28 protein-coding genes and 2 tRNA genes are annotated in these 43583 nt (G+C 72.8%); 16 read left to right on the top strand and 14 right to left on the bottom strand.

Going from position 1 to position 43583, the window contains the following annotated elements; genetic code table 11:
* Positions 1–86 precede the first annotated feature (86 nt).
* A tRNA-Ser gene (locus EDJALFJO_RS31285) sits at positions 87–177 on the bottom strand.
* Positions 178–288: 111 nt separating this feature from the next.
* On the opposite strand from EDJALFJO_RS31285, the gene EDJALFJO_RS31280 reads away from it, so the two are divergent.
* Complete coding sequence (locus EDJALFJO_RS31280) at positions 289–1380, top strand: hypothetical protein (RefSeq protein WP_198950817.1); 1092 nt, start codon at positions 289–291, stop codon at positions 1378–1380.
* Between the two features lie 120 nt (positions 1381–1500).
* Here the strand turns inward: EDJALFJO_RS31280 and EDJALFJO_RS31275 are convergent, their stop codons facing one another.
* Positions 1501–3336, bottom strand: coding sequence for a phosphoenolpyruvate carboxykinase (GTP) (locus EDJALFJO_RS31275; protein ID WP_088290528.1), 1836 nt, complete (start codon positions 3334–3336; stop codon positions 1501–1503).
* Between the two features lie 251 nt (positions 3337–3587).
* On the opposite strand from EDJALFJO_RS31275, the gene EDJALFJO_RS31270 reads away from it, so the two are divergent.
* The 4 genes from EDJALFJO_RS31270 (at position 3588) to EDJALFJO_RS31255 (ending at position 7216) form a co-directional block, all read left to right on the top strand.
* Complete coding sequence (locus EDJALFJO_RS31270; protein WP_088290526.1) at positions 3588–4193, top strand: hypothetical protein; 606 nt, start codon at positions 3588–3590, stop codon at positions 4191–4193.
* A 168-nt stretch (positions 4194–4361) separates the two neighbouring features.
* Positions 4362–5390, top strand: a complete 1029-nt coding sequence (locus EDJALFJO_RS31265) for an NAD(P)-dependent alcohol dehydrogenase (RefSeq protein WP_088290524.1) — start codon at positions 4362–4364, stop codon at positions 5388–5390.
* Positions 5391–5436: 46 nt separating this feature from the next.
* Entirely contained in the window at positions 5437–6486 is a 1050-nt protein-coding gene (locus EDJALFJO_RS31260; RefSeq protein ID WP_088290522.1) for an amidohydrolase family protein, read from the top strand.
* A 1-nt stretch (position 6487) separates the two neighbouring features.
* The gene (locus EDJALFJO_RS31255) at positions 6488–7216 is read left to right on the top strand and encodes a metal-sulfur cluster assembly factor (RefSeq protein ID WP_088290521.1); all 729 of its coding nucleotides are present in this window, start codon (positions 6488–6490) and stop codon (positions 7214–7216) included.
* 50 nt (positions 7217–7266) lie between these two features.
* On the opposite strand, the gene EDJALFJO_RS31250 is transcribed toward EDJALFJO_RS31255, so the two are convergent.
* The gene (locus EDJALFJO_RS31250; protein WP_088290519.1) at positions 7267–9081 is read right to left on the bottom strand and encodes a sigma-54-dependent Fis family transcriptional regulator; all 1815 of its coding nucleotides are present in this window, start codon (positions 9079–9081) and stop codon (positions 7267–7269) included.
* Between the two features lie 147 nt (positions 9082–9228).
* Positions 9229–11061 carry a phosphoenolpyruvate carboxykinase (GTP) gene (locus EDJALFJO_RS31245; RefSeq protein ID WP_369812595.1) on the bottom strand — a complete coding sequence of 611 codons (1833 nt, stop codon included), beginning with the start codon at positions 11059–11061 and terminating at the stop codon, positions 9229–9231.
* 604 nt (positions 11062–11665) lie between these two features.
* Here EDJALFJO_RS31245 and EDJALFJO_RS31240 point away from each other — a divergent pair.
* From EDJALFJO_RS31240 to EDJALFJO_RS31230, 3 genes are all read left to right on the top strand, one after another.
* Positions 11666–11738, top strand: a tRNA-Arg gene (locus tag EDJALFJO_RS31240).
* 176 nt (positions 11739–11914) lie between these two features.
* Positions 11915–13120: a site-specific integrase gene (locus EDJALFJO_RS31235; RefSeq protein WP_088290515.1), complete on the top strand. Its 1206-nt coding sequence runs from the start codon at positions 11915–11917 to the stop codon at positions 13118–13120.
* Positions 13121–13629: 509 nt separating this feature from the next.
* On the top strand, positions 13630–14820 hold the full coding sequence (locus EDJALFJO_RS31230; protein ID WP_369812594.1) for an ATP-binding protein: 1191 nt from the start codon (positions 13630–13632) through the stop codon (positions 14818–14820).
* A gap of 194 nt (positions 14821–15014) precedes the next feature.
* Here the strand turns inward: EDJALFJO_RS31230 and EDJALFJO_RS34705 are convergent, their stop codons facing one another.
* The 4 genes from EDJALFJO_RS34705 to EDJALFJO_RS31205 are packed head-to-tail and all read right to left on the bottom strand — an operon-like array spanning position 15015 to position 23546.
* Entirely contained in the window at positions 15015–16307 is a 1293-nt protein-coding gene (locus tag EDJALFJO_RS34705) for a DUF2399 domain-containing protein (RefSeq protein WP_158220636.1), read from the bottom strand.
* Positions 16304–20542: an SbcC/MukB-like Walker B domain-containing protein gene (locus tag EDJALFJO_RS31215; protein WP_088290509.1), complete on the bottom strand. Its 4239-nt coding sequence runs from the start codon at positions 20540–20542 to the stop codon at positions 16304–16306. The genes EDJALFJO_RS34705 and EDJALFJO_RS31215 overlap by 4 nt, the downstream gene beginning before the upstream one ends.
* Positions 20539–21975 carry a TIGR02678 family protein gene (locus tag EDJALFJO_RS31210; RefSeq protein ID WP_088290507.1) on the bottom strand — a complete coding sequence of 479 codons (1437 nt, stop codon included), beginning with the start codon at positions 21973–21975 and terminating at the stop codon, positions 20539–20541. Before EDJALFJO_RS31210 ends, EDJALFJO_RS31215 begins: the two co-directional genes overlap by 4 nt.
* A complete protein-coding gene (locus EDJALFJO_RS31205; RefSeq protein WP_198950816.1) occupies positions 21972–23546 on the bottom strand; it encodes a DUF2397 family protein in 1575 nt (524 codons plus the stop codon). The genes EDJALFJO_RS31210 and EDJALFJO_RS31205 overlap by 4 nt, the downstream gene beginning before the upstream one ends.
* Before the next feature lie 455 nt (positions 23547–24001).
* On the opposite strand from EDJALFJO_RS31205, the gene EDJALFJO_RS31200 reads away from it, so the two are divergent.
* On the top strand, positions 24002–27091 hold the full coding sequence (locus EDJALFJO_RS31200) for a DUF3427 domain-containing protein (protein ID WP_088290505.1): 3090 nt from the start codon (positions 24002–24004) through the stop codon (positions 27089–27091).
* A gap of 25 nt (positions 27092–27116) precedes the next feature.
* Here the strand turns inward: EDJALFJO_RS31200 and EDJALFJO_RS34700 are convergent, their stop codons facing one another.
* Positions 27117–28694, bottom strand: coding sequence for a VCBS repeat-containing protein (locus tag EDJALFJO_RS34700; RefSeq protein WP_158220635.1), 1578 nt, complete (start codon positions 28692–28694; stop codon positions 27117–27119).
* Positions 28695–29040: 346 nt separating this feature from the next.
* On the opposite strand from EDJALFJO_RS34700, the gene EDJALFJO_RS31190 reads away from it, so the two are divergent.
* Complete coding sequence (locus EDJALFJO_RS31190) at positions 29041–29763, top strand: nuclease-related domain-containing protein (protein WP_143448896.1); 723 nt, start codon at positions 29041–29043, stop codon at positions 29761–29763.
* Between the two features lie 95 nt (positions 29764–29858).
* Positions 29859–30944: an alkene reductase gene (locus tag EDJALFJO_RS31185; protein WP_088290499.1), complete on the top strand. Its 1086-nt coding sequence runs from the start codon at positions 29859–29861 to the stop codon at positions 30942–30944.
* A 279-nt stretch (positions 30945–31223) separates the two neighbouring features.
* On the opposite strand, the gene EDJALFJO_RS31180 is transcribed toward EDJALFJO_RS31185, so the two are convergent.
* The 4 genes from EDJALFJO_RS31180 to arr all read right to left on the bottom strand — a co-directional run bounded on the left by EDJALFJO_RS31180 (position 31224) and on the right by arr (position 37166).
* Entirely contained in the window at positions 31224–31505 is a 282-nt protein-coding gene (locus EDJALFJO_RS31180) for a hypothetical protein (protein WP_143448895.1), read from the bottom strand.
* A gap of 79 nt (positions 31506–31584) precedes the next feature.
* Positions 31585–35484 (bottom strand): putative inorganic carbon transporter subunit DabA, encoded by a 3900-nt coding sequence (locus tag EDJALFJO_RS31175; protein ID WP_088290496.1) that lies wholly within the window; start codon positions 35482–35484, stop codon positions 31585–31587.
* Positions 35485–35529: 45 nt separating this feature from the next.
* On the bottom strand, positions 35530–36672 hold the full coding sequence (locus tag EDJALFJO_RS31170) for a winged helix DNA-binding domain-containing protein (RefSeq protein ID WP_088290494.1): 1143 nt from the start codon (positions 36670–36672) through the stop codon (positions 35530–35532).
* Positions 36673–36734: 62 nt separating this feature from the next.
* A complete protein-coding gene (gene arr, locus EDJALFJO_RS31165; RefSeq protein ID WP_369812593.1) occupies positions 36735–37166 on the bottom strand; it encodes an NAD(+)--rifampin ADP-ribosyltransferase in 432 nt (143 codons plus the stop codon).
* 281 nt (positions 37167–37447) lie between these two features.
* On the opposite strand from arr, the gene EDJALFJO_RS31160 reads away from it, so the two are divergent.
* From EDJALFJO_RS31160 to EDJALFJO_RS31140, 5 genes are all read left to right on the top strand, one after another.
* Positions 37448–37855 carry a hypothetical protein gene (locus EDJALFJO_RS31160; protein WP_143448894.1) on the top strand — a complete coding sequence of 136 codons (408 nt, stop codon included), beginning with the start codon at positions 37448–37450 and terminating at the stop codon, positions 37853–37855.
* Between the two features lie 95 nt (positions 37856–37950).
* Positions 37951–38040 (top strand): K(+)-transporting ATPase subunit F, encoded by a 90-nt coding sequence (gene kdpF, locus EDJALFJO_RS31155; RefSeq protein WP_088290488.1) that lies wholly within the window; start codon positions 37951–37953, stop codon positions 38038–38040.
* 74 nt (positions 38041–38114) lie between these two features.
* Positions 38115–39776, top strand: a complete 1662-nt coding sequence (gene kdpA / locus EDJALFJO_RS31150) for a potassium-transporting ATPase subunit KdpA (protein ID WP_088290486.1) — start codon at positions 38115–38117, stop codon at positions 39774–39776.
* The gene (kdpB, locus tag EDJALFJO_RS31145; RefSeq protein WP_088290484.1) at positions 39773–42013 is read left to right on the top strand and encodes a potassium-transporting ATPase subunit KdpB; all 2241 of its coding nucleotides are present in this window, start codon (positions 39773–39775) and stop codon (positions 42011–42013) included. Before kdpA ends, kdpB begins: the two co-directional genes overlap by 4 nt.
* 21 nt (positions 42014–42034) lie before the next feature.
* The gene (locus EDJALFJO_RS31140; protein ID WP_088290482.1) at positions 42035–42931 is read left to right on the top strand and encodes a potassium-transporting ATPase subunit C; all 897 of its coding nucleotides are present in this window, start codon (positions 42035–42037) and stop codon (positions 42929–42931) included.
* Positions 42932–42955: 24 nt separating this feature from the next.
* Here the strand turns inward: EDJALFJO_RS31140 and EDJALFJO_RS31135 are convergent.
* A partial coding sequence (locus tag EDJALFJO_RS31135) for an SH3 domain-containing protein (RefSeq protein ID WP_158220634.1) occupies positions 42956–43583 on the bottom strand: 628 nt, incomplete at its 5' end.

The raw sequence follows: 43583 nt of genomic DNA, 5'->3' as shown, positions 1-43583 counted from the left end.
CTTCGTCGCCCCTCCTCCCAAATCCCACGGGTCAGATGACGAGCAAGGCCCCAGGCGAAGAGCGTGCCTGGGGCCTTGCTCGTCAGCGGAGGCGGCGGGATTTGAACCCGCGATGGGCTTTAAGACCCAAACCCGCTTAGCAGGCGGGCGCCATAGACCGGACTAGGCGACGCCTCCCGTGACCGGGAAAGGCTACCGGTCTCGCGTCCCGGGGGGCAAAGCGGTAGGCGTGGCGCGCGGGGGCGAGACTGGTCCCGACCGGTCGAACGTCCCGGAGAGGAGGACGGCGTGCCCGACGTCCGTGCCCTGACCCGCCGGGCGGTCACCCTGGGGGTCCTCGCCGCGGCGGGGGCGGCCGCCGCGACGGCGGTCCGCGGCAGCGGGCGGCCCGCCGGTGACGACGGTGCGGTCCTCAGCACGTCACGGCGGACGGCGTCCCCGCCGGCGCCCGGCGGCGTCCGGACGGCGCCCCTGCCCGCCCCGTCCGCGACCGGGCCCGCGGAGCCGTCGCCGTCGCCGGCCCCGGCGGACCGCCCCGAGCTGCCCCGCGGCGGCCGGGACCTCTTCCCGCGGCACCGGGTCGTCGCCTACGCCGGGCTGCCCGGGGCGCCCGCGCTCGGCCGGCTCGGGATCGGCGACCTCGACGCGCGGACCGCCGAGCTGGAGAAGCTCGCCGCCCGCTACACCGGCAGCGGCGCCGACGAGCGCGAGCCGCTGCCCGCGCTCGAGCTCATCGCCGTCGTCGCCCAGGCCCGGCCCGGCCCGGACGGCACCTACCGGGTCCGGGTCGGGTCAGAGGTCGTCGCCGCGCACCTCGCCGCCGCCCGCAGGCGGCGGGCGCTGCTCCTGCTGAACATCCAGCCCGGCCGGGCGTCGTTCCTCGACGAGGTCCGCGCCCTCGAGCGCTGGCTCCGCGAGCCGGACGTCGGGCTCGCCCTCGACCCCGAGTGGGCGGTCCGCGGCCGGGTCCGGCCCGGCGAGGCCTTCGGGTCGACGACCGGCAAGGACCTCGACGCGGTGTCGGCCTGGCTCGCCGCGCTCGTCGCGGAGCACGACCTGCCGGAGAAGCTCGTCGTGGTCCACGTGCTCGCGCCGTCCGTCCTGCGCTCGCCCGGTGCGCTGCGCCGACGGCCGGGGGTGCGCTGGGTGCGCAGCGCGGACGGGATCGGCACCAAGGCGGCCAAGCGACGCTCCTGGGAGCGGGTCCAGGCCGGCGGCGTCCGGGACCCCGCCGCCCGGGAGGCACCGACCGGGGCCGGCGTCCTGCGCCCGGGGTTCAAGCTCTTCCTCGTCGAGGACGAGCGCGGCAGCTCGCGGATCATGACGCCGCCCGAGGTGCTCGCGCTCGACCCCGCCCCGGACTACGTCTGCTACGAGTGACCCGCCCGGCTCGCCCCCGCGGGGAGCCCCGGACGTGCGGCGGCGCCGCCCGGATCGTGTCCGGACGGCGCCGTCTGGTCGTCCCCCGCCCGCCGTCGTCGACGGGTGCGGAGCAGATGGTCAGGCGATCCCGAGGCGCACCTTGAGCGCGTCGAGCTCGTCGACCAGGCTCGTCGGGGTCTTCTCACCGATCGTGGCGAACCACTCCTCGATGAGCTCGACCTCGTGCTTCCACTCCTCGACGTCGACCGCGAGCACCCGCTCGAGGTCCTCGGCCGGCAGGTCCAGGCCGTCGGTGTCGAGCGAGGCGGGCGTCGGGACGAGCCCGATCGGCGTCTCGACGGCGTCCTTCGTGCCCTCGAGCCGGCCGACGACCCACGTGAGGACGCGGCTGTTGTCGCCGAAGCCCGGCCACAGGAAGCGGCCGTCGCCACCCTCGGACTGGTCCTTGCGGAACCAGTTGACGAAGAAGACCTTCGGCAGCTTGTCCGCGTCGGCGCCCTTGCCCACCTCGAGCCAGTGCCGGAAGTAGTCGCCGGCGTGGTAGCCGATGAAGGGCAGCATGGCCATCGGGTCACGCCGGACGACCCCGACCGCGCCGGTCGCCGCGGCCGTGGTCTCACTGCTCGTCGTCGCGCCGAGGAAGACGCCGTGCGCCCAGTCGCGCGCCTGCGTGACGAGCGGGATGACGCCTGCGCGCCGGCCGCCGAAGAGGATCGCCGAGATCGGGACGCCCTTCGGGTCGTAGTACTCGGGGGCGAGGATGTCGCAGTTGCTGATGGGGGTGCAGAACCTGCTGTTCGGGTGCGAGGAGACGAAGCCGGCGTCCGGCGTCCACTCCTCGTGCTTCCACGAGGTGAGGTGCGCGGGCTTGTCCTCCGTCATGCCCTCCCACCAGACGTCGCCGTCGTCGGTGAGCGCGACGTTCGTGAAGATCGAGCGGCCCTTCTCGACGGCGCGCATCGCGGCCGGGTTGGTGTGCCAGCCGGTGCCGGGTGCGACGCCGAACAGACCCGCCTCGGGGTTCTGGGCGTAGAGCCGGCCGTCCTCACCGAAGTGCATCCAGCAGATGTCGTCGCCGATCATCTCGGCGGTCCAGCCCGGCACGGTCGGCTCGATCATCGCCATGTTCGTCTTGCCGCAGGCGCTCGGGAAGGCCGCGGCCACGTACGTGACCTTCTTCTCCGGGCTCGTCAGCTTGAGGATGAGCATGTGCTCGGCGAGCCAGCCCTCGTCGCGGGCCATCGCCGAGGCGATCCGCAGCGAGTAGCACTTCTTGCCGAGCAGGGCGTTGCCGCCGTACCCGGAGCCGTACGACCAGATCTCGCGGGCCTCGGGGAAGTGGGTGATGTACTTCGTCTCGCTGCAGGGCCACGGGACGTCGGCCTGGCCGGCCTCGAGCGGTGCGCCGACGGAGTGCAGGGCCTTGACGAACGGGGCCTGCGTGCCCATCGCGTCGAGCACGTCGGTGCCGATGCGCGCCATGATCCGCATGCTCGCGACGACGTACGCGCTGTCGGTGATCTCCACACCGAAGAACGGACGGTCTGCGTTGAGGCGGCCCATGACGAACGGGATGACGTACATCGTGCGGCCCTTCATGGCGCCGCGGTACAGCTCGGTCATGGTGGCCCGCATGTCGTCCGGGTCCATCCAGTGGTTCGTCGGGCCGGCGTCCTCCTCGAGCTTCGAGCAGATGTACGTCCGGTCCTCGACGCGCGCCACGTCGCTCGGGTCGCTGGCGCACCAGTAGCTGTCCGGCTTGCCGGACAGGCGGGTGAACGTGCCGCCCGCGACGAGCGTGTCGACGATCGCGGCGTTCTCCTCGTCGCTGCCGTCGACCCACTGGACGGCGTCCGGAGTGGTGAGAGCGGCGACCTCGGCGACCCAGGCGGCCAGTGCCGCGTGCCGGGTCGGGGCGTCGCTGATCGTGGTCCTCGTGTCGGTGGTTGTCACGGGGCTGCCCTTCCTCGTGCTCGTGCCCGCTCGTCGGGCGCTCCGGGGAACCTCCCCGGGGGCCTGTCACCGGTAGCTCGTGGCCTCGCGGCGGCTGCGTTGGCGGATCGCTTCGACCGTAGGGCTACGAAGGCTGTCCTTACCCATGACGGAGGTCCCAGCAACGTCCTGACCTGCTCTTTTGTCACTGTGACCTCGGCGACGGGCGGGGAGGCGGCACCCCCTCGGCCGGCCCTTGGGAGGATGGCCCGGTGACCGCGCAGCCGACCTCCGCCCGGGCCCCCGCCCGCGCCCTGCCGACGGTCGTCGCCGCGGTGGTCGTCGGGGGGCTCCTCGTCGGGGCCGCCCTCACCGGGCGCGCCGTGGCCGGGCCGCCGGCGGCGCCCAACGTGCTGCCGCCGCCGCAGTGCCCCGCCGTCCTCGCCGAGGCGCTGCCGGCGACGTGGCCGTCCTCGACGTACCTCGTGCCGTGGGGGCCGGTGTCCGGCCGGGTGTGCGGGTACCCCGGTGCCGCCGTCGCCGCCCCGGACGTCGCCCGCCTCGCGGCGAGCAGCACCCTCGACCCGACCGCGGCCGCCGAGCTCGCCGGTCTCGTCGAGGACCTGCCTGCGCCGCAGGCCCGCTGCACGCAGCCGGAGCCGGCGGCCGGCCCCGAGATCGGCGTCGCCGTCGTCCTCCTGCGGTACCGGCCCGGGGCGACGCCGACGGTCGGCGAGGAGCTGCGGCTCGTCGTCGGGCGGACCGGTCCGTGCGCGACGGTGTCCAACGGGCTGCGCACGGTCCAGCTGGACGAGACGACGTTCGACCGGCTCGTCCGGCTCGCACCCCCTGTGCGACAGACGTTCCTGGCCCGCTGAGCCCTGCGTCGCAGCGCCGCGGACGGGCCGTCGTCCAGGGCCCGAGGTCCCCTCGTCTCAAACTGAGACGGTCGGGGTCCCCCGCACGTCCTTAGCCTCCTCGCACAGACCTCGCCGACGGCGTCGCCGTCGGACCGGGTGGGTCCACGCAGTCACGAGGAGGTGGCGGTGAAGGCCGTCCGCGTGCACGAGTACCACGTCGACCCGAGCATCGACGACATCCCCGAGCCGACGATCACCGCTCCGCTCGACGTCATCATCAAGGTCGGGGGTGCGGGCGTCTGCCGCACCGACCTGCACATCCTCGAGGGCCAGTGGGCCGAGGCGATGGGGCCGACGTTGCCCTACGTCATCGGCCACGAGAACGCCGGCTGGGTCGCCGAGATCGGCGCGGGGGTCACGAACGTCGCCGTCGGCGACACGGTGATCCTGCACCCGCAGCCGAGCTGCGGGCTCTGCCTGCCCTGCCGGGCCGGCCGGGACATGCAGTGCCAGAACGCGTTCTTCCCCGGGCTGTCGAACAACGACGGCGGCATGGCGGAGTACCTGCGGACGACGGCGCGCGCCTGCGTGCCGCTCGACCCGTCGACGAACCCCGCGGACGTCGCGGCGCTCGCCGACGCGGGCATCACCGCATACCACGCGGTCCGCAAGGCGGTCCCGCTGCTCACCCCGGGCACGACCGCGGTCGTCCAGGGTGCCGGCGGCCTCGGCCACATCGGGATCCAGTGCCTCGCAGCGCTGACCGCGACCCGGATCGTCGTCGTCGACCGCAACCCGGACGCCCTCGCGCTCGCCGCCAAGCTCGGCGCCGACGTCACCGTCGTCGCCGACGGCACCGAGGTCGACCAGGTCAAGGAGCTCACCGGCGGTGCGGGCGCGAACGTCGTGTTCGACTTCGTCGCCGAGCAGGGCGCCGAGAACAACGGCTGGGCGATGACCGCGCCCGCGGGCTCGCAGTTCGTCATCGGCTACGGCGGCGAGCTGCGCATCCCGACCCTCGACTTCGTCGCCGGCGAGAAGAACGTCATCGGCAACATCGTCGGCACGTACACCGACCTGGCCGAGCTCATGGTGCTCGCGCAGGCCGGCAAGGTCACCCTGCACACCCAGCAGTACCCGCTCTCCGCGGCGCTCGACGCGCTGCACGACCTCGACGCGGGCAAGGTCCGCGGCCGGGCGATCCTCGTCCCCTGACGTCCCGCCCTTCCCCTGAGAACCCTTCTGCCGCAAGGAGTCTGCCATGTACGAGAAGGACGGCGAGAAGTACTTCATCGTCGACTCCCACAGCCACTTCTGGGACGCGAGCCGGGAGAACTGGAAGCCCGGCCGCGAGGAGTACGCGAAGGGATGGATCGACTGCTTCTACGGCTACCACCAGCTCGGCCCGCCCGAGACCCACTGGGACTACGAGCGCTACCTCAAGGTCGACGAGGCCGACTTCGTCCGGGACATGTTCACCGAGGGCTACGTCGACGTCGCGATCTTCCAGTCGACGTACCTCAAGGACTGGTACACGACGGGCTTCAACACCCTGGAGCGCAACAGCACCATGGTGGAGAAGTACCCGGAGCGGCTCATCGTCAACGGCCGCTGGGACCCCCGTGACGGCGAGGCCGGCCTGGAGAAGCTCGAGGCCGAGGCCGAGGCCTACAAGCTCAAGGGCGTCAAGCTCTACACGGCCGAGTGGCAGGACGGCTCCCGCGGCTGGAAGCTCACGGACCCGATGTCGTACCGCTACCTGGAGAAGTGCCAGGAGCTGGGGATCGTCAACCAGCACGTGCACAAGGGCCCGACGATCTGGCCGCTCAACAAGGACGCGTTCGACATGTCGGACGTCGACCAGGTCGCGACCGACTTCCAGGGCCTGAACTTCATCGTCGAGCACGTCGGCCTGCCGCGCATCGAGGACTTCGCGTTCATGGCCGTGCAGGAGCCCAACGTCTACGCGGGCCTGTCCGTCGTCATCGGTGGCCTCATGCACGCGCGGCCGAAGTTCTTCGCGAAGGTCATGGGAGAGCTGCTCTTCTGGGTCGGCGAGGACCGCATGACCTACGGCGGCGACTACCACATCTGGACGCCGAAGTGGCAGATCGAGGGCTTCGTCGACTGGCAGATGCCCGACGAGGAGGCGTTCAGCGACTACCCGCGGCTCAGCACGGCGGCCAAGAAGAAGATCCTCGGCCTCAACGCCGCGCGGCTCTACGGCCTCGACGTGCCGGCCGAGTGCCGGCTGCCGGAGGCACCGGTCGACGTCGAGCAGCCGGGCGAGCAGCTCGTCGCCGGGAGCTGACATGACCGTGCAGGTGTCGCCCGCGTCGGCCACGGCCGGCGCGGGCGCGCTGCGGGACGCCGTGTGGGCAGCGCTCGGGACCGTCCTCGACCCCGAGCTCGACGAGCCGGTGACGACGCTGGGGTTCGTCGAGCGGGCCGAGGTCGGGGCGGACGGCGTCGCCACCGTCCGGCTGCGCCTGCCGACGTTCTTCTGCGCGCCGAACTTCTCGTTCCTCATGGTCGCCGACGCCTTCGAGGCGGTGAGCGCCGTCCCCGGCGTGACCCGGGCCGACGTCTCGCTCCTCGACCACCACGCCTCCGCCGAGATCAACGGTGGTGTGGCGGCCGGGGCCGGGTTCGTCCAGACCTTCGACGGCGAGGCCGTCGAGGAGCTCGACGAGCTGCGGGCGACGTTCATCCGCAAGGCCGTCATGGCCGGGCAGGACCGGGTCGCCCGGCCGCTCGTCGACGCGGGGGCGACCCCGGACGAGCTGGCCACGATGCGCCTGGGCGAGGTGCCGCCGTCCGCCGACCTCGAACGGCTGCGGGCCCGTCGTCGCTTCATCGGGCAGCCCGCGGACGACGACGCCCCGCTGCTGCTGACGTTCGACGGGGTGCCGCTGCCCGTCGAGCAGGTCCCGCTGCACCTGCGGCGGGCGCGGCTCGTGCGGGTCGGCATCGAGACGAACGGCGAGTACTGCCGCAGCCTCTTCGAGGCGCGGTACGGGGGACCGGCCGCGGGCAGCTGACCCGCGGCCGGACCGACCGGCCGGATCCAGGCAGTGAGTACGGCCTGGCGCTACGGCAGCGCCAGGCCGTACTCGCGCACCTTGCGGTAGACCGTCGCGCGCGACAGGCCGAGGACCGCGGCCGCCTTCGTCCGGCTGCCGCCGGTGCTGCGCAGCGCGTCGACGATCGCGTCGCACTCGAGCGCCTCGACGGGCGTGAGCACCCGGCGGACGCCGACGAACACCTCGGCCGGCAGGTCGTCGACACCGACGACCCCGGTGCGGCGGCGCGCGAGCACCCGTTCGACGACCTGCCGCAGCTGGGCGGTGTTCCCGGGCCAGCGGCAGCGCGCGAGCACCCGCATCGCCTCGGGCGACATCGTCGGCCGCTCCTGACCTGGGCGGACGGCGACGGCGGCGAGGGCGTGCCGGACGAGGTCCGGGACGTCCTCGACGTGGTGGCGCAGCGGCGGCACCTCGACGGTGAAGGGGACCCGCTCGACGAGGTCGGCGACGTCGCCCGCGAGCGGGCCCGAGGTGACGGTGACGACGACCCAGGCGCGCTCGGTCTCCTCGCACCAGCGTCGTGGCTCGAGGACGTCGGTGAGCCGGCGGCCGGCCCCGGGCGGCAGCCGGTCGACGTCCGAGAGCACGAGGGTGCCCTCGGGGTCCGCGGCGGCCCGGGCGACGTCCGCGAGCCACTGCGGGCCGAAGTCCTCCGCCGCGAACACCTCGAAGGGGGTCGCGGGGGCGTAGGCCTCGTGCGCGGCGCGGGCGAGGGTGCGGCGTCCGGAGCCCGGCTCGCCGGCGAGGACGACCCACTCCCGGGCGGCGACGTGTCGCTCGACGGCGGACCGGCACATCGTCCAGAGCGTCCCCGAGCCGACGGCGACGGTCCGCACGTGGCGCCGGCCGGCCGGTGCGACCGGCATCCGCTGCCGGGTGCGGACGCGAGGGGCGGGTTCGCCGGTCTCGGCCCGCCCGCTCGTCGAGCGGACGACGAGGACCCCGCCGCCGGTGCCGTCGGCGGCCCAGGTCGGACGGCAGTCGACCCGGGCCGAGGTGCCGCTCGGCAGGTCCACGACGAGGCGGGTCCGCCGTCCGCCCGCCAGGGCCTCGGAGGCGACCTCGACGAGCCGGTCGTGGTCCCCGGGGACGATGAGGTCGCGGGCGCGGTCGTTGAGCATGAGGACGTCCTCGCTCACGGCGACGACGGCGTCCGGGCTGCGGCGGCACGCGGTGACGAAGTCCTCGAGGACGGCGGCCTCGCGGCGTCCGACGTGCTCGCGCAGCCGCTGCTCGACCTGCTGCGCGGTGATCGCCGTGGTCGCCATGAGGAGCGGTCCGGCGTCCCTGCGCCAGCACGTGAGGTTGAGGACGCCGACGATCCGGCCCGTCACCGGGTGCCGGACCGGGACGGCCGTGCAGGCGAGGTCCTCGAGGCCCTCGGCCCAGTGCTCGGCGCCGACGACGTCCGCCGGGCCGCGGCTCTCCAGGGCGGTCCCGATGCCGTTGGTGCCGACGTTCCGCTCGGCGTAGGAGAAACCGGGGGCCAGCCACACCCGGTCGAGGTGCTGCGCGAGGGCGGAGTCGCCGGTGCGGCGCTCGAGGACGGTGCCGTTGTCGTCGCAGAGGATGAGGCTGACCGGCTCGGTCGCGAGCAGGTCGGCGGCGGCCTCGACGACCGGGCGGGCGGCGTCCAGGAGCGGGGACGAGCGGTAGCCGTCGTTCTCCTGCCCGAGGTCGATCCGGTCGGGGGCGACGTGGTGCTCCCGGGAGCGGGCCCAGGACGCGAGGATCGGCGGCCTGACGGCAGCCGGGACCGGCTCGTCGGCGAGGAACGCCGCTCGGGCGTCCGCCGTCGCGAGGACCGGGTCTTTCCCCATGGCGTCCCCCGATGACACGGCAGTGGGTCGTTCGGGCTGAAGTCCATACTGCGGTGCCGCGGGCGATGTGGGAAGAGTGCCCGGGGACGCGAACGGCCGGGCGGGGAGGTCCCCGCCCGGCCGTTCGCGATATTCGTCCTGCGAGGACTACAGACCGAGGCGGGCCTTGAGTCCGTCGAGCTCGGTGAGCAGCGTCGAGGGGACCTTGTCGCCGATCTTGGCGAACCACTCCTCGATCTGCGGGACCTCCTTCTTCCACTCCTCGGCGTCGACCGCGAGGGCCACCTCGAGCTGCTCGGCGGTGAGGCCGAGGCCGTCGGTGTCGAGCGCGCCCGGGGCCGGGACGTGGCCGACGAAGGTCTCGGTCGCGTCGGCCGTGCCCTCGATGCGCTCGATGACCCACTTGAGGACGCGGCTGTTCTCGCCGTAGCCGGGCCACACGAAGCCGCCGTCGGCGTCGCGGCGGAACCAGTTGACGTAGAAGATCTTCGGCAGCTTGGAGGCGTCGGCCTGCTTGCCGACGTTCAGCCAGTGCTGGAAGTAGTCACCGGCGTGGTAGCCCATGAACGGCAGCATCGCCATCGGGTCGCGGCGGACGACGCCCACGGCGCCGGTCGCCGCGGCGGTCGTCTCGCTGGAGATCGTCGAGCCCATGAAGACGCCGTGCGCCCAGTCCCGGGCCTCGGTGACGAGCGGGATGGTCGTCTTGCGGCGGCCGCCGAAGAGGATCGCCGAGATCGGGACGCCGTTCGGGTCGTCGTACTCCGGCGCGAGGATCGGGCAGTTCCGGATCGGCGTGCAGAACCGGCTGTTCGGGTGCGACGAGGGCTCCTCGGAGGCCGGCGTCCAGTCGCCGCCCTTCCAGCCCGTGAGGTGCGCGGGCTTCTCCGGCGTCATGCCCTCCCACCACACGTCGCCGTCGTCGGTGAGGGCGACGTTGGTGAAGATGCTGTCCCCCTTCTCGATCGCGTGCATCGCGTTGGGGTTGGTGTCCCAGCCGGTGCCGGGGGCCACGCCGAAGAGGCCGTTCTCGGGGTTGACGGCGTAGAGCCGGCCGTCGTCCCCGAAGCGCATCCACGCGATGTCGTCGCCGAGGGTCTCGACCTTCCAGCCGGGGATCGTCGGCTGCAGCATGGCGAGGTTCGTCTTGCCGCAGGCGCTCGGGAACGCCGCGGCCACGTAGTGGACCTTGTTCTCCGGGTTGGTCAGCTTGAGGATCAGCATGTGCTCGGCGAGCCAGCCCTCGTCGCGCGCCATGACGGAGGCGATGCGCAGCGAGTAGCACTTCTTGCCGAGCAGGGCGTTGCCGCCGTAGCCCGAGCCGTAGGACCAGATCTCGCGGGCCTCGGGGAAGTGGACGATGTACTTCGTGTCGTTGCACGGCCACGAGACGTCGGCCTGGCCGGGCTCGAGCGGGGCGCCGACCGAGTGCAGGCAGGGGACGAACGGGGCGTCCTCGCCCATGACCGAGAGCACCTCGGTGCCGACGCGGGCCATGATCCGCATCGAGGCGACGACGTAGGCGCTGTCGCTGATCTCCACGCCGAAGAACGGCTTCTTCGCGTCGAGGTGCCCCATGACGAACGGGATGACGTACATCGTGCGGCCCTTCATCGAGCCGCGGTACAGGTCGGACATCAGGGCGCGCATCTCGCCCGGGTCGCGCCAGTTGTTCGTCGGGCCGGCGTCGTCCGGGTCGACGGAGCAGATGTAGGTGCGGTCCTCGACACGGGCGACGTCGCTCGGGTCGCTCGCGCACCAGTACGAGTTGGCCTTCTTCTCCAGCGGCACGAAGGTGCCCGCCTCGACGAGGCCGGCGACGAGGGCGTCGCGCTCGGCCTCGGTGCCGTCGACCCAGTGGATGCGGTCCGGCGTGGTGAGGGCGGCGACCTCGGTGACCCAGGCGACGAGGCGGGTGTGGGAGGTCGGGGCGGACTGCGCGACGACGGCCGCGAGGTCCGCGGCGGCAACGCCGGTCAGGTCGATGCCGGTGCCCGGCGTGGTGGCCGGCGTGGTCGTCCGGGTCTCGTCGGTCGTGGTCACTGGCTGCCCTTTCCTCGGGGGGTGCTTGCGGAAGCCGGATCGACCGGCTGTCGTCCTGGTTACGCGGCGTGACATCACTGGGGTGCTACATCCGTGTTACCGGCCGCTCAACCACCGTAAGAGCGGTGCCCGGCGATGTGAACACTTCCCCGGTGGGAGCCTAGTGAAACTAGTCACAAGCCCCTGACCTGCGTGAAAGCCAATCGCCGTTCTTGTGCAAAAAGCCGCTGTCGACAGCGTTGTCAGTGGGGTGCGAGGCGATGAAACCGTTTACGGAACGTCACGTGTTCACAAGGTCGCCGGTCTCCTGAGGTGCCGCCGGGACACATCGCCCGAGCGTCTCGGGATGCTGCGTCGTCACGGGCCGCGACCTCAGGCCCGGGTCAGCGCCCCGTCGAGAGCGGCCACCGGTGGCGGCCCGGACCCGGGCCGGTCCGAGCGGACGCGTGCGCTGCGGCGGCCGGCTCCCGAAACCCGATTCGGTCCCAGCGGCCCGTTCGGGTATCCTCGGTACCCGTTGCCCGGCCTGGCCGGGGAGCACGCGCCCGTAGCTCAACGGATAGAGCATCTGACTACGGATCAGAAGGTTAGGGGTTCGAATCCCTTCGGGCGCACTCGTTGAGACAGCGACCGAAACGGCCTCCGAACTGCGGAAACGCGGGGCGGAGGCCGATTTGGTTCCCGGGGTCGGCTCGCCGCCGTCCCACTACGCATCCCACTGACCGGCCCTCTTGTGCGTCAGCGACCTCGGCCGCTGGCGTCGGCGACCCGGCCGTGACTAGCGTCGATCATGCGCAGCGCACGCGGCAGCGGCTCGGTCCGGCAACGACGCCCGGGTGTCTGGGAGGTCCGGGTCGCGCTCGGACCCGATCCGGTCAGCGGCCGCAGCAGACGTCGGTCGATCACGGTCCACGGCGGTGCTGACGACGCGGTCGCCGCCCGGGCCCGCTGGGCGGACGCCGCCGGCCTGCTCCGACACGACCCGCGCCTGCGACCGGCGATCACCGTCGGCGAACTGCTCGCCCAGTGGCTCGCCACCGACCACGGCTGGCGGCCCGCCACCCAGGCCGGGTACCGCTCGACCGTCGGGTTCCTGCGCCGCGACCGGCTCGCTGCCCGGCGAGCGACCGACGTCTCCCCACCGGTACCTCGAGCGGCCTGCAGCGCGTGGCGTGCGGCCGGCGTCCCCGAACCGACGGTGTCGGCGCGGGTCCGGGTCCTGCGCTCGGCACTCGGTCACGCCTACGCCGAAGGCGTCATCGACCGGTTCCCGCTCGCCGGCACCCGAGGACCGCGCCAGCCCGGATCCCGCCTGCACGCCCCGGTGGACGTCGTCCGGGCGCTCATCCGCCACGCGGAGGACGACGTCGTCGTCGCCACCGAGGCTCGCGACGCCAGCCCGGCCGCCGCGCGTCGCCTGCACCGCGCCCAGCAGGTCCTCCTGCTCGTCCGGCTCGCCGCCGACACCGGCGCCCGGCGCGGCGAGCTCGCCTGCCTCCAGCTCGACGACCTCGACGGCGACGTCCTGACCATCGCCCGCGCTGCCTCCTGCGAAGTCGTCGGCCCGACGAAGACCGGCCGGATCCGACGGCTCACCCTCGGTGCCACCACCGCCGACCTGTGGCGCTCCATGGTCGCAACGTGGCAGGCCGCGGATCGGCGAGCGGACGAATCGGCGACCAACCCGGCGTCCGCGGGCGCATCGCCCTTCGGTCCGTGGCTGTTCTCGCGACGCCCGGACCATCGCACCCGCTTGACGGCCGGATGCGCCGGGCACTGGTTCGCCGACCTCGCCCACCGTGCCGGGCATGTCGACGTCACCCTGCACCGGCTGCGGCACACCGTCGCGACCGTCCTGGTCGGTCAGGGCGACATCCTGCAGGCCCAGCAGCGCCTCGGGCACCGCGACGCCTCGACCACCCTGCGGATCTACAGTCATGCCCTGCCGCTCACCGACTCCGACGCGGCAGCACGGCTCGACGAGCTGTACCGATGAGCGACTGAGCTCTCTGGAGAGCCCCAGCGAACGACGCGTGGCGAGGCGGGCGCGTGCGGTCACCCGGTCAGGTGCGGCAGCGTCGCAACGCAGCGACGGAGCGACGGGTGCGGAGAACGATCACTGCCGAGTGCGTGAAAGCCGCATCGCATCGAGCGTACGGGCGCGGGTCGCTGGTATCCGGCAACGACGCCAATCCCGCGGTCGCGCCCTTGCGGGACCTTGTCGCGGTGGCGTTCGGGCCCCGCCGGGCGCCGGCGCCGCGACCGAGCCCGGGGTGCCGCGACGCCTCGACCAGCTTACGGACCTACGGCCACGCCCTGCCGCCCAATGATTCCGACGCCGCGTCAAGCCGCGACCGCCTCTGCCGGCACCCTGACCCTTGTGTGGAACATGGAGCAGTAGTTGCATGAAAAGTACACTGTGTACTGTGGGAAACATGTATTGTTCGGTGCGTGGATGGTGCAGCGTATCGCCCGAGGCTTGCTGACGGCCGGCTTGCCGAGCTCATGGCGGCGGCCCCGAGCGTCATGGTCACGGGCCCACGGGCGGCCGGGAAGACGACGACGGTCCGTCGGTTGGCCGCCAGCGTCCTTCGGCTGGACGACGCGGCGACGGCGACCGTGGTGGCCGCAGACCCGGACGCGGCCCTGCGCCGTTCGATCGAGCCGGTCCTCATCGACGAGTGGCAGGAGGTCCCGCAGGTCCTCGGCGCCGTCAAGCGTGCTGTGGACGACAACCCGAGGCCCGGCCGGTTCCTGCTCACGGGGAGCGTCGAGGCGGACCTGACGTCCGCAACCTGGCCGGGAACGGGGCGGGTGATCCGCGTCGTCCTGCACGGCCTCACCCGCCGTGAGATAGACGGCCGGACCGATGGGTCGGGGCTGTTGGAGGCCGTGCTGTCCGGGGACCTGTCGGCTGTCCGGATGCCGGCGTCAGCGCCGGACCTCGACGGCTATGTGAGGCTGGCGGCCGCCTCCGGCTTCCCCGAACCGGCGTTGCGTCTGCCCGGCGACGTCCGGGAGTCTTGGCTGGACTCGTACGTCGAGCACGTCGTGACCCGCGACGTGGCGGCCGCCGGTCAGACTCGGGACCCGGTCCGGCTGCGCCGCTACCTCGAGACCCTCGCGCTGTCCACGGCCGGCCTGCCGACGGACACGACGCTGTTCGAGACGGCCGGGATCGACAAGCGGACAGCCGACGCCTACGACCGGCTGCTCTCGGCGCTGTACCTGCTCGACCTGGTCCCGGCGTGGGCGTCCAACCGGCTTTCCCGACTCGCCAAGCGCCCCAAGCGGTACCTCACCGACCCGGCGCTGGCGATGGCCGCTGCCCGGATCAACGAGACCGCGGTGCTGTCCGACCCGGATCTCCTGGGACGCGTGCTCGACACCTTCGTCGCGGCGCAACTGCGCCCGGAGGTCGAACTGCTCAGGCCACGCGCACGCCTGCACCACCTGCGCACCGAGGGGGGCCGCCAGGAGGTCGACCTCGTGCTCGACCTCGGCGCCGGCCGCCTCGTCGCCGTCGAGGTCAAGGCCGGAACCGTGCCCACACGCAGAGATGCCAAGCATCTGCTCTGGCTGCGGGACGAACTCGGCGCCGGCTTCGTCCGTGGCGTCGTCTTCCACACCGGGCCGCAGCCGTTCGAGCTCGACGAACGAGTCTGGGCGGTCCCGATCGCTGCGCTCTGGTCCTGAGCGCGAGGTAGTCAGACCCGGGTGAAGGATGCGGCGCGGTGGAAGGCGACGGTGAACCGGCGGTGGCCCTGCCTCTTCGGTGCGCTGCCGCTCTCGGCGGAGTCGGTCCAGCGGAGCGAGATCGCGTCACCTACCCTGCTCAGCGCGTCAGCACTTCACCCACTTCGCCTCGCCAGCTGTCTTCCTCCAGGCCGTCAGAGGGCGGGCGGCCGTCCCGCGGCGAGGTCGGCGAGGAGCGGGTCAAGCAGTGCCTCTTCAAAGGCCGGCCGTCCAGCGCCGGTCATGGCAGTGGCCAGGTCGGGATCCCAGGGGGTATCGGCCGCTCGCAGGTCGGCGGCGCCAGGCCCACTGGCCGAGGCGGCCGGGACCGTGAGGTTGCCGAGCGCCATGACGTAGTCCTGGAAGCCCATGCGCCACGGGACTGCGCTCGGGCAGGCCTCGAGAAGGGTGCGCACGTGTGCCAGGCCGGCGCGGTCGAAGTCGGCGCGGACGGCGATCCTCCAGCCGGTGTCGGCGAGGCGGGCGATGGCGGCCGCTTCGAGCCCGGACGGGGTGCCGACGGTGCACAGCAGCCGGATCGGCGCCGTCGATCCAGCGGCCAGCGTTGCAGCGGCGGCGGTCACCGACGGGTTCTCGGTGACGAACACCCAGGCGTCGTGCGGCGGCTGCGGCCAGGTGCAGCGGGCCAGCTCACGCGGCGGCAGCGTGACGACGGCGTCCGCCGGAACGGTCCAGCCGGACGGGTGGATGCCGAGGGCGAGCACGCCGCCGGTGAGGTCGTCGCAGTCGACCCCGAGCACGTGCCAGGCGGCGCGTGGACGGGTACCCGCCAGTCCGGTGAGGGCGAGGACGAGGCCGGCCAGCGGGGTGCCGTCGTCGAGAGCGTGCGGGTCGGTCGGCACGAGCGTGCGCCGATCGGCTCGCTGGGGCGGCTGCGGCAGGGCGGCCAGTACGCCCACCGCGTGAGTGGCAAGAGCGAACGGGTCGGGCTGCCCGGCGAGGCGGGCCGACCATCCGGTGCTGCGCAGCCGCTGCCAGACGCGCGCGCTGTCTACCCGCTCCGCAACGTGGTCCGGGAGCCGGGCCAGATGTGCCTCGAGGGCCTGCTCGAGAGACTGCAGCAACGCGTCCCGGTCGCGGTGGGCGGCTGCTCTGGTCGCCAGCCGCCGCCGCAGGGCGTGGGCCGCGACGGCCCCGGGTGTCAGTTCCGGCCCGCGGACGGTCAGCCGTGCCGTCAGATCGGCCAGTTCGACGATTCGGCGAGAGCCGGCGCGCAGCGGTGAACCCCCGAGCAGGCCCACGGCCGCGGTCCGCGCGGTGGGGTCGGCGGGGCCGGTGAGGGCCAGTCGGCCGATGACGAGGTCGGCGTCGCCGCGCCGGTCGGCCGCCGTGGCGACGCTCTCCCAGAGCCATGCCAGGTCGGGGGAGAGCAGCGGGGCGAGGTCAGCGTCGCGGCAGACACCCGAGCAGTAGGGGCACCCGGTCACGTCGAAGGACCGGTGGCTGCGAAGTGGTCGCCGGGCAGGTCGATCAGGCCGCGGATGAGCATCGGGAACGCGACGACCGTGCCGTCGGGGCCGGCCTCGAGGTCGTGGGCGTCGACGCCGTCCCAGGCGCCGGGCGCGCCGTCCCACAGGTAGCTGGTGCAGACGAGGTCGAGGTCGAGGTCTGCGAGGTAGCGGGCGAGCCCTTCGCGGCCGCGTTCGTCGACCTCGGCCGGGACCTCGTCGAGGGCGGTGAGCCGTAGCCCGGTGCCGGCGAGGCTGTCGTAGGCGGCTGCCACGGCGGCGAGCATCGGGGCCAGGACGACGAGGCGGCGTTCCCCGCCGGACAGCCCGGTGCGGGCCGACCAGCGTTGCGCGGTACCGCCCGGGCGGATGACCTCGTAGTGGACGTCGACCCATTCACGGACGTCGACGGCAGCGGCGAGACGCTCGGTCATCGACGGGCCGTCGGCGGCGGCGATGAGCTGCTGGATCGCCTGACCGATCTGGGCCTTCTGCTCACGGCTGCGGTCGGCGTCGGCGACGGTGCAGGCCAGCTCGTAGACGGTGCGGGCCGCCGGGGGCAGGTCGTCGGCGAGCCGGGCGCGGACCCGGACGCCGACACCGGACGAGGCCTCGGCGGCACGCATCTTGCGGTTGACGTCCGTCACCCAGTCGTGCAGGCGCGTCCAGGCGGTGCCGATCGCGCTGGGGAGCCGGCCGATGACGAAGTCGCGCAGGGCGCTCTCCTCCGCGGCGGCCAGGGCGGCCTGGGCGCGTTCCTTGAGCTCGGCGGCCCGGCGGGTGGCGGTGGGCGGGGTGTAGGTGACGTCGTCATGAGTGAGGACGAACGTGTCCAGCTCGCCCTGGCTGTCTCCGGGGTCCAGGGCCCACGTGCCGGCGAGGGCGGCCCGGGCGGTGTCGTACCGCTCCCGCAGTGACTTCCTGCCGGCTGAACGGCGTCCGGCCAGCGCAGCGCCGACCTCGTCAAGCGTGCCGTCGGCGGCCGTGGTCGCCCCACCGAGAATCACCTCGGACACCCCCGGGACGGTCAGCAGCGCGGCGAGTGCCGAGCGGCGGCCGTCCGCAACCGGGCGTGCGTCACGTTCGGTGCCCTGGGCCGTGAGCAGTCGTTCAGCCAGCGTGCTGACCTCGGACGTCCACCTCACGACGTCCTCCCGTGCCGGCCGGACGCGTCGGCTGGCCAGGTCGCGTTCCTCGACAGCGCGGTGGTGCTCCTCGACCGCCGTCCGGGCGTCGTCCCCGGACAGAGCCTGCAGCGTGCGGACCTTCTCGGCGGTTCCGGCGGCCTCGTCGTGGGCGTCGAGGGCGGCCATCCGCAGTGTCGTCAGATCGGTGGCCGCGGCGTCCACGGACGCGGCGTCCGAGTGCAGGCGTTCGACCCGGCGGCGCAGGCTGCCGGTGATCGCGGCGGCAGCCCGGTGCAGGGTGTCCGCGGTCCGGCCGCTGTCGGCGCGGATGGTGTCGAGCTCGTCGACGTCGGCCGGCAGGTCGCGGCCGCAGGTGCGCTCGGCCCACTCCCGCCGTGCGCCCGCGGCCGCCTCGGCTGCCTCCTGCGCGGCCGTCACGGCGTCGTGTGCCGCTCGGCTCAGCTCGTGGGCGCGGGTCGCGGCGGCCGCCCGGCGGGCTTCGTACCGCTCGAGATCGTCAGTGGTGGGGAAGGCGCCGGCACGCCGGTCGACGTTGTCGGCCCGGCGTGCCAGCCGGTCGGCGTCCTCGATGGCCGCAACCGCCTGGCCCTCAAGGACTTCCGCGTCGTGGTCGAGCTGGTCGGCGCGGGCGAGCGCGGCTGCGAGGCGTTGCGCCGCACCGATGTGCTGAGCCGGCGGCAGAGCTGTGGCGTCGTCCGCGCCGGGAGCGTGCCCCACGAGCGGTCCGGCACGGAAGGTGCCGTCCCGGCCGATGACGATCGTGACGCCTTCGTCCTCCGAGCCGGTCCCGCCAGGTCCGGCGGATGCGTCGTCGGGCGCGAGGCCGGGTCGGGGCTCCGCGGACTCGCGCACCGCGATACGCCTCAGGACGTCGGCTGCCACGTCGGCCAGCGGGTGCGTGGGGTCGACGGTCAGGACGCCGGCGAGGCTGGCGGTCATCGGCAGGCCGAACGGGCCCACGCGCCACGACGTCGTCTCGGCCCCGCTCGACGACAACGTCGCGGCGAGCAGCCCTGAGGCAGCCAGAGCGGTTTCGACCAGAGCCCGTTCGCGCGGGTCGGAGCAGGTCGGGGCCCACTCGAGAGCTACGGCAAGGGACCGGCTGTCGTCGTGGTCGTCGAGCCAGTGCGGTCGGGGCAGGGGAAGCGGCCGTCCGGCGCGCAGTTCCGCCGCCTCGGTCCGCAGCGAGACCGCCTCGGTGCGTAGGGCCTGCGCGGTGGCGAGACGCTGGCGGCGTTCCTCGGTCAGTCGCGCGCAGATCCTGGCGGCCCGGCCTGCCGCCGCGGCTCTCCACGACCGGACCTCGTTGACGACCTGGGAAGGTTCGGCGCCGCGAAGATCGTCGACCAGTCCTTGTGCCAGACGGTCATCCGGTTCCTCGGCGTCCGCGTCGCCGGACCCGGCGGCCCGGCTGTCGTCGTCGCTCGTCCGGTCGTCGCCGATCCGGTCGTCGTCTCCCCAGGCTCCGACGGCGTCCAGCAGTGCGTCCGCGGCCCGGACGGCCTGGGCCGTCGCGCGCTCGGCTTCCTGCCGGGCGACATCGGACTCCCGTTCGGCGCGGCCGGCTGTCTGCTGGGCAGCGTCAGCCGCGCGCTGGGCGCCGGCAACGGCGCTGCGATGGTCAGCGAGTGCGAGCTGGGCGTCGGCGGCCCGCTGGGTGTGGGCGCGCGCGAGTGCCGTCCACCCGGCGGCCGCGTCGTCGAGCCGCGTCGTACCGTTGTCCAGGTCGACGGCCGGGCCGGGATCGGCCGTGGCCTGACCGACGGTGACCGTCGCGCGGGGCCGGGTGGACCAGCGCAGGATCGGCTCGGGGAGCGCTGCAGCGGGGTCTGCCGATGTGGCCGTCAGCAGGACCTCGTCCAGGTCGTGGTCGATGTCCGTCAGAGCATCCCGCAGGTCCCCGGTGCGTCGCCGGACCTCGGCGGCCGAGGTCAGCAGTCGTGCGGACGTGTCGTCGGCGAGCCTCTGCTCGGCTGTTAGCTGTTGCTCCAAGGCCGACAGGGCGCCGGCAGCGCGGTAGGCGTCGCTGTGCTCGAGGGTCTGGATGCGGGCATCGAGGTCGCGCAGCCGGTCGGTGACCTCTACGTCGACCGCGTGCGCGGTCTCCAGAGTGGCCAGTGCCTTCTCGTGGTCGCGTTCGATCGCGCGCCGGGCCCGGACGGCGCTCGTCACGGCTGCCTCAGCCTCGACGGCCAGCCGGTGCAGATCGGCGACGACGGCGACGACATGACCGGCCCAGGTGGCTGCGAACGCGTCCAGCACGTCGGCGGCCTGGCTGTCGCGGGCGAAGGCCTGGCGGGTGGCGTCCGACTCCGCCAGCGCCTCGGCGGTCGCTGTCACGACGTCCTCCGCGACCGTCGGAAGTGCCTCGCGCAAGGCTTCGGCCGCAGCACGCGGCGAGACGTCTCCGAGCAGTGACGGGTTGCGGACCGCGCGGATCCGCTGGGCGAGGTCGCGCAGCTGCGTCGGCGTGGTCTGCCAGACCTGCGCCGCCAGGTGGGTGAGGTACTCGTCCTCGTCGTCGAAGAGCTGTCCTCCCACACGCTCGACGGTCTCGGTGAACTGCTCCAGCGTGAGTGGCGCCCGGTCGGCCCCGTGCAGCGCGAGGTCGGTCAGCGGTGTGCCGGGGATCGTGAAGGGCAAGACCTTGACGGTCGGGGTGGCGCCGTCGGAGTACTGCAGCCGGACCCCGAAGCTGCGACGGCCTTCGGATCCGGGACCTTCCAACGTCATCCAGACGTAGCCGTAGCGCCGCTTGCCCGTCGCACCTTCCCGCATCAGTGAGGCGAGCGAGGTCGTCCGGGCCTTGCCCGCGACGAGCTGCCGCGCGTTGAGGTCGAGCAGGTAGGGCCACAGCGCTTCGAGGGCCGTCGTCTTGCCCGTGCCGTTGGGGCCGCGCAGGAGGAGGCGTCCGCTGCCGGCGTCGAGGACGAGGTCTCCGTAGCGCCACACGTTCGACAGGCCGGCACCGATCAGCCGCCATCGGCCACCGAACCGCTCGGGGTGCCCGGAAGGGGGCTGGAGGTCGTCGTCTGCGAACAGCGGCGTGGGAAGGTCGAGTGTCACGGCGTGCGGTCCTTCCTGGAGCCTGCACCTGTCGCGGGCGCTGCGGGCAGACCGTCGGCGTCAAGGGTGAGGACGGTCGCGTCCCTGCGGCTGCCGGTCCTAGGTCGTCGACGCTGAGCCCGCGACGCCCCATCACCGCCCGGGGAGGGCCCGGCAGCGTGGGATGCCGCGGGCGCCCGCCAACGCCCTGTGGCTGGGGAGAACCACCACATGCCGTCATCGGCCACGCGCACCAGATCCAGCCCAGCGAGCAGCGCCCGGGTCTTGTCCGCCAGCCCTTCGGGATTGTCGACGTCCTCGCCCGCCCAGCCGCCACGGCCGGCTCCGAACCGTTGACCCCACTGCGTCAGGCGATCGACGACATCCTGGTGCGAGATCCCACGCCACCCAGGTCGGGTCTCGTCAAGATCGCCGTGCACCGCGGCCTCGTCGCACAGCAGCAGGGCGGCATGGCCGACGGTGCCCGGTGTCGGGAAAGGCAGTGGGCCGAGCTCCTTGGCGTGGCGGAACGCGTCGGACGGGACGACGAACGCCGCCCCCTCACCACGACGCTCGAGATGCAGACCGAACGCCGCCGCCAGCGGCGCACCGTCGTCGCCGCGGACCCGACGCCGTAGCCAGTCCGCCTCTGCCGGATCGAGATCCCCGGCGTGGACCAGCGTGTCGTCCACGAGCCGCCGCCGCATCCGCCGAGCGGCGTCCGGCTCCCGCTCCACCATCGCGAGCCACACCTCGGCGTCGGTGACCGGGTCGGCGTCGGCGAAGTTCGCCACGACATGCACAAGCCGGGTGTGGTGGACGGCAAGCAGGACGGGCGCGTCCTCGTCATGGACGAAGCCGTCGACATCTCCGTCCATCTGCTCGACGACCCCCCGCTCGTCGAGCATCTTCAGAGCGGCGGCGATGGCACGACGCTCACGGACGTCGGTCGTGACCGGAAGACCAGCCTCGCCGGCTGCCGCCCGTGCGGCGGTGACCAGGGTCGCGAGGGCGACCCTGGGTGGCATCGACTCCGCGGCCGCGACGAGAAGGAAGAACCAGGAGCAGCTCGCCGGGCTCGGAGCGGATGCCGCCCACGCGGCCCGTCGGGGCGGCGGTGACTTCCGCAGCCGCACGAGATCCCGCTCCACCACCAGGACCCACCCCAGACGGGCGAAGGCATCCCGGACGGCGTCAGCATTGCGGCGAACCGCGGCGATCGCTTCGTCGTCCCGTCCTGCCACCAGCCACGGTCGGGCGGCGAGCAGCCGCAGCACCGCTGCAACCTCCGCGCCGGCCTCGATCGACCACGCCCGCCGTCCGCGGGGACGCCCATGTGCGGAGAGTTCGCCGGCGCCCTTGCCCGCCGACTCGGCGTCCGCGCGGGTCTCCTCGGCCGGTGTGCCGTTCCATCCGTCCCATCCGTCCCGTCCGTCCAGTCGGTCGGCGGTCATGCGACACCTCCTGCCACGAACCGGACGTCCACGATCGTGTCGCTGTCCGCACCAGCGGTGTCGGGGGGAGCGGCGCGGCTCCCCGCAGCGTGGAAGACGATCGCGCGGCCGGGCAGCCACAGCCGCCACGTCGCCGTCCGCACCGTTCCCGTATGGCCGGGAACGACGAATAGCGAACAGGCCAGCCCGTCGCGATGAGCCGACCGCCGATCGCGTCGCCCACCGGATACCGAGGATGCCGATGAGCGGACCGCCGCCATGAGCGACGCGAGGGCCACTCGCCCGGCCGCAGCGGACAGGACGTCACCCGGACCCGTGGCGAGGATCTCGGCCAACGCCGCACCGTGCTCCGCGGCGCGCAGCCGGCGGCGCTCGGCGACCTCGGCCCGCGCGGCCGCATCGTCGCGGGCCGCCGGCGGGCGACCCCGAGCGCCGGTCCGGCCGGTCGCCCGCAAGAGCTCCGGGACCGTGACCGTCGGCCCGCCACGCCATGGCAGCAGGCCACCAAGATCCTCGTCGTCCGCGTCGCCGTACAGCTTCCGCCACGGATGGTCGCCGACCGCAGCCAGGAACAGCGCCGGACCGACACGAGGCTCCGCGCAGGCGCGAGCCAGCTGCAGCGCCCGGGCCCGGCTCGTGGCCGCCGAAGACGACGCGTGCAACCGACGAAGGTTCGCATGCATGCCGGGCAGTGCGCGCACCAGGCGCAGAGCGAACCGTGCCGCCCTGCCCGTGCTCGGGTCGCACCAGGCAAGCAACCCCCGCCAGTCCGCGGCCCGTCCTCCGCGGGACGCGGTCAGCGCGCCACGGTCGATGAGTGCCCGGGCGTCGGAGGCGTCGACGGCGGTCTGCGCGACGGCCGTGAACACCGGTGAGAGTAGAAGCAGCGCCCGCCGCGCGCGAGCTGCACCCGTCTCGAGCTCGGCGGCAACCCGGGTCGCGTACTCGACCAGGAGCTGCTTGAGCTCTCCGGTCGACGCGTCGTCCAGGTCGAACCGGTCCGCCAGGCCCGCGAGCGTGTCCTCTGCACCGACCAGCGCAGAGTCGAGGTCGTCATGACTTGTGAACAACCGACCCACGAGCTCCGCCACCTCGTCAGCAGGCAGCCGGACCCGGTCGCTGCCTTCGGGCAGCCCCGAGGCGAGACGTTCCAAGGCATCGACGACGCGCGCCAGGCTCGACAACGGGATCTCCCGCATCGTCGGTGTAGCGGCCAGCACGTTCGTGTAGAACCGCTGGACCTGCCGGCCCGCCGGAGTCGCCGTCCACCGCCAGTTCCGGGCGAGCAGGTCCGCGTGCCGCAGGATCTTCGAGGTGTCCGTGCGCGCGGTCGCGGCCGTCCAGTCCCGAAGTTTGTCAAGCCGTACCTCCACCGTGCGCTCGTCGAGCGGCCGACCCGCCTGGGTGAGGGCCTGTGCCACTTCACCCGGCGTCAGATCGGTGATCGACCCCTCGAGGACGGCCATCACCGCGATGTAGTCGTCAGCCTCAGGGGCGACCAGGTACGCCGTCGCCCGCCGTGAGTCCGTGACGGCGACCGTGAAGGCCTCGTCGGCGGCGGGATCGGCCACGATCGCTCCTCGGGGCACGTCGTCTCTTGCGGCGTCCTGATCGACACCGCGGGATCGGTGCGACCACGACGGCACGCTACGACGCACCCCCGACAGCTCGGGCCGCCTTGGCGGAACCGGCACCCCAAGTCTGCCCCAAAGTCATCCTTCGGGCAGCGTGCTCCGACGCATCTGCGCAGATCAGAGCCTTGGTGAGCGGCGAGCGAGAGTCCGCTACGGATCAGAAGGTTAGGGGTTCGAATCCCTTCGGGCGCACTCGTTGAGACAGCGACCGAAACGGCCTCCGAACTGCGGAAACGCGGGGCGGAGGCCGATGTGGTTCCCGGGTCTGGGGCGAGGTCGTCCCGACAGTGATCCCCACACCGCTGATCTCCCGACGGTGACGGGAAGGCTTCGGCGCCTGAGCCGGCGGGTTCTGGGCGCTCGGAGGGCTGCTCAGGCCATACTCATCTGGCATGTCGGCACCGCTAGAACCAGGGTTGTTCGAGGTTCTCGTGACGGAGGCGGTGGCGGCAGGTCTGGCATCGCTGTCTGAAGACCTTGTCAGTACGCAGCCATTGCGTGCCGCGGAAGCTGCTGACCGCATCAGCCTCTTGGTGTCCAAGGTCGTCGGTCGGGTCGTCTCCTCCTTCGATGAGGCGAGCCGCACGCAGGCTGCGATCGCCGTCGCACGGGAGATCGTCGATCGGTTGGCTCAGGAGCACCCCGCGGTGGGCGTCTCGAGGGAGCGGCCGGACGACGCAGGCAAGGTCTTGCAGGCCATCCTCCGGAGGCGTCCTGACGGAACCCCCGAGCAGGTCGCCTCGCCGATGATTCCGCTGCTGGACACGACCCTCCTGACGAACTCGCCGGGTGAGCCGAGCGTCGGGCATCAGCTCGCGACCGAGATCCAGGGCGCGGATGGCATCGACCTTGTCATGGCGTTCATCCGGCGGAGCGGGATTCGTTCTCTCGAGGAGGACCTCGCGCGGCACTGCGCCAGGGGACGCAGGCTGCGAGTGCTCACCACGACGTATACGGGATCGACTGAGCAAGCGGCACTCGACGCGCTCACTCAGCTGGGGGCACAGGTCCGCGTCTCCTACGACACGACGACGACGCGACTGCACGCGAAGGCGTGGCTGTTCCACCGCGAGAGCGGCTTCTCGACCGCATACATCGGGTCGTCGAACCTCACGCACTCCGCCCAGGTGGCGGGACTCGAGTGGAACGTTCGGGTCTCGGGCGCCCGCAACCCCGAAGTGATCGACAAGGTCGGTGCCGTCTTCGAGGCGTACTGGCAGGGCGACAGCTTCATCGACTACGACCCCGAGTCCTTCGAACGGGAGCTGGGGCAGGCGGTGCCTCGCCTCGTCACCTACCTGAGCCCGGTCGAGGTCACTCTGAGGCCCTTCCAAGAGCGCCTCCTGGAGCGGCTGGCAGTGGCGCGCGGGCTCGGCTACCACCGGAACCTGCTGGTGGCGGCGACAGGGACGGGCAAGACGGTCATGGCGGCCGCGGACTACGCCCGCCTCCGTGCAGAGCTTCCCTCGGCACGGCTCCTGTTCATCGCGCACCGTCAGGAGATCCTCGAACAGAGCCTCGCGACCTTCCGGCACGTCCTGCGTGAGGGCAGTTTCGGCGAGCTGTGGGTCGGAGGACGCCGGCCGGCTGCCTTCGACCACGTGTTCGCGTCGATCCAGAGTCTCGACGCAAACGGCCTGGCGCACCTGGACCCGCAGCACTTCGACGTGGTCATCATCGACGAGTTCCACCACGCCGCCGCGGCGACCTACAAGCGGCTCTTGGCGCGAGTCGAGCCGCGAGAGCTGGTCGGTCTCACCGCGACCCCTGAGCGCAGCGACGGTGAGCCCATCCTGGAGTGGTTCGGAGGTCGCATCGCCGCTGAGCTACGACTCTGGGACGCGATCGACCAGCACTACCTGACGCCGTTCGCGTACTACGGCATCGCCGACGAGACCGACCTCACGACGGTGCCGTGGCAGCGCGGACGAGGCTACGACGTGGACGTCCTGACGAACATCTTCACCTCGGACGACGCCTGGGCCCGGCGGGTCTTGAACGAAGTGACGAGCCACGTCGACCTGTCGTCAGCGCGCGTCCTCGGCTTCTGCGTCAGCGTCGCGCATGCAGAGTTCATGGCGGAGCACTTCGCGAAAGCCGGGTATGCGGCGGTCGCCGTGACAGGCAAGACGCCCGAGGCCGAGCGGCGAGCAGCGCTCTCGGCGTTGGAGGCCGGCCAGGTTCGTGCAGTGTTCTCCGTCGACCTGTTCAACGAAGGTCTCGACATCCCGGCCGTTGACACCGTGCTGCTCCTCAGGCCCACGGACAGCCCGGTTCTCTTCCTTCAACAGCTCGGTCGAGGGTTGCGGCGATCGCCGAGCAAGCACATCTGTACCGTCCTCGACTTCGTGGCCAACCACCGTAAGGAGTTTCGGTTCGACCGTCGATTCGGTGCCCTGCTCGGCGGAAGCCGGCAGGATCTGGAGCGGCAGGTGAAGGCGGGCTTCCCCTTCCTGCCGGCCGGATGCTCGCTCCGGCTGGACCACGTCGCCCAGGAACGGGTCCTGAGCAGCATTCGCGAAGCAATCCCGTCGAGATGGCCCGAGAAGGTCGGGGAGCTCCGCGCGATGTCCCGTACGCGCTCGGACGTCGATCTTCCGGAGTTCCTTGCCGAGTCCGGGCTCGACCTCGAAGACGTCTACCGCGGCGGCCGCTCATGGACAGCGCTGCGTGAGGCCGCCGGCCTTCCCGTGCCCGCGCACGGGCCGCATGATGTCGCGCTGCTGCGCGGCGTCGCGCGACTGGGGCACGTCGACGACAGCGTCCGCCTGGTGGGCTACCGGGAGCTTCTCGCACTCAGGCCAGAGGACGTCAGTCGAGGTACCGAACGCGATCGCAGACTGGCCCGGATGTTGACGACCACTCTGATGAACCAGTTGAGCCTCCCGTCCGATGTGCGGCTGGAGGCAGCGTGGGACCTGTTGCAGCAGCACCCACGACCCATCGCCGAGCTGCAGGCTCTGATGGCCGTGCTCCAGGATCGCGTCGACCATGTCCAGGCAGCCGTAGACGCTGATTCGCCACTGCAGATCCACGCGCGCTACTCGCGCCAGGAGATCCTGGCAGGGCTCGGCGCCGGCCGACGCGACCAGGCGCTCACCCCGACGTGGCGAGAAGGGGTCCGATGGATTCCCGAGCTGAGGACGGATGTATTCGTCGTGACGCTCGACAAGTCGGGCGGAGGCTTCTCGCCGACCACCCGCTACCAGGACTACGCCATCTCCCCCGAGCTGTTCCACTGGGAGAGCCAGTCGACGACGTCTGACGACAGCCCCACGGGGCGGCGATACAGGAACCATCGGTCTGAGGGCTCGTCGGTCCAGCTCTTCGTGAGGTCGCACGACACGGATCCCGCTTTTTGGTTCCTCGGGCCGTGTGACTACGTCAGCCATCGGGGGAGCCGTCCAATGGCCGTGACGTGGAAGTTGCGGCAGCGGCTGCCAGGCGATCTCTACGCCGGTTTCGCGGCCGCAGTGGCCTGACCGTTCTGTCCGCGGCAGACTCGCCCTAGCCCTTGATCGAGGGAACGGTCCCCGACCGCAGCACCGACCCTCGCCCGGTGGGCCACGGCAGGCACCCGACGCGCGACCCGGGGACCGTGAAGACGTCGATGCCGTGGTCGAAGGTGGTGGCCACGATCTCCAGACGGCCGTCGTGGTCAAGGTCACCGATCGACGGCGCCGCCGCGATGCCGATGCCGTTGCCGTCGTTGCCCTGATTCCTCAACCGGGTGTCGGAGAGCACCTTCCCGGCAGCGGACAGCACGACGAGGCGGCCGCTGCCGGGGGCCGATCCGTACACGCCGAACACCAGCTCCGGTCTGCCGTCGGCATTGAGGTCCGCGGCGACGACCTCGGAGGCGAAGGTGCGGGCCTTCCCCGGGGCGTAGCCGGTCCGCCACAACCGTTGCCCTGTCGAGGAGACCGCGTAGATGTAGCCGTCGTTCCCCGGCACGACGATGTCGAGGTGGTCGTCGCCGTCGAGGTCGACGAGGCTCGGGGCCGGGACGCCGCTCGGTGGGTACCAGTCACCGTCCCCCCGGACGACCGGCTTCCCCGTCAGGGGCAGCGTCTCGAACCCCTTGTGCCGTCGGGCCGACCGGGCCCCGCCGTCGTACGCGCCGTCGAGCACCATGACCGCGTGCGCCTGCGTCTCGTAGGGCTCCTTCTTCTCGACGTTGGGGACACCGACGACCTCCGCCCGGCCGTCACCGTCGAGGTCACCGATCGACGGCGGAGACGCCGTCCACTGCAGCCAGGGCGTCGTCCGCACATCGGGCCACGGCCCGCTGTGGGCGTGCATGTGCCGGTTCTCCACCGCCGGCGAGGCCCACCGGATGAACTGGCCCCAGCCGAGGCGTCGTCCGGTGAAGGCGGACTCGCGGTTCGTGAAGTACTTGGAGGCGAGCACCGAGGTGCCGTCGTGGTTGAAGACGTTGATCTGGTGGTTGTCGAAGGTGACGACGATCTCCCGCTGCGGGTCGTCGTCCAGCTGGCCGATCCCGACGTTGAGGCCGTAGGCGCCGTAGCCGTGGTTCCCGGCGCCGTTGAAGGCGGCGTCGCCGCCGACACCTCGCGCGGTGTTGTACCGGGGCCACGCCTTCCACGCCACGCCGGCAGGCTGGTAGCGCCGGCCGGACGCGGTGAGCACGAAGACCTGCGCGCCGGTCGGGGAGGTGTTCGTCGTCGTCGCGACGACCTCGACCCGATGGTCCCCGTCGAGGTCGGCCGCGGCCAGGCCGCGGACCTCAGGCGTCTGCCCGCCGCTGACGACGGACGCCGGCCACCCCTTCTTGAGCGCGAGCTTGCCGCCCCGGTAGGTGTAGGCAGCCACGGCGCCCTCCCCGCCGACCACGATGTCCACGGCTCCGTCGCCGTCCAGGTCGGTCACGACGGACGGCGCGTACACCCGACTCTTCGTCGCCGTGCCCGTGCCCAGCCGGCGACCACGGGAGTCGACGACGAACGTCGAGTAGAACGGAGCCACGATCTCCAGCGTGCCGTTGCCGTCGAGATCGGCCAGCGAGGGGGAGGAGAACCAGCCGGTCTGCCCGGTCTGGATCCGCCGCACGAATCGCGGGGCCACGACGGGCCCGGACTTCGATGAGACCGGGCAGGCATCCGCGCCCGCCGCGGACGTGCTGGCTGCCGGGACTGCCGGGGCCATGGTCGCCGGCGCGGGTGGCGACGTGGACGCCACCGTGAGCGACGGCCGGGGGAGCCCGGAAGTCTTCGCGCTGGTCGAGGAGCCGCCGCCCGAGCACGCCGCACTCACGCAGAGTGCTGGTACCAGAACGAGCCGTGCGGTCACAGCAGCTCTGCGTCGCGCCATGTCGACGCACCCTACTCACGACCTCCTGTCCATCCTCTGGGCGGCCCGGCGATGCTCACATCCCCGCGTGGCCTGTCGACGAGAGAGAGGGAGGTCGCCCATGACGGAGCAGCAGACTGCCGGCGGCTACCCGCCGAACACGGATGACCGTGGCAGGCAGCTATGGCTGAGGTACCCCGGCCGGTGCAGCTCCTGCGCGTCGTCTCTACCGGCAGGGGCGACGGTCCACCACGACGCAGCCACGAAGGCCATGACGTGCACTGCGTGCGGCGCCGCAGGTCGGGCCGATGACGGCTCGGTGCCGGTGATCGGCACTGCGGGCGCCTCCGCCCGCCGGATCCACGAGCGTCGCAGCCAAGGACGTCAGAACCGGATCCCGTTCCGCGCATCAGAGGATCGGCGGGCTCATCCTTGCCCTCACATCGACCACATCGCAGTCACCCCGACCGGCGTCCACGTGATCGATGCCAAGCGGTACCGCGGACGACCCGAACTGCGTGTCGAGGGCGGCTTGCTCCGTGCCCGGTCCGAGAAGCTCGTCGTAGGACGGCGCGACTGCACCAAGCTCGTCGACGGGGTCCACGCCCAGGTCGACGTCGTCCGAGCAGCGCTCGCTGACAGCCACCCCGGCGTGGCGGTCGACGGCGTTCTGTGTTTCGTCGAGGCCGAATGGCCGTTGATCGGTGGCGATTTCAGCACTCGCGGCGTGTACGTCGGTCGGCCCAAGAAGGTCGAGAAGCGGCTGCGTGCACACGGCGACTGCGGCGTCGACACGATCGCCGCGATCCACCGACTGCTCGCCGGTCGTCTGCCTGCGTCGTGAGCGCCGGCGTCTGACGCAGGGGAGACCTCGAACGGTGATGAGGGGCACTCTTCCGATCGGGAAGCACCCCGCCGGCCACTTGGTTGAAGCTTCACATGACCTCGACACCCCTTCGCCCCGACAGCCCGCTGCTGCAGCCTGTCACCGCGGGAGCACTGACGGCCGCCAACCGGATCTGGATGGCCCCGCTGACCCGCAACCGGGCCGACGAGGACGGCACCCCGAACGACCTCAACGTCGAGTACTACCGCCAGCGCGCCGGCGCCGGCGTCCTCATCACCGAGGGCAGCCAGCCCTCGGCCGTCGGCAAGGGCTACATCAACACCGCCGGCGTCGTCGACGACGCGAACGAGGCCGGCTGGCGCCGGGTCGCGGACGCCGTCCACGCCGAGGGTGGTCAGCTCGTCGTCCAGTTCATGCACGTCGGTCGCATCGCGCACCCGGACAACAACGGCGGCCTGCAGTCCGTCTCCTCCACCGCGACGGCTCCTGCCGGCGAGATGTTCACCGCCGGCGGGATGAAGCCGTTCCCTGCGCCCCGCGCGCTGGAGACCGCCGAGCTGCCCGGCGTCGCCCAGGAGTTCGCCGACGCCGCCGCACGCGCCGTCCGGGCCGGGGTCGACGGTGTCGAGCTGCACGCCGCCAACGGCTACCTGCTGCACCAGTTCCTCGCCGACGGTGTGAACGACCGCACCGACGAGTTCGGCGGCAGTGCCGAGAACCGCGCACGCTTCGTCGTCGACGTCGCGAAGGCCACCGTCGCCGCGATCGGCGCCGACCGGGTGGGTATCCGGCTCTCTCCCGGGCATCCCTTCAACGACGTCTCCGAGAGCGACCTCTCCGTCTACGAGACCCTCGTCGTCCAGCTCGCCGAGCTGGACCTGGCCTACCTGCACGTGCTGGCGGAGGCTGACGACCCGATCGTCGGCAAGCTGAAGGCGCTGTGGCCCAACACGTTCGTGCTCAACACCGGCTTCGGGGTCGAGTCCGACCGGGACGTTCTCGAGCGGATCGTCGCCGACGGTCTCGCCGACGCCGTGACGGTCGGGCGGTCGTTCCTCGCCAACCCCGACCTCGTCGAGCGCTGGACCCGGGGCGCGGAGCTCAACGCGCCCGACCCCGCCACGTTCTACAGCGGCGGCGCCAAGGGCTACACCGACTACCCGCAGCTCGCGGGCTGAGCCGCGCGGGCACCGGGCCCCAACAACTCGGTGCCCGCCGTCGTCGCGGTCCTGCCTCTCGTGCGCCCGCCCTGCGGCGCCTTGCCCCGCCGGGCCCCCGTCACGACGCGAGGCGCTGCCTCGCCGCCCGCAGCCCGGCCTCTGCGCGAGGTACGCACGACCGGTCTCGAGTCCCCAGATGCGCCCCGGAGTCACCGCCACGAGCGAGCCGCCCAGCTCATCCGTGCCGGTCAGACCGCTATCGACAACGGAGCGACAATCCGCCTACGGATCCGAAGGCTAGGGACACCGCTGAGGCGGCACCTCAGGGCACTCAACAAGGACCTTGAGCTCCTGGCCGGCGCGGCGGCAGCTGTCTGCCGCGTCCTGGAGCCGGTACCTGGCCTGCCGGACGCGTGCGTCCCCTGCCGCGGCGCCGGCCAGCTTGCCGAGCAGGTGGGCCAGGTCCTCGGCGAGCGTGGCAGCCCGGCGGGCGACGTCGACGACCGTCTGGGCATCCCGTGCCGGCGGTGGCCCCTCGTGCTCGGAACCCTGGGCGCCGGCAGGAACGGTGCTGTCCATCTGAGACTCCTTCTTCACGTGAGGTCCGGATCGAGCCGTCAGGTGTGCGCGGATGGGTGGGCGGACGACAGGGACGCCGTCACGAGACCGGGATCAGTCGGCGTCCCGGCCCGAGATCGGGACCGGGGCTGTTCCCGGCGTCCGTGCCGGGGTCGGGTTCGGACCTGAAGATCGACGCAGGTGAGTTCCTGCCCAGGTCGTCGCCGGTCGACGTGGTTGCAGCGGAGGGGTTCTCGGTCGAGGGACCGGCTGCCTGCGCGGGATGCCATCCGGCGCGCGTCCGCTGCAGGATCTGCCCGTCGGTGCGCCGGACGGCCCACAGGGTCAGCCAGTCGCCGGTGACGAGTGCGGCGAGGTCGGGGTGGCGGGCCAGGACGGCGTCGACCCGGTCGGGTGCTGCGGCGAGGACGACGAGCAGCCGCACGAGCGGGAACGGCGGGGCTCCGCGGTGGTGGACGGCCTGCTCGGGCAGCCCGAACCGCAGGTCGCCGCCGGCCCCGCAGAGGACGCCGAGCCGGCCGACCGGGTTGTGCGCCGTCTTGCTCCCGGCGCCCCAGCGTGCGGGGTCGAGGCCGGAGAAGAGGTACTGCGCGTTGATCCAGTGCGCGACGACCGCGGGGGCGGTGAGGATCGTCTCGAGGAGCGAGCCGTCGGCGTCCGAGGTCTCGTCGTAGTCGTGGAGGAAGGCGGTCCCGTCGAGGTCGAGCCCCTCGGTGAGGCTGCGGGGAGCGGCGACGAAGAAGGCGTTCCCCGCCAGTCCCCACTCGTGCCGTACCTGCGCCGGGTCCGCGGCCCGCCGGCGCACCTCGCTGACGGCGCGTCGTTCGCTCGTCCTCGAGCGGGGGGCGGCGCCGGGCAGGGACCGGCACCGCTCGACGGCCACCGCCGCCGCGGCGCGCTGCAGCGACGCCGCGAGCCGCTGGTAGTCGGCCCGGTGGCCCACGGGCAGTCCGTCCGCAAGCGCGAGGGTGACCTCGTCCGTGGCTGTGTCGTGCTCCGCCGCGACGACGACGGTGTCGTCCGGCAGCGGGATGCCCGCGTCGGCCAGGGCCTGCCGCCCCTGCGGACCGTTGAGCAGTGCGGCGGCCACCGCCGCGTTGACACCACCCCGGTACCCGCCGCAGGCTCCGCAGTCGTAGGAGGACTCGGCCGTGTTGTTCGTGGACGTGCTGCCGTGGCCCACGAGGACGACGATGCGCGCTGACCCCGGCCCGATGCCCGCGGCCCGGGCGGTGGCGACAACTGCCTGGATCGCCTGCGGCAGGTCCTCCTGGGCGACGCTCCCCGCCGTCCGCAGGTCAGGTGCGCGGTGGCGGTGACGCGGCCGGACGGCCGCCGCCGTGCCGCCCAGTGCGCGGAGCCCGGCGACCTCGACCGCGCCGAAGCCGCCACCGGGAGCGTCGAGCGCTTCCCGGAGCGCACCGCGCAGCAGGTCGCGGACACCCGCCTCCGGGGCCGGCGCGGCGATCCTCAGGGTCGGGGCGAGCAACGCCGGGAGCCGGGAGGTCGACGGCCCGTCGCCTGTGCGCCGGGTGAGCGGGAGCCCGAAGAAGCCGGCGAAACCGACGGTGCGGTAGCGACCGATAGCCTCGACGTGACGACGGAGCCGCTCGCTGCGCACGTCGATGCACAGCACGAGGTCGGCGTCCGGCCGCTCCCGCCTGTCGGACGACGCGCCTCCCGGCACCTCCTCGAGAGCGCTGGTCAGCGCCTCGGCCAGGGAGCCCCGGACCTCTGCCTCGGCGGCCTCCAACGCGGCCAGGACGGCAGCGGAGCGCTCCTCCACCGTCCCGGCCGTCGGGGTCGGGGGGACGACGATCCCACCCTGGGCGCGGGGCACCAGCGTCCCGGTGAGGGCGTGGCGGGTCGCGACCCGGACGGCCAGCAGTGCCACGAGGGCGTCGACGTCGACGGCCGCCGCGACCGTGTTGCGCCGGGCGACGTAGGCGGACCAGCCGACGAGCCGGCCGAGCTCGTCCGCGACCCAGGCCCGGGCGTCCGGCCAGCCCGCGGCGACGGCCGCGGCGGCGGCGTCCGCGACCAGGTCCACGCCCCGTTCCGGCATCGCCCGGACCGGAGCCTCTCCGCTGCCGTCCGCAGGGCGGGTCGGCCGGGCGAGACGGGAGCTGGCGGGTGCGAGGAGCCCGGCGACCAGCGGGTCGCGGACCGCGACGGTCCGGAACCAACGCCACAGGTCGAGGTCCTGCGACGGCGCCGGCCACGCCGGCTCGGCCGGTGCCGTCCAGACGGCGAGCCACCCGGCCACCGCGTCGTCGACAGCCGTCTCCGCGCGGGAGCGCTGCGGTGCGGCGCCCGGGCCGTCCGCCCGCAGCGACTCCGCGAGTGCGTCCGCGAACGGTATGGACCTGCTGCCCCACAACGGGTTGGCGGCGACGAAGCCCTGCCAGCTCCAGGTCGGGGGCAACGCCCCGGCGGCGTGGGCGACGAGATCCGTGACCTCGTCGGCGGTCATGGGCGTCGTCCCGTCATGCTCCGGCACAGACCGGTCGCCGCCGCCGGCCGTCCTGCGGCCGTTCCGCAGCCGGAAGGCCTCGAGCAGCCCGAGGGACGGGTCGGCGGTCCGGTGCAGGACAGCCCAGACCCCGACCGGACGCCGCATCCGCAGCACCACGCCTGCCAGGGCGAGCGCACCGACCGCAGCGGCCGCGGTCCAGGCCATCCCGCCGTCCGCCTCGACGGGCAGCCCCCACAGGCTCGCGACCAGACGTGCTCCGCCGAGCACCAGGCCCAGGGCCCCGACCGCGATCAGCGCCGCGAGGGCGCGCACCGCCGGTCGCGCCCGCCAGGACCACAGTCCGTACCCGCCCGCTGTCGCCGCGACGATCACTGCGGACGCCGTGAGGGGCTGGTGCCAGGCGCGGTCCACGGCGAGCACGACCAGCCCGGTGACAGCGCCGGCCACGGCACCGCCGACCCGGGCGCGACGGTGGGCACGCAGCGGCCGGTCACGCCGGGCGGCGGAGATGTGCTCGCCCGCTCGCAGGAACGCGTTCGCCTTGTACAGGCCGTGCAGCATCAGATGCATCACGGCCGCGGCGTGCGCGCCGACCGCCAGCAGCGCGAGCATGAACCCCAGCTGGGCGGTGGTCGACCAGGCGAGCCGGGTCTTGACGTCCGCGCGCACGAGCAGGCGGACGAAGGTCAGGGCGGCCGTCCCCAGGCCGAGGGCCGCGAGCGCCGGAGCGAACCAGCCGATGTTCTGCCACACCGGGAAGAGCCCGAGCAGGACCACCACGGGAGCGTTGGCGATGCCCGCATGCAGCAGCGCGGAGACCGGGGCCGGAGCCACGACGCTCAGCGGCAGCCAGCGGCAGAACGGCCACTGGGCGCTGCGTGCCGCAGTGGCGACGAGCAACCCGGCCCCGACGACCGCGAGCACCTCGGCCGGTGCCGACGCCGCCCAGGCGGCGATCCCGGTGACCGACGTCGTGCCGGCACCCAGGACGAGCGCGGCGAGCGCCACCACGAGCGCCAGGTCCCCTGCACGCTGGGTCCGACGGAGGACGGCGACGGCCCGCCGCGATGCCGGCAGGTCGTCGTGGTGCCCGACCAGCCTGGCCAACCCCCTCCCGGCCACGACCCAGGCCACGGCCAGGACGGCGACGTCGGACACCACGAGGCTCGTCACCGCCGCGACCGAGGTCACGAGCAGCCATCGCCGGTAGCTGCCCGCCCTGAGATCGCCGTCCAGGTGCCGGCCGGAGAACGCGACCGCGACCGCCGCAAGGCCGGCGGCGAAGACCAGCAGCGTCGCCCGGACGGGGTCGAGCAGGCCCGTGGCGACGAGGGAGACCGAGCCGGCGGCCGCGACGGCCGCACCGGCCCATCCAGCGACGGCAGCAGCGCGCAGACCGTCCCTGGACACCGGTACGGCGGCGGCCGCGAGCATCGGGGCGGCGACGGCCAGCGCGAGAGCGACCTCGGCGATCGCCTGGTCTGAGGAGGAGGGGGTCAGCACGAGACCCAGTAAAACACGAAATCAATTACGCGTATTGTGATGCGTCTAACAGGGTGGGTCCCCCGGCGCGGAGGCGGTGCTGATCACGCACCGCAGCGGTCGGTCGAGGACGCCGGAGAGCCGGTCGGCCTCGTGCTCGAGGTCCTCGCGGGGTGGGGGCCCGGGGTCGAGCCAGGTGACCGTGAGCGTGTCCGGGCTGGTCGCCCAGGTGCCGCGGACCACGCCGCCGACGGTCACCGGGTTGGCCTTGCGGGTGACCGGTGTGCGGTGGTCCGGCGGGACGACGTGCGTCTCCTTGGTGCCCGGGCCGATCACCCACTGGTCGTGGCCGGGCAGGAACCGCACCACCGTGGACGGCCGGGCCGCGAGCAGCGGCCCGACGTCCTCGCGCAGGACGTGGCGGCGCCGGCCCTCGACGTCGACGGTGACCAGTCGGTCCTGCACGTCGTCCAGCCACCCGCGCAGCCGCTTCGTGCCGGCGCTGAGCCCGTTGCCGAGCCAGTAGCCCACGAGGTCGGCGTCGGCCGGGCCGTAGGTGGCGAAGTACTGGGTGACGGCGTACCGGCCGGCGTCGTCGAGGTCCCACACGCCTGCCCAGCGCGGGTTGTGGTCGAGCCGCTGGAAGGTGGGCCGGCGGCCGCGCGGTGGCCCGAAGCCCATGTCGCCCTGCCAGGTCAGGGGCTTGAGGAGCGTCCACGGGTCGTCGTCGAAGACCGGCCCCAGGTGGCGGTAGGCGGCGCGGGACGTCAGAGCCGCGCCGAGCTCGGCGACGGTGAGCGGGCCGCCTGACAGCGCGTCGCGGACCGCCTCGCGCAAGCGCGGCCAGTCGGACGGCGTGAGCTCGTAGTAGCTCTGCCAGCTGGGCAGCTCCCACTGCCGGCCGGCGCAGCGGACGGCCAGGTAGGCGCCGCCGTCCTCGGGCGTGAGGTAGTGCACGCTCCCGCGGAACGCGAACGCCTTGATCACCTCACCGGCGGCGAAGGCACGGGCGAGCTCGCCCGGGGCGGAGTGGCGCCGCCGGATCCGGACGGCGAGCTCGGCGAGGGACTCGTCCATCGACAGGACGGCGCCCAGCCGGCGCACCACGTCGGCGACCGGGAGGTCTCCCACCGGCGAGAGCAGGTGCCGCTCCGCCCGCCAGGCCAGCGCCTGCGGCCACGTGACGGACACCTCGGGCCCGGCGGTCATGTCCGTCAGGCTTGCACACGGCACCGACGATCGCCGGCACCGGCGGTATCCCGGGCGACCCGCTAGTCCTCGATGACGTCCAGGCCCTTCTCCCGCAGCAGTGCCAGGGAGTCGAGCATCCCCTGCACGACCTCGGGGTCGTGACCCTGCCACTGCGTCACCTCACCGACGACGCGCAGCGGGTGGCGGGTGCGGTAGGACCGCGTCGGGTTGCCGGGGAACCGCTTGTTCGTCACGTTCGGGTCGTCCTCGAAGGGGCCTGTCGGCTCCACCTCGTAGATCCGCCCGCGCTCGGCGCTCCCGGCCAGGGCCGTCGCCAGCTCCGCTCCCCAGGCGGCTGTCTCCAGGAGCGTCGTGAAGTAGACGTTGTTCGACACCCGACCGTCCTGGTAGTTGGAGCCGTACCCGGCGACGAGCTCGTCGCCGATGGCCAGCACCGACTTCGTGCCGTGGAAGAACGGCCCCTCGACGTGCGCCCACGCCGCGTACGTCACCGGGACGTGGGTGTCGCCGGTCTCGTCCGTCACTGGTCCTCCCCGTGCTCGGCCCGCCGCCCTACCGCAGAGCGGCTTCGAGCCTAGGGCCGTCCGTGGCGTCGCGCCGCCGCGCGAGATCGTGACCACCGCCGGCGGACCCGCGTAGGGATCGCGTGAAAATCGCCGGGTGCCCGTCGCAAACGCGTGAAGAGACCCGCCGGTGTGCGGCCGGCGGGACTTCACTTCTCGACGGGGCGACCGCACGGTCGCCCGCCCGGACGAGTCGTGAGGTGTCGATCATGTCCAGACGGACCGTGGCCGGGAGTCTGGCCGCGCAGATCCCCGGGAGCGTGCGGCGTCCTCCGGCGGAGGTGCCGTTCGGCTTCTCCGCCCCCCTCGGTGCCGCCGCGGTCGCGGCGGTCTGCCTGTGCGCCGGGGCGTTCCCGTCGACCGCGGCAGCCCGGCTGTGGCTGCCGGCCGCCGCCGTCGCGGTGGTGGCGTTCCTGAGCCGGGACTGGCGTGCGGGACTCGCGGTCGCGGTCGTCGCCTTCCTGCTCGTCGACGGCTTCCTGGAGAACCGGTCCGGCCTGCTGACCTGGCACCCCGGGGACGGCGCCCGGCTGGGCCTCCTGCTCGCCGTCGCCGTGCTCGGTGCGGCGCTCGGCCTCGTCGCCCCGACGCCCGCCCGCAGCGGCGGTGCGTCATGACCGACGTCGTCTTCGTGCTCGTGGTGGTCGCCGGGTTCGCCGCCCTGGTCGCGCTGCTGCGCGGCGTCGAGCGGATGTGAGGAGGTGACGCCGGCATGAGTGTCGAGAACGTGGTGGGCCTGGTCCTGGCCGTCGGGCTGACGGTCTTCGTGGTCACGGCTCTGCTGTTCCCCGAGAAGTTCTGACCGCTCACGGCCCGAGCGGTCGCCGTCCTGTCGCGTGGTCCGCACGCGAGTCGTTCTCACACATCGGTCATGGGATGTCATCCAACACGTCCACACTGCTCTTCGTCGTCGCGCTCGTCGCGGCGCTCGCCCTCTCGTACCGCCCCGTCGGGGACTGGCTGCACCGGGCCGTCACCGCGCCCGGCCACGGTCGGGTCGAGCGACTGGTGTACCGCTGCATCGGTGCCTCCCCGGACGGGGAGCAGCGGTGGAGCGTGTACGCGCGCAGCGTCCTGGCCTTCTCCGCCGTCAGCGTGCTGGTCCTGTACGCCCTGCAACGCCTGCAGGACAGGCTTCCGCTGAGCCTGGGCATGAAGCCGGTCGCGCCGGACCAGGCCTTCAACACCGCCGTGAGCTTCGTGACGAACACGAACTGGCAGTCCTACTCGGGTGAGGCGACCATGGGTCACCTCGTCCAGATGAGCGGTCTGGCGGTACAGAACTTCGTGTCCGCAGCCGTCGGGATCGCCGTCGCCGTGGCACTGATGCGCGGCCTGGTCCGGCACTCGACGGACACCGTCGGCAACTTCTGGGTCGACCTCGTCCGGATCTGCCTGCGCGTCCTGCTGCCGGCCTGCGTGCTCGGCGCGGTCGTCCTCGTCGCCGCCGGCGCCGTCCAGAACCTCACGGCCGGAACCGATGCCACGACCCTGGCCGGTGCCGTCCAGCACATCCCGGGCGGGCCGGTGGCGAGCCAGGAGGTCATCAAGGAGCTCGGCACCAACGGCGGCGGCTTCTACAACGCCAACAGCGCCCACCCGTTCGAGAACCCGACCTCGTGGACGAACTGGCTCCAGGTCTACCTCCTGCTCGTCATCCCGTTCAGCATGCCCCGGGTCTTCGGCCGGATGGTCGGCGACCGCAGGCAGGGGCTGGCGATCGCCGCGGTGATGGCGATCCTCGCTCTCCTGAGCACCGCAGCGATCTCGTTCGCGCAGGCCGCGGCCGCAGGCACCGTGCCGCAGGCCGTCGGTGCCGCCACCGAGGGCACCGAGGCCCGGTTCGGCGTCGGGCAGTCAGCGGTCTTCGGGGCGGCGACCACGCTGACGTCGACGGGGGCCGTGGACTCCTTCCACTCGAGCTACACGGCCCTCGGCGGCGGCGTGACCATCGTCAACATGATGCTCGGCGAGGTCGCGCCCGGCGGTGTCGGCTCGGGCCTCTACGGGATGCTCGTCCTCGCCGTCATCACGGTCTTCGTCGCGGGGCTCATGGTCGGGCGCACCCCGGAGTATCTCGGCAAGAAGATCGGCGCCCGCGAGATCAAGTTCGCCTCGCTGTACTTCCTCACGACCCCGACCATCGTGCTGGTCGGCACGGCGGCCGCGATGAGCCTCGCCTCGGCGCGCTCCTCGATGCTCAACGTCGGGCCGCATGGCCTCTCCGAGGTGCTCTACGCGTACACCTCGGCCGGCAACAACAACGGCTCCGCGTTCGCCGGTCTCAACGCGAACACCCCCTGGTACAACACGACTCTCGGGCTGGCCATGCTCTTCGGCCGGTTCCTGCCGATCATCTTCGTGCTCGGGCTCGCCGGATCGTTCGCGGCGCAGAAGCCCGTCCCGGAGTCGGCGGGGACTCTCCAGACCTACCAGCCGCTCTTCGTCGGGATGCTCGTCGGGGTCACTGTCGTCCTCGTCGCCCTGACCTACCTGCCGGCGCTCGCGCTCGGCCCCCTCGCGGAGGGACTGTCATGACCATCCCCGTCCTCACCGACCCGGCCGACGCCCGGCCGGGCAGCGGCACCCAGGACCCCGCCGGCCCGGCGGGCACGGCACCCCGCCGTGTCGGCGGCGGGCTGCTCGACCCGAAGCTGCTCTGGACCTCGCTGCCCGACGCCCTGCGCAAGCTCGACCCGCGGACCCTGTGGCACAACCCGGTGATGCTCATCGTCGAGGTCGGCTCGGTCTGGACGACGGTCCTCGCCGTCGTGCACCCGTCGGCCTTCGCCTGGGTCGTCACGGGCTGGCTGTGGGCCACCGTCGTCTTCGCCAACCTCGCCGAGGCCGTCGCAGAGGGGCGCGGCAAGGCCCAGGCCGCCTCGTTGCGCCGGGCCAAGCAGGACGCCACCGCGCGCCGCCTCGTCGGGTGGTCGCCGGGGGCCGCGGCCGACGCGCTCGAGGAGGAGCAGGTGCCGGCGGCCGCGCTGCAGCCCGGCGACGTCGTCGTCGTCGAGGCCGGCCAGGTGATCCCCGGCGACGGGGACGTCGTCGAGGGCATCGCGAGCGTCGACGAGTCGGCCATCACCGGCGAGTCCGCGCCCGTGATCCGGGAGTCCGGAGGCGACCGCAGCGCCGTGACCGGCGGTACCAGTGTCCTGTCCGACCGGATCGTCGTCCGTGTCACGCAGCGCCCGGGGGAGAGCTTCCTGGACCGGATGATCGCCCTCGTCGAGGGCGCGGACCGGCAGAAGACGCCGAACGAGATCGCGCTGAACATCCTCCTCGCGGCCCTCACGGTGATCTTCCTGCTCGCCGTCGCGACGCTCCAGCCGCTGGCCGTCTACGCCAAGGCGCAGCAGACCGCGGCCCCGGACACCCTGGCGCTGAACGCCGACGGCGTCACCGGCGTGGTCCTCGTCGCCCTGCTCGTGTGCCTCATCCCGACGACGATCGGGGCGCTGCTCTCGGCCATCGGCATCGCCGGCATGGACCGCCTCGTCCAGCGCAACGTGCTGGCGATGTCCGGACGTGCCGTCGAGGCGGCCGGTGACGTGAACACCCTGCTGCTCGACAAGACGGGCACGATCACCCTCGGCAACAGGCAGGCGAGCGAGCTGCTGCCGGCGCCGGGCGTCGACCCGGCCGACCTCGCCGACGCCGCCCAGCTCTCGAGCCTCGCCGACGAGACCCCCGAGGGACGTTCGATCGTCGTCCACGTCAAGCAGGTCCACGGGCTGCGCGAGCGTCACCAGGGCGAGCTCCGGGGGGCGGTCTGGGTGCCGTTCACCGCCCAGACCCGGATGTCGGGCGTCGACCTGCACGACGACCCGGACGACGCCGTCCGCCGGATCCGCAAGGGTGCCGCCGCGGCCGTGATCGCCTGGGTCCGGGAGCAGAACGCCACGTCCTCGGACGCGACGGGTCCGGCCGAGGCGGAGTCCGCGCGCGGTCTGGAGGCCGCGGTGGACGCCGTCAGCGCGGCGGGCGGGACGCCCCTCGTCGTCGCCGAGCACCGGACCGGCCGGCCGGCGCAGGCGCTCGGCGTGATCCACCTGAAGGACGTCGTCAAGGACGGCCTCCGGGAACGCTTCGACGAGATGCGCCGGATGGGCATCCGCACCGTGATGATCACCGGGGACAACCCGTTGACCGCCAAGGCGATCGCCGCCGAGGCCGGCGTCGACGACTTCCTCGCCGAGGCCACCCCGGAGGACAAGCTCGCGCTCATCGCGAAGGAGCAGGCCGGCGGCCGGCTCGTGGCGATGACCGGCGACGGCACGAACGACGCGCCCGCGCTCGCGCAGGCGGACGTCGGGGTCGCGATGAACACCGGGACCTCGGCCGCCAAGGAGGCCGGCAACATGGTCGACCTCGACTCCGACCCGACCAAGCTCATCGAGATCGTCGAGATCGGCAAGCAGCTGCTCATCACCCGAGGTGCGCTGACGACGTTCTCCATCGCGAACGACGTCGCCAAGTACTTCGCGATCATCCCCGCGATGTTCGCCGGTCTCTATCCCGGCCTGGACACGCTCAACGTCATGCGGCTGCACAGCCCGACGACGGCGATCCTGTCCGCCGTCGTTTTCAACGCGCTCGTCATCGTCGCGCTCATCCCGCTCGCCCTGCGCGGCGTCCGGTACACCCCGAGCAGCGCCGCCGACCTGTTGCGCCGCAACCTGTTCGTCTACGGCCTCGGCGGTGTCGTCGCCCCGTTCGTCGGCATCAAGCTCATCGACCTCCTCGTCGCCCTCGTCCCCGGGCTCTCCTGAGCCTCCCGTGAGGATCTTCTGATGCGTCGCGTTCCCTGGATCGCCCAGTACTCCGCAGCACTGCGGGCCCTGCTCGTCCTGACCCTGCTCCTCGGGGTCGCCTACCCGTTGCTCGTCACGCTCGTCGCGCAGGTGCCCGGGCTGCGCGACCGGGCCGGCGGCAGCCTGGTGACACACGACGGCCGGACGGTCGGCAGCGCCCTCGTCGGCCAGTCGTTCACCGACGCGAACGGCGCGGCACTGCCGCAGTACTTCCAGTCCCGCCCGTCCGCCGCGGGTGCCGGCTACGACCCGCTCGCGTCGGGGGCGTCCAACCTCGGCCCGGAGAGCGTCGTCGACACCCTGCCCGACCCGGCCGTCGCCGGCGACACCGGCACGCAGAGCCTGCTCACCCGGGTCTGTGCGCGCAGCCTCGAGATCGGCACGCGCGAGGGCGTCGACGGGCGCCGTCCCTACTGCACCACCGACGGCGTCGGCGCGGTGCTCGGCGTGTTCCACCGCGACGGCCTCACCGGGCCCGTCACCCGCGCCGTCAGCCTCAACGAGGCCTGCCCCGCCGCGCCGTTCGTCGCGACCTACCAGGGAGCCCGCGTCGAGTGCGCCGAGCCGGGCACCCGCTATGCGGGCGCGGTGGTCACCCCTGTCCGGGGAGGGGCCCCGGCGTCCCCTGCCGTGCCGGCCGACGCCGTCACTGCGAGCGCGAGCGGCCTCGACCCGGGGATCAGCGTGGCCTACGCCCGGCTCCAGGCGGCACGGGTCGCGACCGCCCGCGGCCTCACGGTCCACCAGGTGCTGGCGCTCGTCGACGAGCACACGCGACCCAGGGCCCTGGGGTTCCTCGGGCAGCCCACGGTCGACGTCCTCCGGCTGAACCTCGCGCTGGACGGCGTCCGCCGGCCCGCGGGGTCGGCGTCCTGAGGTCCAGCGGTCCCGACGCCTGCCCTAGGAGACGCTGACGTGCACGTGGTCGAAGTGGTTCGCGGTGCGGCTGCCGCGGTCCTCCATGCCCTTCCACTGGCTGGTCGGGTTGCCGGCCAGCCAGATCTGCTGCTGGTAGATCACGTACGTGACACCGAGCTCGCGGGCATGTGCCTGGACGTAGCGGGCGATCGTCCACCCGGGGTCGCCCGACACCATGATGTCGACGGCCCGGCCGCTGCCGTGGTCGCCGTCGTCGCCGGGGCGGTAGCCGCCGAAGGACGACACCGAGCTGCCGTAGGCGGCGCAGACGGCGCGGTACACGGCGCGGGCGTTCGACGCCAGGTGCGCCTCGATGCTCGTGCTGATCGAGCACGAGGCGCCGGACACGCCCTTGGCCGCACTCTTCGGCTTCGGCGCGGGCTTCGTCTTCGACAGGAACGAGGACCGGACCCAGCCGGCGCGGCCGTCGGTGACGACCTGGGTCCAGCCGCTCTTCGTCTCGCCGGTGACGCCGACCCGCGCGAGCGCCTTGAGGCTGCCGATGCGGTCCGTGCTCGCCGACGGGCCGGAGCGGACGTTGACCTGGGTCTCGACCCACATCTTGCGGACGACGGCCGGGACGGGGTCCGGCGTCGGGGTGGCCGTGGGG

Source organism: Kineosporia sp. A_224, assembly GCF_002198655.1.
GTDB lineage: Bacteria > Actinomycetota > Actinomycetes > Actinomycetales > Kineosporiaceae > R-H-3.
Note: the sequence above shows the minus strand (reverse complement) of the source record. Positions and strands in the feature narration are given on the sequence as shown.

Excerpts from the sequence above, each read along its gene's own strand:
- EDJALFJO_RS31260 (WP_088290522.1), top strand. The coding sequence starts at position 5,437 with ATGTACGAGAAGGACGGCGAGAAGTACTTCATCGTCGACTCCCACAGC.
- EDJALFJO_RS31255 (WP_088290521.1), top strand. The coding sequence starts at position 6,488 with ATGACCGTGCAGGTGTCGCCCGCGTCGGCCACGGCCGGCGCGGGCGCG.
- EDJALFJO_RS31250 (WP_088290519.1), bottom strand. The coding sequence starts at position 9,081 with ATGGGGAAAGACCCGGTCCTCGCGACGGCGGACGCCCGAGCGGCGTTC.
- EDJALFJO_RS31235 (WP_088290515.1), top strand. The coding sequence starts at position 11,915 with ATGCGCAGCGCACGCGGCAGCGGCTCGGTCCGGCAACGACGCCCGGGT.
- EDJALFJO_RS31230 (WP_369812594.1), top strand. The coding sequence starts at position 13,630 with ATGGCGGCGGCCCCGAGCGTCATGGTCACGGGCCCACGGGCGGCCGGG.
- EDJALFJO_RS31210 (WP_088290507.1), bottom strand. The coding sequence starts at position 21,975 with ATGACCGCCGACCGACTGGACGGACGGGACGGATGGGACGGATGGAAC.
- EDJALFJO_RS31200 (WP_088290505.1), top strand. The coding sequence starts at position 24,002 with ATGTCGGCACCGCTAGAACCAGGGTTGTTCGAGGTTCTCGTGACGGAG.
- EDJALFJO_RS31190 (WP_143448896.1), top strand. The coding sequence starts at position 29,041 with ATGACGGAGCAGCAGACTGCCGGCGGCTACCCGCCGAACACGGATGAC.
- EDJALFJO_RS31185 (WP_088290499.1), top strand. The coding sequence starts at position 29,859 with ATGACCTCGACACCCCTTCGCCCCGACAGCCCGCTGCTGCAGCCTGTC.
- EDJALFJO_RS31180 (WP_143448895.1), bottom strand. The coding sequence starts at position 31,505 with ATGGACAGCACCGTTCCTGCCGGCGCCCAGGGTTCCGAGCACGAGGGG.
- EDJALFJO_RS31170 (WP_088290494.1), bottom strand. The coding sequence starts at position 36,672 with ATGACCGCCGGGCCCGAGGTGTCCGTCACGTGGCCGCAGGCGCTGGCC.
- EDJALFJO_RS31160 (WP_143448894.1), top strand. The coding sequence starts at position 37,448 with ATGTCCAGACGGACCGTGGCCGGGAGTCTGGCCGCGCAGATCCCCGGG.
- kdpF (WP_088290488.1), top strand. The coding sequence starts at position 37,951 with ATGAGTGTCGAGAACGTGGTGGGCCTGGTCCTGGCCGTCGGGCTGACG.
- kdpA (WP_088290486.1), top strand. The coding sequence starts at position 38,115 with ATGTCATCCAACACGTCCACACTGCTCTTCGTCGTCGCGCTCGTCGCG.
- kdpB (WP_088290484.1), top strand. The coding sequence starts at position 39,773 with ATGACCATCCCCGTCCTCACCGACCCGGCCGACGCCCGGCCGGGCAGC.
- EDJALFJO_RS31140 (WP_088290482.1), top strand. The coding sequence starts at position 42,035 with ATGCGTCGCGTTCCCTGGATCGCCCAGTACTCCGCAGCACTGCGGGCC.